This is a genomic window from Atlanticothrix silvestris CENA357, from assembly GCF_016056295.1.
Classification (GTDB): domain Bacteria; phylum Cyanobacteriota; class Cyanobacteriia; order Cyanobacteriales; family Nostocaceae; genus Atlanticothrix; species Atlanticothrix silvestris.
Window position 1 is genome coordinate 57,672 of the sequence record NZ_JAECZB010000080.1, and the last position, 45,558, is coordinate 103,229.

Here is a 45,558-nt window from a genome sequence, read left to right on the forward strand (position 1 = left end):
TTAAGAAATATATTTGCTAAATTTTCGTAACTAAATATACCTTTTTTGACAACAATCATTTTGATTAAGCGCAAAACATCTGTGACTTTACCCATAACTTTGCCAAGACTAGAAGCATAAGCTTGCCGCAGAAGGGTCTGTGAAGCTTGATATTGCGTCAAATAAATTATCACTTTTCTCTAGTTTTGGAACCATAAGTTTGCCGCAAGTCAGGATTGGAAGCATAAGCTTGCCGCGAGTAATTATAAAATTTTATTTCTTTTGCCGCCCTATAAACATAGTTACTAAGCGACTCAACTCGCTAAACTGCATTTCTAGCAAATCAGTTCTTTCCTCTGTGAGTTGAACTTGTTCGTGCAACTTCTCTATACCCTGCTCCAACAAGTTCACTCTGTCTTCAACTGAATCTTCTGGTAACTCCAAATACCGAGCGATTGCCTCCCTAATTACTTGAGTCCTGTCTTTATCATCAAGAATGGCACGAGCATCCAGGGCTTCCAACATAGTTTGGGACAATCTGATTGATATAGTTTTATCTTTACCGATTTTTGACATATTACTTTTGAGATACGACCGTGATATTCTTGAGATACAAAAGATCCGGTCAAGCCAGCAATCATATAAAAGTACGCCAAATACAGGGGTGAAGTAAAACTATGCCTGAAAGATTTGCGCCAAGAGATTGGCAAGAAAGATTTGTAAGAGCCTATCAAACAAATCTCAAAAAGAATTTTTTGCTTGAAGCCTGTACATCGGCAGGGAAAACCGCTGGAGCGCTACATGCTTTCGACTCTCTCAAAAACGTTCTGGATTGGCGCTTCTTGGTTGTTGTTGTTCCAGCGGAACACCTAATGCGGCAATATGCTCAAGATGCATTCAACCTCTTTGGTCTTAATCTTTTTTACTCAGGAACTGTTAGAAGTTTAGGCAGGCTACCCACGCCAGAAGAGTTACTACAACAACATTATCACGGTTTAGTGGTCAGTTATCAATGGCTCAGTTACTCCAATAACTCTAGCTTGCTGCTGAATAATTTGTCCCGAACTGTAGCTGGCAAAGTATTTCTGATTCTTGATGAAGTTCACCATACTAGTTCTGACTTAGCTTTTGGTCAAGCTTGCGAAAGGGCATTTCCAGATACGATTGTTTCTCACCGATTGATGACTTCTGGTACACCATTCCGTTCCGATAACAGAAGAATTTTGGGTAACTGGTTGACTTATACACCAATAGAAGAGAACGCTTACCAGTGTATTCCTGACTTTCAATATAGGTTAGCTGATGCCCTGAGTGATGAAATCATTCCTCCCTTCTCATTTGTCACAATGGAAGGAGAATTTGCTTACCGTCGAGGTCGCGCTGTCTACAATGGCAGAACTTTTACGAATGCAACTAATGAGCAACAGTTAAAAGATGCTTTAAATACAGCTATTGATGTCGAAGGCGGTTGGGTTAAAGAAGCTATTGAGTGGGCGCATATACGGATGAAACGAGACCGAGCCAAAGGACTTCCTGAATGCGCGACTTACGTCAGGGTTCCGACAATTCTTGCAGCACGGCAGATGAAAGAACGCATTCGTCGCCTCACCAATGAAGATGCTCTAGTCGTAGTCTCTAGAGATGACGAACTCGGTTCAATTAGTAATTTTCAGTTTGGAAGAGACTCCAGCGAACAGATTGAACAGTTTGCCGCAGAAACTGGCTACAGTGCGCGGTCTTGGATCATTGGAGTAGGAATGCTAGGTGAAGGCGTTTCAATCAAACGATTGAAATATCGGATTCATGCCACCAATATTCGTGCCATTTTATCATTTATGCAAGATTTAGGACGTTTGTTACGTCGTTTCCCTGAAGATAATCCTGAGCCTGTAGAAACACTAATTCCAGCCCACCCAGATTTGATTGATTTAGCTGTAAGTGCCTTAAATGAGATTGCTCACGTCGTACGAGAAAGGGAAGAAAACGATAGGAGCCAGGATGAGTCTGGAGTGAATGACGCAGGAAATTCTCAGGGTGGTCAACAACTAACACTCTCTAACTTTATGCCAATTTCTTCTACGGGGGAGCTTGGAAGACAGATTGTAGATGGCGAGGAAATTGACTCTGAATACGCCAATGTTGCTGAATGGGCGATTACAAATAAACCAATTTGGCAAATCTTTCCTAAAACGCCTGCTCATTTGGCACAAATGCTGAAGGACGATAAGGCTTTATTCGACATATTACGTAGAGAATATGAAGAGGCGTTAAACCAAATATCAAACACTCAAAGCTCTTCATCGGCAGTTATTCCTGATGGATTTCCTTCCGAATATGAGAGATATTTGCCCACTAAAAAAACTGCTTTTGCTCGAAGAGAAGCCAATAAAAAAGCTTATCGCCTAGCCTGCATTCTATACGGTAATGCCAGCGAGGAAGATAAGAGAGAAAAAGTTAAGCAAATACACACAATAGCCAAATCAAGAAACTGCCTTCCAACAAACAACAGTTTTATTGCCCATGAAGGTTGGGAAAGGGTTTATCAGTGGCTACGTGAGCGAATTACCGATGCACCAACACGAATAAAAGGGATTGAAGATTTATGAATCACAACAATTTTCACACTATTGATCCAACCCAATCTCATTTACCAGATAGTGCTGTTGTTCAGAAAGTTTTGTCTGATAATGACAGATTACCAACTGAACAGCATGATAAAGCAGTCAGAGCTTTTTTCGTTTCCGATGGTATAGCCTCCGGGATTGGTAAGGATTTAGCGTTTGTTGACCAGATTCCTAACTTTATCAAAGAAATCATTGATAACAAGTTATGGGAGTGTCTTTATGTGGCAAAGGGAGTTGTTACCCCTTATTACTGCCGTTATACCAAAGGCTCAGATGCTGAAAATTTTCGGGCATTTATTGCAGCTAAACGTCCAAATGGTTTAGAAACTAGCGTAGAGACAATAGATAGAGTTTTGCAGGCAGATTCAGAAGTACAGAGGAAGTTTCGGGCAATTATTTACCAGGCTCAAGAAAAAGAAAGAGATGAACTTGGAAAATACAAACATCATCCATCCCGACTTGAAGGCGGGATGGATGATGAGATAGGAAATCGCCAACAAGAACGTCTTCGAGCTGCAAATCGTGCAGCAGAAGCGATTCCACTTATAGGTGAGTTACTAGACCGCTCACTTATCGCCATAGATGTAGCAGCACTATTAGGACGTGACATAAAAGACCCCAAAAACCTGACAGCAGAAGAACGAGAGTATGTAGACAAGCGGGATTTGATTGGGTTGAGAATTAACCAGTACATATATACTAACCCAATTCCTGAAGATGAGGATAGGGAACCAGCTTACAGCCGCGAACTCAATAATCACATTAAAGACATACTGGGGATTAAAGACCGTTCCAAATCTGTGCGGATGGATAATCCTAAAAAGGCTGCCGAGAAACTGCTTCAGTTTTATCAAGGAGATAAACTCAAAGAGCTGATTGACCGCTTAAAACAGGCGTTAGAACCATTACCTCAATTACCAGAAGCGGTTAGAGAACAATCTAATCACAAAAACAAATCTACATTCTTCGAGAATCAACTGACAATTAGCAACAATGGACTTACGACTGAACAAGCTGAACCTTCTAAGGAAGACACACCTACTTCTCCTGCCTCTGAAACTCATTCACCTACTCTCAAGCCATCAGAAGATATAGATCAGAACTCTGCACCAGCAGATTTGGAGAATTGGGAGTTGACTCCAGATGAACTGGCAAAACGCTTACAACGTAAACCACGTTCACTTCTAGAGATGTGGTACACAAAACCTGCTGAATTTCCTCAATGGTCACAAAAACGAGATCCTGATGGCATAGCTTGGGAACGCAGTGACAGGAAAAAAGGGCGTTCTTGGCTATTTATTCCAGTTCTAGAATCCAAACAAGAATAATTAAGTATCAGGAAATATTCAATGCTATCAAAGACACAATTTGATGCTTGGTGTTGTCGCCTGAATATCTCTTCGCAAGCGCAAAATCTAATTGAAAAAATTCGCTCATCAGAACCATCTCGTCGGGTAGGAGGTGGACGAAAAAATGTTTCTGGGCGTTATCCCAGTCGAAAAATGGGAGCTACTATTCAATTTGAGTCTCACCGCGTCGAGCTTCCTACTATCTATGAATTTGAGCATGATGAGGAAGTTTTAGAGTTTTACGACCAGCCCTGTCCAATTAAATTGGACTATCAAAGGAAAAATGGTCGAAATCTGGGAGTTTTGCATACACCAGACTTTTTCGTAATTAGAAGTAATTATGCTGGTTGGGAGGAATGCAAAACTGAGGAGGAATTAAAAAAATTAGCCGATAAAAGTCCAAACCGCTATTTTTGCGATTCTGAAGGTAGATGGCGCACTCCACCAGGAGAAAATTATGCACAACAGTTTGAGCTTTACTACCGCCTACGTGTAGACACTCAAATTAATTGGGTTATCCAGCGCAACGTAATTTTTTTGGAAGATTATTTTCGAGCCGAGTCTCTTCAGTTAGAAACTGCAATTAATGCAGAAATTCAGCACTTAGTATCAAACTCACCAGGAATTTCCTTGGCTGAACTACTAAATTATGGGACACAAGCTAGTGCAGATGACATTTATGCTTTGATTGCCACAGAGCAATTATACGTTGATTTAAGTGTTGCACCGTTAGCTGAACCAGAACGAGTTTGTGTGTTTTCCGACAAGCAGACAGCTACTGCCTATGGTTTGATGCTAAAAACAACAACTTCATCAACTCTCATGAGTTTTTCTGCGATTAACCTTTCTCCTGGTACATCAATATCTTGGGATGGTAAAGGTTTAAGTATTATTCATGTTGGAGATACTGAAGTTACTTTGCAGGACGAACTTGAGCAGTTAATTCAACTGAAAAAGAGTTTATTTTTAAATCTGGTTCAGCAAGCGAAAATAAAAAGCTTACAAAAATCTGAAGCACCAGATATAAAAGCAGAGTCTTGGGAGCAATTTTATAAAGCAAGCCCTGAAGACCAAGCAGAAGCCCTTCGCCGCTACAAAGTTATTGAGCCATATTTAAATGGCAATCCACCTGAAAACGAAACAGTCCCGGAGAGGACTATTCGCCATTGGAAATTGAAGTATTTAGCAGCACAACAGCAGTACAGTTGTGGTTATATCGGGCTTCTGTCGCATCGCAGTGCTAAAGGCAACCGCACGCGAAAACTGCCAGAAGAAACCTTAGTGCTGATGGAAAAATTTATCCTTGATGACTATGAAACCCTCAAACAAAAGAAGATGTGGGAGGTACATGGTGCTTTAGTCAGGATTTGCGAACAACAAGGTGCTATTGCTCCAAGCTATAAAGCGTTTACAAAAGAAATAAAGAAACGTTCCAGTTACGAACAAATCAAAAAACGCCAAGGTCATAGGGCTGCATACAAGCAAGAAACTTTTTATTGGGAACTGAACAGGACAACACCCAGGCATGGCGATCGCCCATTTGAAATTGCTCACATTGACCATACAGAATTAGATGTTGAATTAGTGTGTTCCCGTACTGGTCGTTCACTGGGTAGACCTTGGGCAACTTTTTTGATAGATGCGTATTCCAGAAGATTCTTAGCTGTTTATTTGACTTTTGACTCGCCTTCCTATCGCTCTTGCTTGATGGTGTTACGATTGTGCGTTCAACGCCACAACCGTTTACCACAGATAATTGTGGTAGATAACGGTGCAGAATTTCATAGCGTTTACTTTGAAACGCTTTTAGCCACCTTTGAATGTACGAAAAAAAATCGACCTCCAGCTAAAGGACGGTTTGGATCTGTATGCGAACGTCTGTTTGGTACTTCCAATACTCAATTTATTCATAACCTACTCGGCAATACACAGATAACTCGTAACATTCGCCAAGTAACCAAGTCAGTTAACCCTAAAAATCAAGCTATTTGGACACTGGGCTTGCTTTACGAATATCTTTGCGCTTGGGCTTACGAAGTTTACGATATAGATGAACATCCTGCTCTTTTCCAGAGTCCGAGGGATGCTTTTACTGCTGGTATAGCGCTCGGCGGTAGTCGGCTTCACCGCATGATTCCTTACGATGAAAACTTTCAGATTCTTACCTTACCTACAACCTCTGAGGGAAAGGCGAAAGTTCAATCTGGAAGCGGCGTAAAAATTAACTCAATCTATTACTGGTCTAATAGTTTTCGTGACCCGCAAATTGAAAATACCTCTGTCCAGGTAAGATACGATCCATTTGATATTGGTATCGCTTATGCCTTTGTTCGAGGGCTATGGGTACAGTGCATTTCTCAATATTATGCAGAATTTCAAGGTCGTTCAGAAAAAGAACTGAAGTTAGCTAGTGCCGAGTTACGCAAACGCTCCTCAAATCATGCACGACAATCAAGAGTTTCAGCTAAGAATCTAGCGGAATTTTTAGCTTCGGTAGAAGCCCAAGAAGCCTTATTAGAACAGCGTTCTTATGATGCAGAAGCTAAAGAAGTCTTTAGGGTAATTGAAGGCGGAAAAGCTACTTTCAGTCGCAACGAAGAACCAAAAGTTATTCAAATTCCTTTTGGTAATACTGACAATCAAGTGACTGAAGTTGAAGCAAATACTCCAGAAACACTTGTAGTTTACGAGGAGTTTTAGTTATGACAATACTTACCGGATTTCCTCTCAAGCTCCTTGAGCAATCTGCCACAGAAAGGCTTGCTTATTTCGAGAATTACACGGTAGCACATCCCCAACTCAAAGAGGTGTATGAAACTTTAGTGCGGACAATTGCTGAGCCAGCAGGTGCGTCATTTATTTTTGTCTATGGCCCTAGCGGTATCGGTAAAACAACTTTACGACTGCGGGTTGAGCAGAAGTTAACAGAGTTGGCATTACCTAAGTTGGAAAGCGCTCGCGGTTGCGTTCCTGTTGTTGGAGTTGAGGCTGTAGCTCCAGAATCGAGAAACTTTAACTGGAAAGATTACTACACACGCGCCTTAATAGCTTTAGAAGAACCGCTAATCGATCACAAGTTTAATTACGGTGTACGGGGTATCTATCGTGATATTTTCGGAAAAATTAACGTTGAGTCGAAAGTGGTCGCACCTGCTCTACGCAGAGCTTTAGAAAACGCTCTCAGCTATCGCCATCCAGATGTATTTTTCATAGATGAAGCGCAACATTTTGGGAAAATGGCAAGCGGACACAAGCTACAAGATCAGCTAGACTGCCTCAAATCTGTGGCAAATATGACGGGCATCTTACATTGCCTTTTAGGAACATACGAATTACTAACATTCCGTAATTTAAGCGGTCAACTCTCACGCCGCAGCGTCGATATTCATTTCCGCCGTTATTGTGCTGACACCTCAGAAGACGTACAGGCTTTTAAAAGTGTATTGTTGACTTTCCAACAGCAGATGCCACTTGCAGATCCCCCAGATTTAGTTACTCATTGGGAATATTTTTATGAACGTACTTTAGGGTGTGTTGGCATATTAAAAAATTGGCTAACACGCGCTCTTAAAGATGCTCTAGATCGAGAAGCAACAACCGTCACTCTAAAAGACTTACAAAAACGTGCTTGGTCGGTTGCTCAGTGCCAGAGAATGTTCAAGGAAATTCAAGAGGGCGAACGACAATTATCTGAAACAGACACGGATGTGCAACACTTACGCTCTGCTCTAGGGCTTGGAGCAAAGACAATTGCACAGCCAGAAGAAGCTCCAAAAAAGACTCTTCCACAAGGGAAAGTTGGCAAACGCAATCCCAAAAGAGATCCTATTGGAGTAAATCAAGATGTTAGCTAATGGATTAACAACATACGAATGTTGGGATTTAAAAAAGGTTTCTATTCCATCTCGTAGCCGATTGTATCAATTAGAGCCTGTTGGTATTGGTACTTCATTGGTAGAAAGCTTAACTGGTTATATATCTCGACTAGCAGAAGCTCATTGTGTAACCCCAAAAGTTTTAATATCCAGAGAACTTGTGTCCTTTATACCCAAGACTTACAGAACTACAAATCTCTTTGAAATGCGAAGCTTGACTGGGGCACTCAATGGATTAGGGACGATGGCATTTGATTTAGTCACAGTGCTAGAGTCGATGACTCTACGCAGTGATTTGCGCTTCCTTACTCTACTAACATGGGCTAATATCTTCCCCCAGAGGAAGTTACTTCGTTCTAGACGAGCTTGGTGTCCCTACTGTTATGAGGAGTGGTATTCCTCAAAAGATAAAGTAATTTACGAACCCTTAATTTGGTTTTTTGAGGCAGTTACAGTTTGTCATTGCCACAATAAGTCTTTATGCCAGCAATGCCTTCACTGCAAACGAGATATTCCCCCACTAGCTTCCTATTCGAGGCCAGGTTATTGTCCGTATTGCTTAGAATGGCTTGGTGTTACTGCTGATTACCCGTCTTCTGATAACACCCCACTGAGCAAGGAAGAAATTATGTGGCAAACGTGGGTTATCAAGACTCTTGGAGAATTACTCGCTACTACCCCTCGCTTATCAAAACCTTTGCAAAGGGAAATAGTTGCTCAAGCGTTTTGTAGGTACGTAGAGCAATTTGCTGAAGGAAACACGGCTGCTTTTGCTCGTATGCTCGAAATTCCCAAAAACAAGGTTTGGATGTGGCAGATGGGAAAAGTCTTGCCAGAACTGAATGTAATTTTGAAAATCTGTTTTACTCTTCAGGTTTCTGTGCTGGATTTTTTGACTCAAGAGACTCTTAAGGAGAATTCTAGTAAATTTCCTGCTACGCCTCAAAACCAAGTGAAAGATAGCAGTACAAAAAAGCTTGAAGTAAAGTTTGATAGCGATCGCACTCAACAATTACTTGAAAATGTGCTTCAAGCGAATGAACAACCGCTACCGATGACAGCAGTGGCGAAACGCCTTGGATATCCTAAGCGAGTTCTTTACAGGCATTTCCCAGAACTATGCCGAGCGATTTCAGCCGAGTACGTTAAGTATATGAAAGAATCTCGCGTCAAACGAATCGAACAGTGTTGCGAGGAGGTCAAACAAGCTGTTAGACAATTTCACACTGAAGGTATCTATCCTAGTGAAGCAGCTATTTCAAAGCTATTGGCTAAACCAGGATGTTTTCGTGACAAACAAGTTCGCGCTGCTTTAAGGGCAGCGCGAAAAGAAATTTCTTTGGAACCATAACATTGCCACCCTTTATTGGAAGCATAAGCTTACCGTTGCGGCAAAGTTATGGGTAAAGTCACACTAGGCAGGTCTATGATGTTTAACTTTGTAGTGGGGGTGGAGGGACTTGAACCCTCACGACCTTTTACGGTCAACGGATTTTCATTCTTCCGTAGCTTTCACTACTGCCTAGAAGCTTTAGCAATCTTTGGCTTTAAGAATTGGACTCTCCCTTTACCCTCGACTTAACGTTAGGGTAGCTCCCGTCGGGTCTCTGCACCTTCCCTCGATTTAAAATTGAATAGCAATCTTAAATTTTTGGGCTTGGCTCAGGATTGCCATGTCTGTCACCAGATTTAGGTTTCCCTGAGTTTGAGAGCTTACACTTGAGGGGTTTCTCCTTCAAGGCTCAGTTAACTAAGTCCGTAGCGTCTACCATTCCGCCACACCCCCTAACTTGTAGGGAGCCACTGATCTTTTTGGAAGCAGCAAATACCTCCTCATCTATTCCAGCATCAATTGTGTCTTTTGTGCAACTAAATTGAAAAAATTTTGTCTGTCATGAGCGATCATATTTTTTCGCAATCAATCCACATAATTATTTTTAGCTTTAGCTGACAAAAGCGTTTATTTGCTACTGGCTTTGATATTGTAGCATCATCGGAGTTTTAATCAAGACTTAAACTAAAAATTTCTGCACGCGATATTGTAAAAGCACAACAGCTATCCTTCCTCAGATGAGGCATTCAGCCTATGATGGGAAATAGATGCACCAAATGGTCTTGTCTACTTAGAGAAAAAATCTATGATTGTCGCCCTGTTGTATCTGGCTTTAGCTGGAGCTTATCTGTTAGTAGTCCCGGTTGCTATTTTGCTGTACCTCAAGCAGCGTTGGTATGTAGTTAGCTCCATTGAACGCACCTTTATGTACTTTCTGGTGTTCTTTTTCTTTCCAGGTTTGTTAGTTCTATCGCCGTTTTTGAATTTTCGACCTAGGCGGCGACAAATTGAAGTTTAAAGAGATTTGGTAGGTTATAACTCTCATGCGACGCATTGACGCTATTGGAATCGGCTTAGGTGTTTTTATTGCTGGCGGCTTAGCATATATAGGATTACAGTTAATCGGCTTAGACGTTCAACAGGCTGGCGTATGGAGCCAAGTCTTGCTAGTCTGTGGACTGATTGGCTGGTTAGCCACCTATATTTTTCGCGCTGTAGGTAAAAACATGACTTATCATCAACAGCGGGAACAGTATGAACAAGCCTTTTTCCAAAAGCGCCTAGAAGAACTTACTCCCGAAGAACTAGCAAAAATTCAAGCTGAGATAGAACAAGAAGAACAAACTCAGGTTTGATACTCCAGACCTTGTTGGCAAATAGGGGATAAAACCCCTTGTTTGCCTGCAACTAAGCCGTCACTGGAGATAAATATCTAAGATATTGCTAAAGCCCAGTTGTTTTATGGAACAAGATTCAGGAAATACTTTAAAAGTTGCTCAACAAGCATTCGAGTATTTTCAGCATGGTTTAGCAACGAGCGATTGGGAAGCATTTCTAGAAATGCTCACAGAAGACTTTACCTTTTGGTTCCCAACAGGGAAATTCCAGGGTTGGAATGTAGGAAAAGAGCAAGCTAGAGAATTTTTTGAATACGTATCAAAATCATTTCCAGGCGGAATCAGCTTAAATTTAGACCGCTTTACTTATAATGCAACAACGGTTGTATTTGAGTTTCAGGATCAGGGAGCTTTATTTGGACAGCCTTACAAAAATCGCGTAGCAGTTTCCTTTGATGTAGATGGAAACAAAATTTGTGGTTATCGAGAATATTTTGGTAGTGACGGTAGATCGTCTCAATAATGATAAATAAAAGTAGTAATTTATTTAGTTATTTTCAGCGTTGAATTCTTTGAATTCTCGGCATTTGGCTTCTGCTGCTTGATACGCTGCTAAATATTCTTGACCACCCAACATAACATCACCGTAATATTCGTAGGGTGTAGCACCATAAATTGGTAGCGGATCGTCTTCTGGATAATCTTCTTTTGATTCTTCTATTACTGCTTTAAGTTGTTTGATACTCAAGCTTTGGGCTGCAAAATACCAAAGTGCTTGGGGGTGTTTGTGCAGGTGTGGTAGCGTAGGATCGATAATGCGTATAACTTTGTCGTTATTAGAGACATCTTCTAGTTCAATCCAACTGTGTTCAATAGGTTGGTATGGTTTCTCGGCAATAGCTAAGAAACCCTGGACATACTTTGCTCCCTCTGTTGCTAATGCTGCTTTGTAAGCATTATCAAATGGCTGATTAGCCTTACTTTTGATGCTTTCAGCCACTTCAATTGAAAGCGTTTCATCTAATGCTTTATTCATCTACAGCCATAATTAGAGCGCCAACAATATGCTATCACTCCCCTACTCAAGGCAGCGAACGAGGATTTATACTTAATTGCGCCATAACTATTCCACGAATAACTGAGCGCGTTGTTAAGCTTGTTTTTATGCCTCCTAACTGTGGCACAATAAAGAATTGTAATAAAAAAATATTGTTAAGGTAGTTTAGTGACTCCAACTGCTCAATCCACGGCAAGTGCGCGTCGCGTGGTGTTTCCATTTACGGCAATTGTGGGCCAGGAAGAAATGAAACTGGCGCTGCTATTGAACGTGATTGATCCCAAAATCGGTGGTGTAATGATTATGGGCGATCGCGGCACTGGTAAATCCACAACTATTCGGGCACTGGCTGATCTATTGCCAGAAATCACTGTAGTGGCTAATGACCCTTTCAGCAGTGACCCCAACGACCCTGACGTGATGAGCGATGAAGTCCGTCAAAAGGTAGAACAAGGGTTAGAAATACCCGTGGAATTGAAAAAAGTTCAAATGGTAGACCTACCACTAGGAGCCACAGAAGACCGGGTTTGCGGCACTATCGACATCGAAAAAGCTTTGTCTGAGGGTGTGAAAGCCTTTGAACCAGGATTATTAGCCAAAGCTAACAGAGGCATCCTCTACGTGGATGAAGTCAACTTACTTGATGACCACCTCGTAGACGTATTACTCGATTCCGCAGCTAGTGGCTGGAACACCGTAGAACGGGAAGGAATTTCTATCCGCCATCCAGCACGTTTTGTGCTTGTAGGTTCTGGAAACCCAGAAGAAGGCGAATTACGTCCTCAATTACTTGACCGCTTTGGGATGCACGCAGAAATTCACACGGTTAAAGAACCAGTTTTACGGGTAGAAATAGTGGAGCAACGGTCAGAATTTGACCAAAATCCTCCCATTTTCTTAGAAAAGTACAAAACCCAACAAGAAGCACTACAACATAAAATTGTCAATGCCCAAAAGCTATTGCCAGAAGTGAAACTGGATTATGACCTGCGGGTGAAAATTTCTGAAGTCTGCTCAGAACTGGATGTAGATGGTTTACGGGGTGATATTGTTACTAACCGTGCGGCTAAAGCCTTAACAGCTTATGAAGGACGTACCGAAGTCACAGTTGATGATATCCGGCGCGTGATTACTTTATCTCTGCGTCACAGACTGCGGAAAGACCCCTTAGAATCTATAGACTCTGGCTACAAAGTAGAAAAAGCTTTTGCTCGTGTCTTTGGTGTGGAATTAACAGACGATGATGCTGCACAAAAAAATGGCGCGGGTCAAATAAAGACAGGTATTCGTTAATTGAAGTGAGGTATTTAGTCAGTGGTCAGTGGTCAGTGGTCAGTGGTAAAGACAAAACAACCATAGGAATATGATTTGATCAATCAAATTATTTACTTAGGTAATCAAGAGGCAATGCTTCTCAAAAATCAAATACTAGTCTTATAACAACTAACAACTAACAACTGACAACTGACAACTAACAACTGACAACTAACAACAAACTCAGCAACCAATTATGAGATTGTGGAACTTCTGGTTAAACAGCTTTATTTTAGCTAGCCAATACAATCCACCCAGGTTTGTAGAATTATTAATGCTGATGCTAGCGATCGCCATGTTAGCAATTGCGACAATTTCACCGGATATACCGTATCTTGTATTAGGCTTGAGCCTTGTAGTTGGAGCATCTATTTCTATTTTAGTACGAGAGGCGATCGCTCCCTCACCCCAAACACGAGTTACCCAATTTACAGCATTATTATTGCTCTTTATTAGCCTGTATGGCTTTGCTGATTTACTTCAAACTCTTTAAACTAGTCAGTTGTCAGTTGTTATTGACCGCTAACTGCTAACTCCAACCCTGCATTTCTACTAATTCCATACATAATTCATTAATTTGTTCTAAATCAGGTCTTGGAGGCAGAGTTGATTTTTCGTAAACAAATTCCATTTGAGCAACTAAATCTTCTGCCATCTTCATCACCTCTTCATAAGAATACTCACCTTTGAGGATGGCTTTTAAATCTTCAACATCACCAGCTATTCTTCTATCTACAATTAGTTGCCCTTGCTGCAATATTTCTAATCCACTGCGGAGTAATCTAATGCAGTGCATCCCGTGTTTAAGGTCAAATCCCGATTTTCTTTCCATTTCTGCCCTAGCTGGATTTCTGTTTTCCTGCCACGATAAGTAAGCTTTCCATTCTCTCAAAGCTACTTGATAATTTTGACTTTTTTGCAGCAAGCGAATAAAATCTTTGCGGCTATTGGTTAACTTTTGGGTATATTCTAAAGTTGTATCAGGTAAAGTATATTGTTTTAAAACTCCTTTAAAATCAATATCTGCCGTTAGCAATTGGTATAATTGCTCCGCTTCCTCTAAAAATTCAATTTTTCCCCTAATTAAATTATAAAGATACTCCAAAAACGCATGTAGCTCATCTTTGATCAAAACTGCTTCATCTTCTATGCCAAAGTCAGATGGTAGTGGCTTCTTTTGCGGTGGATTTAACAACCACTTACGATGAGTTTCCATCTTTTTAATTTGGGCAAATGCATAACCAGAGTAAGTATGCTTGACTTTCTTACTTAAGAACAGCTTTTTGTGTTTAATTAAGTATTGTCCAACTGGGGTTACAACAGGATAAGTATTTAACCACAGCAATTCTAAAACATTGGGATTTGCCCCTGATAATAATTGCAGAATTTTCTTTAATTCATATATAACTGTGTCTTTATTACCATCAATAAAGGGAAATATACCAGGTTCATCCCAACCTGTATCTTGCTGTTCTATGCGATCAAATCCTAAATAATACCTTTTAGGTGCAATAAATATTCCCCGAAAATCTAAATCAGAATCAGGACGATTTAATCCATAGGCATGGCTACCTGCCAAACCAATCAAAATAGTTCTTTGTTCAACTTCTATTCTTTTTATATTCATAAATTAAAATATATTGCTATTACTAATTAAATTAAAGTCCTAATTTTGCTTTGACTACTACCTCATCTTTAAAGCCTACCAGTATTGCTGTTCCATTTTTAACAAAAAGCGGACGTTTGAGCAGCATTGCGTCGTTAACAAATGCCTCAATCCACTGTTCGTCAGTCCAAGTTTTCTTTTCATTTCCTAAAGCGCGATAGGATTGACCGGAAGTATTTCGCATAGCAACAGAACCCAAAGATTTCACCCAGTTTTGAATCATCTCACGCTTAGGTGGAGTATCTTTGATATTGATAAACTCATAGTCAATGCCATTGGTCTTTAGCCAGTTAAAAGTTTTTTGGCAAGTGCCGCAGTTGGGAATTCCGTAGACTTGAACGGACATAAAGTAGTTAAGCAACAATTTCTATATATGACATAGTTGGTGTAACTTCTGCCACTAATGTTCCCATTGCTGGTTATTATCACTATGAGGTTGTCATTATTGTCGCCAAGGTCACTGGCACTACTAACCTCATAATTGCGTCAACTACCTTGCGGCTAAATTACTGTATCAGTTTTCCTGATATAGCAATTTAACGTTTATATGGAATGAAATATAACCTATTAACCTTATTGAGTAAGTACAAATCATGACAACTGAGTTTTGGGAAAAAAGTATAGAATTTAATGCGACCCTAACTAACTTACTATTTAAGCCTATGCGTAGAGGCCTGCTCTTGTGTCGTAGCAAACTACGTAAAGTATCTGTTAGAGTTACAGCTAGTCGCCAGACATCGCCTTTCATCTGTCAAGGTTGGTGGCTTTTGAGAAAGCGTCTGCTGCCATTGTTATGTCTGATGTCATTCTTTGTGGTATTGCTACTCAACAGTTTCACCCCTGCTGTTGCCCAATTACCTCCTCAACCTCGTCAAGAAATTCGGGGGGTGTGGCTCAGTGGTAACGATTTTAGCGTTTTCAGAAATCGCTCAAAGATGCAAGCAGCCATGAGCCAACTGCGGCAGCTAAACTTTAACACTGTTTATCCAGTAGTGTGGAACGATGGCTATACACATTACCCCAGTGCCGTCATGCAAAAGAAGGGCATTCCCTTCTTCTTCAAGGGAACAGATGGACAAGATGTGATTGCAGACATTATCAGCCAAGCCCGCAGAGAAGGACTACTAGCAATACCTTGGTTTGAATTTGGTTTCATGGTTCCTCTGACTTCCGAACTCGCATCCCAGCATCCAGATTGGCTGACACAAAAGCGGGATGGGACTCAAACTTCAATTAGTGCTGCGGGTGAAGTAGCGTGGTTGAATCCGTTTCATCCCGAAGTGCAAAAGCTTATCACCGAACTCGTGATGGAAGTCATTACTAAATACGATGCTGATGGCGTTCAATTTGACGACCATACGAGTTTACCTATAGATTTTGGTTACGATAAATACACGATTAATTTATATACTCAAGAAACTGGTAATCCTCCCCCACCCAATCCCCAAGCCCAAGCATGGATAAAATGGCGGGCAGATAAAATCACTGCATTCATGGTAGACCTCCACCAAACCGTGAAAGCCAGAAAACCGAATGCTATCTTCTCAGTTTCTCCTAATTATTATGATTTCGCCTACAAGTTGCAACTACAAGACTGGCTCAACTGGGTACGGTTGGGTATTGTCGATGAGTTAGTCATGCAGGTGTACCGTAATGATTTGGAAAGTTTTATCGCTCAAATTAATCGCCCAGAAATTTTAGAAACACAACAAGTTATCCCAACTGGTATCGGTATTATGGCGGGGTTACGAAATCGCCCAGTTTCCATGCCACAAATACAATCCCAGGTAGAAGCAGCGCAGCAACGCGGTTTAGGTATCGGCTTTTTTTACTATGAAAGCCTTTGGGATATCGCGCCTGAACCAGCAGCGCAACGACAGTCAGCATTTGCGGCTCTTTTCCCAAATTCAGCGTTGCGCGATATCTCTCAAAATACACCCCGTAAGCCAACTTTTGATACTATATCCCTACCTTTATACACAAAACCTTCCCTCGGTCAACGGGTTCGCGGCTATTTTCTGGAAATGGCGATCGCAGGTGGTCAACCAAGACGTATCTTATTAGATACAGGGTCAGCAGGACTGCGAGTTCCCAAAGAATTTTTAGGTAATTCTCCTATTCAAAGAACAGGCCAAAATATCAAGGAAGTATTAAGTGATGGTACTATCCTGGAAGGAGAATTAGTTTATGCTAATGTCCGGTTTGGTTTGCTTCCCGCCGCAGAACCCGTTCCCGTACAGGTTGTTACCAGTCGCAAATGCACTGCCCAAAAGCCTAATTGTTCAGCAAAGAATGGTGTGCCATTTCCTGGTATTATCGGTGTCAACTATTTTGAAAAGTCACTTCCCTATAATCCATTGAGGAAATTACCAGGCAATCTGAGTAATGGATTTATCGTAATTGGAAACGGTGGTAATAATAACAATGGCAGCCTAATTCTCGGTTTAACTGCTGGTAATCAAGCAGGTTTTAAAATGGCTGCTTGGAATCCACAAAGCGAAATTAATGGTGTACCCGGTAAGAGATGGGACTCTCGACTGAGCAAAGTTTGTTTAACTCTTGCTGGGAGTTCTGCTAAAAATTCTTGTAATGGCACAATGATTACTGATACTGGAACTATTAATGGTTTGACTGAATTCAAGTCAGCTATTACAGCAGGTAAACTCAAACCAGGAGTATTACGCTCAACAAATGCTGTCAAAGTAGCAATTAATGGCATTTTTGATTATAGTTTGACACCAGGAAATCGCGACGGATTTAATCGCTGGAATTTGAGTATCTCGCCACAGACAGAACCTCCTATATTTGTAAATACTGGCATCGCATTTTTTGATAAATACGATGTACTTTTTGACCAAGTTAATGGAAGACAGGGTTTTCGCGCTCGGCGGTAAGAGAAATACCGGGCGATTTGAAATCGCGCGGTGTTTCTTCCAAAAGTGGATGCTCCCTGTTTTTTATTTGATAATTTTATAGTTGTTTGATATCTACTTAATAATTACTCTGCGAGAAATAACTGAACTTTATATTTGATAATCTACTTTTAGATCTTCAGCAGTAGTTTAAAAACAGAGGAAATTTCTTTATTATCTCTTGAATTAAATATCATTAGTTGTACCAATGTAGTAACAGTTTAAATGATTGATATTAGAAAAGTAGTTCACGAACCTAACTTGTCTAATATTATGAATAAAAAATGGGCTATTAAACGAATTACAATCAATCTCACATCAGGTGAAGCACAGAAATTGGAAAAATATTGCTCAATGACTGGTAGACCAGCAACTGATGTAATTAGGGAATTAATTCGCTCTCTTTCTACTGAAGATGAACAACAAAAAGCCTAAAATATAGAAAACTATATTTGATCAAAGCTCAATCAAGGTAGATATTTATCAACTGCTTTACTTAATGAATTTATTTGGCGTTAGTTTCTCTACCGCCAATGAGAAAGATTAGTATCACGTCGTTTGGCTGTAATACGATCTGCATTATCTTTTACGATTTAGCTTCCTAATTCCCCAAATTTCGGACTCCACCAACCTTTGGCTGTGTTGAAATAAGCCACATCTTTATGTTTTTTATCCTGGCGAGACTGCGGATTTGAACACCGGAGCATCGTCTTTTTTTGCCCATCCTTGGTATAACTGTATTGCTCTAAAGGCTTTTTACACACGGGGCAGGGATATGAAGTTATTGAAGAAGGAAGCTTTTGCTGACTTCCACTTTCTTTGCTCTGAGGTGTTGACCAAGACTTACTGCGATCGCTCCAAAACAGCACAATGTTTTCACAGCCGCTTGTGCATTTGAGAAAGTACTTCTTTTTGACTTTAGTACTTGGAATTTTGGACAGAGCATTGTTACATTGTGGGCAACGAGACTTAGAAGTTTCATATTTGCGCTCTTTGGTAACAGATGTATTTGTGCCACTGATTACCACAGTTTTAGCTTTTGCTAATGCCGGAACAAAGTAATCTTGATTCCAAGCGTTTAAGTATTGCTGCCATCCTTGCTTACCAAGAGCGATCGCATCCAAAGCGTCTTCCATCTTTGCAGTAAATTCTGCCTCCAACAAATCAGGTAAAGCTTTCTGCAAAAAAGCGTCAACCTCTAACCCCAAAGCTGTTGGTTGCAGGTGGTCTTTCGCTAACTGCACATAATCGCGCTTTTTGAGGGTGGCGACAGTGGGGGCATAAGTACTGGGACGACCAATGCCTTTGCGCTCCATTAGTTGTACCAGCTTTGGTTCACTGTAGCGTGGTGGCGGTTGAGTTTGTTTCTTCTCATGCCCTGCATTGTCCAGAACTAGAGCTTGTGCTTGCTGCAAAGTAGGCAGAACGCTATCTTTGCTGAGATTATTCCAGTACCGGGCGTAACCGTAAAACTCAATAACCTGCCCTCTAGCTTGCCATAACAGATTTCCCGACTGAGTAATTACCAAAGTTTTACGCAGTTGGGCAGCTTTACACTGGGAAGCGATCGCTCGTTTCCAAATCATCACGTACAAATTAAACTCATCAGCCGAAATTTCCTCTCGTAGCTGGGTACTTGGGCGAAAAACATCTGTGGGACGAATTGCCTCGTGTGCTTCTTGAGCCGATTTGCTACTACGATGTTTTGCCACCTGCTGCGGTACATTCTGCGGATCGTTTTGCTCCAACCACTTACGGGCACTAGTACAAAATTCAGGACTTAGCATCACCGAATCTGTCCGCATATATGTAATTAACCCAGCCTCATATAGCTTTTGAGCAACCTGCATGGTTTTATCTGGAGAAAACCTCAGTTTAGAACCGGCCGCTTGCTGAAGGGTAGAGGTAGTAAATGGTGGTGGTGGTTGACGATGAACAGTTTTACCCTCAACTTGGATAACTTGATGCGGATACTGCCGTGCCTCTTCCACTAACCTTGTGGCTTCTGCCTCAGACAGCACACGCTTTGATTCTGGCACTTGTTTACTATTACCTGCTGCATCATCATTAGCTTCAATCTCTTGCTCTGTAGCATCTGACCGAGAGTCAGTTGTTCCGTTGTAAAAAGCGCGGAATCCTTCAGCGTAATCAACCCAGACATTCCAGTAGTCCTGGGGGACAAAAACTTGGATTTCTCTTTCTCGTTGGCAGATGAGATGTAATGTGGCACTTTGGACTCTGCCAACACTTTTCGCTCCGTTGTTTAATGCCCAAACCAAAGGACTGCCCTTGTAACCCACCAATTTATCAAGACAATCTCGGCATAGTCCCGCACCAACCAAGTTGAAATCGAGTTTTCTAAAACTAGCGATCGCATTCCTAACCGCGGATGCTGTAATCTCTGTGTAAACGACACGTTTTGGATCTCTCAACCCCAACACTTCTTTAAGATGCCAAGCGATCGTTTCTCCCTCGCGGTCTGGGTCAGTTGCTAAAATCACTTCATCAACTTGCTTAACTGCGGCTTTGAGTTTCTGAATAGTTTCTTTGGCTCGTTGATCACGAGGAACATAGTTGCATCGTACACTACCTCCATTCATGCTGAAGCCTAATGAATCATCGCCTTCATTACTCAGTTCTCGAATGTGTCCACAACTAGCACGAACAATCCAATCACTACCCAGAATTTGACTGAGTTTTTTGACTTTACCGGGAGATTCGACTACAAGAAGGCGCTTCGGCATGGCAGATGAACTGTGGATGCTTTATGTTCAGTGCTTTTTAAAGCAAGCTATTATATTTTATTGTTATACAGTTTTTAACATAAGGCGATCGCGGATAATTATAATCAAGCAACTTTCTGTAGTTATTATTGTAATTGACTTTAATTATCTTTAAACTCTGACTCTCTGCGTCTCTGTCTTGAAAAGTTTGTTACGGAGGGAAACCCTCCTGACAACTTTTCGCTGCGTCTCTGCGTGCAATAAATTCATCCAGTAATTAATGTTATTTTCCCAAGTGCATAGATTTTTAACTGCTTTTATTGACGAAACATCTGCTAATCGTCAGCAAAAAATTTCTAGACAAACTTTATTTTGGTTAACTCTAAGCCTAGGATTTGCAATATATTACGGAATTTTAGGATTACAAAAAGCCTTCAGAGGCGAGTATGTTGTTCAAGATGATGCGCGAGAGTATGTATTTTGGATGCAACGGTTTGTTAATCCAGAATTATTACCCCATGATTTAATTGCAGATTATTTCAAATCGATCACGCCATTAGGATTTGCTGCTGTTTATAAATTAATGGCGAGTTTAGGCATTGATCCTTTATTGCTGAGTAAAATCTTGCCCATTTGTTTAGGGTTGATTACCAGCATCTATTGTTTTTGGCTATGTCTGGAAATTTTTCCTGTACCACTTGCAGGATTTATTAGTACTTTGTTGCTGAATCAAAGTCTTTGGTTTAAAAGTGACTTGGTTTCTGCTACGCCTAAAGCTTTTGTATATCCATTGTTATTGGCATTTTTGTACTATATTTTACGCAAATCTTGGCTGGCAATATGTTTCATAATTTTGCTGGAAGGACTGTTTTACCCTCCCCTCTTATTGATTTGCGTGGGAATTTTATTCATGCGATCGCGCGGTCATTATTTATGGGTGTTAGCCATACTGGGACTGGCATTTATAGTCATGTTACCTTATGCGATCGCTTCTGCTGAATTTGGGCCAGTTGCCACTGCTTCTCAAGCCTGGAAAATGCCAGAATATTGGCCAGGAGGACGGCATCCTTTTTTTGATCCTAATCCTTGGCGATTTTGGTTAATAGGGCAACATAGCGGCATATTGCCACCGTTGATGCCTCCCTTAATTTGGTTGGGTTTATTATTACCATTAGTAGTTAAATATTCATCCCGGTTTCCGTTAATTAATCTGATTAAAAATAAAATTAAAATATTACCTCAAATCATTATAGTATCCTTAAGTTTATTTTTTGCTGCCCATTCTTTACTGTTAAAACTGTTTTTTCCTACCCGCTATACAATTCATACGCTGCGGATTGTCATGGCTATTGCCGCAGGTATTGCTTTAACTGCTATGTTTGATAGCTTTTTGCGTGCTTATCAGCAAAAATCTCAAAGATGGCAACTAATATTGACAGTAATTTTAGCTGTTGTACTGCTTTTTTATCCTAATTTTTCAGGACGCTTCCCTACAACCGACTATAGGCAATCTGGAGAAGTATCTCTATACAAATTTCTCCAACAAAAACCCCAAGATATTATGATTGCAACTCTTGCTGATGAAGCTGATAACATCCCGACTTTTACTCAAAGGTCTATTTTAGTGGGTAGAGAATATGCCCTGCCTTTTCATCTTGGTTATTATTCTCAGATTCGCCAACGCACCTCTGATTTGATTGATGCTCAGTATAGTCCAGATTTAGTAGCGGCAAAGCAGCTAATTCAAAAGTATAAAGTCAGTTTTTGGTTAGTAGAACATACAGCCTTTCAACCTGAATATTTGACTAAAAAAACTTGGTTGGAAAGTTTTCAACCAGCATTTAAAAAAGCTTTAAACAGTTTAGAACAAGATAATACGCCAGCCTTAGCAAAGTTAATAAAACACTGTTCCGTTTTGGAAACAGAGCAATTTACCTTGTTAAAAACAGAATGTATTGTAAATTAACATGAATTCGATGAACCTCTTCCTAACCCCTCTCCGACACAGAGAGGGGCAGAAAATTTACTAGTTTGGAACGAAAAAATCAAACTTTCAAAAAGAATCAACAGTTATTATTCTTTTGTGTGGTGATGATAAAAGCACTCAAGAAAAAGATATTGTCAAAGCAAAAGAATATTGGGAAGGCATCGCAATAAATCCAGTCTGCGATCGATTAACAGGTATATATCAATATTATCGGTTTAACCAAGCTTCTAAATCAGCAACATTAGAAAAATCTAGCAATGCCTCTCCTAAATTCTCTAATTGTTCAATTGATAAGCCTTTAATTCGCTCGATTAATGATACATCAATCTCACCAATACGACGATTGAGTAGGCGTAGAACTAAACGTTGCTCTCCTGACTGTACAGCTTGCTCTCTGTCTCTTTGATAAAGTGGTTCTAGTCGCATAATTAACTCCCTATCATCTGCTTCTAGTTCTTGATTGACTCTCAAATTTTCGCGCAAGTTATAAACTAATTCCAGGGTTGCTTTTTGGTATGGATGATTTAATGGTAACGCTTGCAACTCGATAATCGCTTGTGACTGCACGCTTCCCCTTCCCAAAAGTCTTAACCACAAAGTCTCCGGTGTTTGCGGTAGTTGGTGTATTGCCACAATTGCTGTCCGCAAAGCATCTGGCAGAAAATGTACTCCTGATAACCAACCATCTTTTTGCATAGTTCCAAAGCTAGATAATCTAGTTTCAGATACCGTTGGAGTCAGCACCCACAGCTGGGGAATTTCTGAGTCTTGAAGTTTGGTTTTATTAGCTTTCGCTTCTCGTCGCAGAGAAGCTTTGACTTCTAATAATTTTAGAATACAATCGCATATCTCATCGCTAGAAGCTGGATTACGGTAAGGTTCTATTATGGCAGGATTTTCCGCAAATCTTCCTAGCAAACCCAGCACTTGTAAATTAGAGTTTTGCTGTTTAGCCGGAGTGAATAAAACATCTATTTCTTTAATCTCTCCTGAGACTTTCTCTGATGCTTTGACTTCTCCGTAATCTTTTAATAATTCTTCTAAATAGTCTTTGGCGAATTGATCATGTATAAACCGGGTCATGCAATTTTAAGATTGCGGAAGTTCTGTATTAATTCCCAGATTATATAGCAACACTGAACTATTTGTTATGGCATAGATCCCCGACTTCTTGAAGAAGTCGGGGATCTGGAAACTTGTGTAACTATTATTAGGCAGTCATTGTATTTTCATCTAATGTTTTCTCTGCATTAGATTTCAAGCGTGTCAATCTGCTTTTACGGACGCGATCGCTATCTCGAACACCACCTGCGAGTTCATATTCATTGCTGTTTTTGCCATACCGGAAACGAACACCCATCAACATTTTGTCAGAAACTTGATTTAAGGTTTTTTCTACTGCATCCAGCCTGATTTTAGAAGAATCAACCATCGCTAAAGCAGCGTTATAATCATCAAGCATTTTTTGAACCTGTTCGATTAATTGCGTCAGGTTTTGCAAGTTGCAATTATCATCAAAACTGATATTAGGATCAATAGCTTTTAGTCCCGCAACTCTAAATTCAGCTTTTTTTAGAATTTGAGAACTACGTTTTTTACGAGGCATAATTTTACACTTTTAAATGCTCTACAGAGCTATTTTGGCTCAATTAACCTGTTTTCTAGTTCAGCAAAAAGCGCATTTTTTGCGGTACAAGTTTTTCTGGATGTGCGTGATTTATCGGAGTTGAATTACAGATTGCATTTTTACTTCATAGTTAACTGCGATCGCAGAGTTTGAAAAAATCATAATCGCATCTTCAATTTCTAGAATACAGTACAATATTTTGTATAATTCACGGCAATCGTTTAGGTCAGGTTGATGAGTCCGTCACTTAAAAAAATTTTAAGCGAGATTGAGCAATTGACTCCAGAAGAGCAATTGACAGTGATGGGGCATTTAGTAGAGCGTGTAAAAAAGCACGTTACTCAAGCACCAGCAAAACGCAAGTGGAGCGACTTAAAAGGTATGGCTTCCTATCCGCTTTTTGGTGAAGATGCTCAAGAGTGGGTTTCGCGGAGTCGGCGGGAAGGTGATGAGTATCGAGAAAGGTTCTTACGGACACAGGAATGAAGATTAGTGATGCTTTAAACGGAGTTTCTCACTTATTTCTCGATACCGCACCTGTGATTTATTTTGTAGAACGGAATCCGCAATTTGTCGATTTAATTGATCAAATTTTTGAACGTTTAGATAATGACATTACAGCAGTAACATCTGGGATAACCTTGTCAGAGTGTTTAGTAGGTGCTATGCGTCTGGGGTTAGCAGATTTAGAGCAGGCTTTTGTTGACGTGTTGCAACAAGATGAAGTGGTTTTTGTGGAGATTAATGCTGTTATTGCACGAGAAGCAGCGAGAATGAGAGTACGTTATAACCTTCAGTTACCCGATGCATTGCAGGTAGCAGCAGCTTTAATGGCTAGTTGTGAAGCTTTTTTAACCACTGAGGTGCAGGAGGTAGCAGAAAAATTTTGTCAAGCGAATTGCTATAACCCCGCAGTGCCAGGTATCGGAATAATGAAATGTTGATTATACCGTTCATCTGGGGTTTGTAAGAAATCTTTATAAATGTCTGAAAGCCTTAGATGTTAAAGTTTACAAGTCTCGATGCGAGAGAGAATTTCCCCTCCCCCACCCCCCAACACACTACCACCCACACACAAGTCCCAAATCACTTGATCCACAAACGGGAGGTGTCCTTTTGGGGAAGAGGTATCAAAAGTTATTTCATAATACCCCTCCCTTCCAGTCCATCCTACGCGATCGTTAAACTTCTCCCAGGCTTCTTCGTAATACTTGCCGTCAGCTTTACCGCCAACGCTCAAGTAAATTTCCTTCTGGACGCTGAAGCCAAAGCGTCCATTGCTGTATTTTACCCACAAGCGGTCAATTGTGCGTAAGTCAGTGCAAGGAAAATTTAAGAGTTCGTCTTCCTCGAAGTAGTCGTCTTTTTCTTTACCTACAGCCTGAATCATCACCCGATAGGTTTCTTGGTCGGCTTCCTCCCAGTCTTTTGCTGCGAGTAGGTCGCGCAGTCTGCTGTAGTCTATGCCTTTTTCAGACTCCTGATAAATTTTTTTCTTGGCTTGCTGGACAATATAATCAATCCCTTTATCACTACTGATTGCCAGCCAATTCTTTATTTGTTCATATTCTTTTGGGTGATAATTTCTAATCGTTTGCATATTGATACCATGCAAAATAGGCAGAATATTATTAGTTGTTAATATCTGCTCGAACTCCATAAAAGTCCATTCTTTATGTTTAGCAAAGTACTTATTGCTAATTACCACAATTCCATAACGTGATGCTTTTAGCCCTTCTTTAATTTTTATTTTTAAATTGTCTCCCCAGCCGAGTTCATTTTTGTCATACCATACTTTATATTGTGCCTCGGTTAGTCTTTCGTATAATTCTTGTACAAAAGTTTCTTTGTCTTCAGATGCATGGCTGAGAAATATATCATGAACCATAAATACTCCTTGTTATTTTATCCGGTATGCTTTGCTTAAACAAGCAAAATAATTTTTTGTAGAAATGTTTCATTGAACATCTCTACAAGGGTTTTTACATTAAAAAAAACCATCTAAGAGGATGTTTGAAAAGTGATTGGCTGTGATTTTAAGTACTTCTAGATCCCCCCTAGCCCCCCTTTTTAAGGGGGGAACCGGAATCAAAGTCCCCCTTTTTAAGTGGGATTTAGGGGAATCTAGAACGTTTTGCTACCGACAAGAGGACTTTTTAAACATTCTCTAATCACCAATAATTTTTATCACTCCTCCACACCTGCAATTTTTGCCAACGCCTTAGCGTAATCTTCCAACCCACCGCGCAAAGCTTCCAACTCACTTCGCAACTTGGGTTCCTCCGACCAACTCTGCTCATGTTCCTTGGGACTCACCCCCACAGGTCGTCTAGCTTCCCACGCTTGCAACAACGGATGCCATTTAGCCAAAAACGGTCTTAACCCATTATTCAACACAGCGATCGCAATTCCCCCCACAGAATCACGAGAAGCCCCTACATCCGGCCCGGCTGCTTTGAGAACTTCGCGAGTTGTTCCAAATAAACTATAAAGAGAGTTCATCGCTTCTCGTACCAAACCCTGGTCAAGTGCCAATGGTTGCACAGCAATTCGCGTTACCAATTCTACATACAGTGACCAAGCCGCCTTCTTTTGTGTAGTGTCAACTTTCCAAGACATCGAACCAATGCCAAAAGGCAGACTTACAGATACAGTCTCTAAAGAAACGCGATCGCGCATAACTATAATAATTAAGCAAATTTGTGTAGTTATTATTGTAATTGACTTTAAACTCTCACTCTCTGCGTCTCCGCGCCTCTGCGTGAGATAAATTAATCCTTGGATTCAGCAAGAAAGTAGTAGCCGACATTGCCCGAAAAATTGCACAATAAAAGCAGTTCGTCGTGGTTACTACCAACAAATGCCGACTACAATTGCTGACGCACAGAATTTACTTTCTGACCTGATTACCCGCTACTCATCCCACGTAGATTATTTGATGATTCGTTTGGAAGAAGCAGAAGGGACTGATATCTTGTTGCGCGGTGACAAGGTAGAAACCCTCAGCGAAGGCATCTCCATTGGTGGACATATTCGCGCTTGTCATAAAGGCGGCTGGGGTTTGAGCAGTTTTAACCAGCTTTCTACTATTAAAGAACGAATTGAAGAAGCGATCGCAGCAGCACAGATGGTTGGTGATGAAGAAACTTTACTCGCTCCAATAGACCCAATACAAGCTATCTGTCAACTACCTTTGACGGGTACAGACCCGCGTAAGATTAGCCTAGCCCATAAAAAAGAATTGTGCGATCGCTACACCGATTTATTGAAAAGCGTAGACCATCGCATTACTACAACTTCAGTACGCTATGGTGACAGCACCCAAAAAGTTATCCTCGCTACCTCAGAAGGTACTCTGATTGAGCAATCTTGGGTGGATATGGAAATGCGCTTTGCTGCTACCGCCAGAAACGGCGAAACTGTACAAACTGGCAGAGAAACCACAGGTTCTCGTAAAGCCTATGAAGATTTAATCAATTTGGATGAACAAGTCAAAGGTGCTGCCCAAAGAGCTGTTGCTGCTTTATCTCTACCATCAGTGAAGGGTAATACCTATACTGTAGTCATTGACCCAATTTTGACTGGTTTGTTTGTTCACGAAGCCTTTGGCCATCTTTCTGAAGCTGATATGGCCTACGAAAATCCAGATTTACTAGAAGTTATGACCATCGGCCGGCGATTTGGCCCTAAAGAACTACAAATTTTTGATGGTGCTGCCCCAGAAGGACATCGCGGCAGCTATTTTTATGATGATGAAGGTACACCCGCAACTACTACGCAACTGATTAAAGATGGGGTTTTGGTAGGACGTTTACATTCTCGTGAAACTGCTGGCAAATTGGAAGAAGCACCTACAGGCAATGCGCGCTGTCTTAATTATCATTTCAGTCCAATTGTGCGGATGACAAATACTTGGATTGAACGAGGTAAAACACCAGTTGAAGATTTATTTACTGGTATTAAAGAAGGAGTATATGCTCGTAATTGGCTTGGCGGTATGACTAATGGAGAAATGTTCACTTTTAGCGCTGGGGAAGCATGGATGATTAGAAACGGTAAAATCGCTGAATCAGTCAAGGATGTTACACTTTCGGGTAACGTTTTTCAAACCCTCGCCGATATTGAAGCAATTGGCAATGACTTTTACTGGGATGAGTCTGGCGGTTGCGGTAAAGGTGGGCAAAATGGTCTGTCTGTTGGCTGTGGTGGGCCCAGTTTGCGAATTCGAGATGTCGTAGTTGGCGGAGAAATTTAACTAACTGATTCGCGCTTTAGTAGGGCTATCCACATATCTGAGGGGTCAGAATAATAATCGATTTGCTCAACTCGATATCGATAAGTTTCAAAACCGCGTTGCAAAATAATGTAGTCACGCGGTTTTATACCTTTACCTATGCCAGTCATTTGTCCTTCTATTCCGCTACTGAGTGACTCAAATACGTAATCTTTTCCCCAAATTAATTGGCTATAATCGTGAGTTTTATGCTTTTTGCTTAATCTATTTACTGGATAGAACAGCAATGGTAAAGAGTTTATAAAATTAGAACTCAAGTTAATTCCTATTTTGATAAAAGACATAAGTAAATTTTCCAATATCAACTAACAAATCTTAATTGATGAAAATAATCAAACCTGTTATCTAGGGTGTAAATACAAATTACCTAATTACCCCAAATCCTTTTTTATAGGTAGCAGACTAACGCCCTATTCAATATTTTTAGTGCATTAAAACTAACGTCCATAAAGCACCATACCGAATAAAATCTAATGTGAAAAAAATAATTTTGAATAATTCAAATGATGATTGTCAGATTACGAAGACAATACACCACCTGATCATTAATAATCAGCAAATCACACTAGTTATTTTGGAATGTGGGTTACAAAATAATTTTAAGAGGATTAACTAAAATGCAAATTAACTTTTTTTAAGACATAATTCGGAGTTCTTAATGTTTAATTTTTACTAGCTTTTATTTGTATTACTTAATGATGCCGACTATACCTGATAAAATTTAAGTAACAATATTTTATTCGTCACTCATACTTACTGAAGATAACATTAAACATTTGGTAGAATCTTTTACGCTGTAAAAGGTGGAATTATTGCACATTTTATAGTAAAAACTGTCTAATTGTCTCCAGTAAAAGTACTAATTTATAGAAAAATATTACTTAAAGAATCATACTTTTATTCTATTAATTTAGCACATTTACTTTATACACACATGCTTTATATATGTATATATAGTGTCAGGAATGTAAACTTTCAAGACTAATTAGCTCTAATTTATACTTTTTAAGTCTAACGCAACATCTACCTGGTCTAACAGTGTTTCTGGGGTAGAGGAGTTATCTAACACGACATCGGCACGAGATGCTTTTTCTTCTATAGATAATTGACTATTGATGCGGGCTTGTGCTTGTTCTTGGCTGAGGTGATTTCGCTGTATTAATCTTTGCAGTTGTTGTGACTCAGAGCAACGCACAACCCAGATTTCTGTAACTAAATGAGTCATCTTGGCTTCAAACAGCAGAGGGATAACTAACACCAGTGTTTGTGCAGAAGATTGGGCGATCGCCTCCTGAAAACGATCGCCTACATAAGGATGAATTAACTCCTCTATCTTGTTGCGTTCATCTTGACGTTCAAAGATAACTTCGCCTAGCTTTTGGCGGTTGAGGTTACCATCTGGGAGTAAAATTTGTTCGCCGTAACGTTGGGCGATCGCATCAAGAATAGGTGAACCTATAGTTACTGCATCTCTAGCATAAATATCAGCATCCAAAATCGGCAGATTGTAAGCACTAGCCAAATAATTGGCGACAGTGGTTTTACCCGTAGCAATACCTCCAGTTAAGCCGATGATGCGTTTCATGTATATATAGGGAACAGGGAACAGGGAACAGGGAATAGGGAACAGGGAATAGGGAACAGGGAATAGGGAATAGGGAACAGACATATATCTTAATTACGAATTACGAATTACGAATTACGAATTAATGCTTGGGTTAATCCATCTAAAGTATATTCTTCAGCTTCTACATCCACGCGTCCGAATAAAGAATGACAAGTTTTTGAAGTTTGTGGACCAATAGAAGCAATACACACACCTTCTAAAGCAGAAATTAGATCAGAGTTGTGAGGAAATATGCTTTGTGTGAGTTGGCAAAAAAATTGTACAGTTTTGGAACTCGCAAAGGTAATGATATCTATTGTATGATTTTGCAGAGCTAATTTTGCCGAATCTGGGATACTACTAGGACAGCAAGATTGATATGCCGCAACTTCTATTACCTCTGCACCTTTAGCAGTTAATTCTTTGACTAAAATCTCTCTTCCACCACTTTCGACTCTAGGAAATAAAACTTTTTTTCTAGATAATTCTTCGGGGAAACTTGCCAATAAAGAATCTGCAACAAAGCTAGGCGGAATAAAATCAGGTTGGATGTAACGTTGTTTGAGACTTTGGGCTGTTTTTTCGCCAACAACGGCTATTTTTACACCAGCTAAAGCACGGCTATCTTTCCCTTGGGCATTTAACCTTTCAAAAAAGTAATCTACACCATTGGTAGAAGTGAGAATTAACCAATGAAAATCTAATAAATTAGCGATCGCCTGATCTAAATCTGCCCAACTCGAAGGCGGGCCAATTTCTAAGGTAGGCATTTCAATGACTTTTGCGCCTAATGCAGTGAGGCGATCGCTAAATTGACTCGACTGTCCAACCGAACGTGTCACCAGGATTGTTTTGTCAGCAAGGGGAAACTGAGTAGATGGGGCGAAATTGCTTGACATAATTGCAGGACTGGAAATTTTAGGTGTGGTCGAATCTTCTAAAGATATTTTCTCAGGTTGTAAGTAATTGCGTAGCCCGACAACCTCACCAATGATGATTACTACTGGCGAAAGAGATAAACCAGCGGTTTGCTCTAAAATATTACCCAATTGGGCTGTCCAGATTTGTTGATTAGGAGTACCTGCCCAGCGGATGATGGCAATGGGTGTTAGACGCGATCGCCCATGTCTAACTAGTTGATGTACAATCTCTGGCAAATGTCGTCCGCCCATCAATATTACTAGTGTCTCTAACCGAGATAAAGCTTCCCAGTCTAAAGCTTCCGGTTCGTGGGCTGTCAACACGGCAAAACAGCGACTCAAGACGTTATCTGTTAAGGGAATCCCCGCCAGTAACGGTGCTGCAAGGGCTGAAGAAATACCTGGGACTACTTCAAATTCACAATTAGCCGCTTGCAAAGCTTCAATTTCGGAAGTACAACGCCCAAAAATAAACGGATCACCCGATTTAAACCTGACAACTTGTCGATTTTCTTGGCAGTATTTAACGAGTAACTGATTAATTTCAGCTTGTGGTGTACTGGGTTTACCACCACGTTTGCCTACATCTATTTTTAGACAATCAGGCGATACGCAACGTAACAATTGCTCATCTACTAGGGCATCGTAGACTAACACCTGAGCTTGACCCAAGAGATGATAAGCTTTAACCGTCAGGTATGCTACATCTCCAGGGCCAGCGCCTACGAGGTAAACTTTGCCCTTTGCTTCAGTCATAATTTCAGGTTAAGTTGACTTGGCACTTATTTGATCTAATAATTGAGCAACCTTCTTAGCCCTTTCAGGTTGGCGCTGTTTTTGCAATAAATCTTTAGCTGCTTGCAGATTAGTTTTGGCTGCTGATTGCTGATTTTCCTGCATTAAAATATTCGCCAAACGCAAATATGCATCAGGATTTTTGGGACTGCGTTGAATTACTTCCTCAAACAATTCCTTAGCTTCTTTAACTTCCCCTTGCTGGATTAAAACATCTCCCAGCAGCAAGCGAACTACATCATTAGTAGAGTTGATAGACATTACTTTGCGAAAAGCTGCTTCCGCACCTTGAAAGTCTTTTTGCTCATAAAGATTAATTCCCTTTTGGAAAAAGTTGGAGGTAATTAAGGTTTTCCAGGCGAAATAACCGAGAAAGGCAATACTAACAATAACTGCTATAATTGCCAAAACATCAGTTCCTTGAAAATTTTCTAACATCGTTTTAAGCCAACAAACAGGCAATAGGGAACATGAGATATTCGAGGAAAAAGAGTTTCCAGATAAATTGATAGAATTGAGCGATCGCGCTTTTATCTTGCAAGTCTACTACCAAACTCCGCATCCACATCCAGCACAGAACTATTAGATGAGTAATCACCAAAAATATTGAGTTAACTGAGGCTAAACGGATAGCGCCAACCAAAATCATTCCTAGGTAGCAGACAGTTAGCACCCAAAGCGCCAGATTAAATACAGCTTGCGGGCCGAGTTGAATAGTGAAAGTGGTGATATTGTATAGGCGATCGCCTTCCATATCGGGGATATCTTTAAAAATAGCGATCGCGAAGGTAAACACCAAAACAAATATCGTCAAAACCCACACCACAGGCGGAATTGATGAGTTTTGTTGTAATACCCAATTAAAATGTAAAAACAAACCTAAATTAACGATTGTGCCGCGTACAGAAAAAATACAAAGGGCTGCCCAAAATGGGAACTGCTTCAAACGAATTGGTGGCAAAGAATAAGCCGTACCAATTACTAAACTAATAGCCACCATTCCGAACAAAAAAGGGCCTGTGAACCATGCTATAACTAAAGCCAAAAGCCCACTCAAAACGACAATTAATTGTCCTTGTGTCCGAGAAAATTCTCCTGAAGCAAGTGGTAAATGAGGCTTATTAATCTTGTCAATATCAATATCTTCTAATTGATTTAAGCCCACAATATAAACATTACCGCACAGACAAGCAATCCATGCGCCTAAAACCCGACTCAGGGGAATGCCAGAAAATCCCGTTGATGAAACAGCAATAGCAATTAAATATAAGCCCCAGACACTTAAAGTAGTGCCAATAATCGTGTGTGGGCGAGAAAATTTCCAGAAAGCGTATAACCAATTTGATGGAACAGGCTTGTGTGACAAAGGGCTGTTTTGAGAACTCTGACTCATGAGTAAATTAGATTCAGTATTCCGGCTTACTGTTAATCATTGTCACAGATTTGTGTCATTTACAGCAGGAGGCGGACTTCTGCGTCCTTGCGACTGTGCGATCGCATTTGCAAGTCGTAATCATAACAAAAATTCGCAGGCGCAGGAGACCTTGCTTGCTCATTTCAATTCCCAATGCTAGATGCTGCCCATACCCTCTTATCATAAAAATATAAGCAAAATATGAAGTCGCCAGATTTTCACAGGCATTACATGGGCAGTATTTGGGAAATTGATTTTTACTCACGTCCAATTCTGGACGCAAATCAGAAAAAAGTTTGGGAAGTCTTAATCTGCGAAAGTCCTGCGGATGTGGGCAAAAGTATGGATTCCCTGTTTCGCTATACTCAGTATTGTCCCAGTACCGAAGTCAATTCGGGTTGGTTGAGGACGGCGTTACAAGAAGCAATTACTCAAGCTGGAGAAGCGCCGATCAAAATTCGCTTTTTCCGCCGCCAAATGAACAACATGATTACTAAAGCTTGTCAGGATATAGGTATTCCCGCCCAACCTAGCCGCCGTGCTTTGGTTCTCAACCAATGGCTAAAACAGCGGATGGAGGAAGTTTATCCCCAAGAACCAGGGTATCAAGGAGGGACTAATCCCTCGGTGCGTTTAGAAAGACCTTTACCCCAGCGCTTACCAGATGCTTTAGAAGGTAAACAGTGGGCATTTGTGAGTTTACAAGCTGCTGATTTTGCAGAAATGTCAGAGTGGGAAATTGGCTTTGGGGAAGCATTTCCCTTAGAGATAGCACAATTATCACCTGAAACCCGCATTCCTGGCGTTTTAATTTTCTCACCCAGAGCATTGCCGATCGCAGGTTGGATGTCTGGTTTGGAGTTGGCTTTTTTGAAGTTTGACACTACCAAAGGGGAGAGATTAATTTTAGAAACTGGTGCTACTGAAAGTTGGATTTTAGAAAATATTAAAAATCCTCAAATCTTAGCAGAAGCCAAAGGTTTTGAAGAGGCTAAACAAAAAGCTAATGGTGTACATTTTATTGGTGTGCAGTCTGATCCCGATGCACAATCTTTTACTGGATTTTGGCTATTACAAGAGGTGAATTTGCCATAAATTGGGCAAATTCGTGTATGTATTCAAGAAAGGACTTAATAACCGAAGAAAGGATAAAGGATAAAAGATTAAGGCCGAAAAAAGAGGAAGATTTGAATTAAAGCCTGCAAAAAAATTTAAAGGCTTTATTTCAGATATCGTACTTATACTGATATATCCTGATACATCTAGTTGTTTGTGAAATAATTCTCTGCGTCCATGACACGCTGATAGACACCGATGATTTGGGATAATTGTCTGCGTCCATCTGCGTCTCAAAATTACGATTGCTGATACACGCTGATAGATACCAATGATTTGGGATAATTATCTGCGTTCATTTGCAGCTCAAAGTCCAAAATCTACAATTCACCAAGGGTCATGGGTGCTGAAAATTTGTCACAAGATACGCTAGCAGAACAACTGCTGGAACTAGCCATAAAATCAGGGGCAGAAGCAGCTGAGGTTTATCAGTCGCGATCGCTTTCCCGTCCCGTGTTTTTTGAGGCTAACCGTCTCAAGCAGCTAGAAACCAGCCAATCTGAAGGTACAGTATTGCGGCTATGGCGAAATGGACGACCAGGACTCACGGTAGCTTACGGTTCTGTCTCACCTCAAGCGCTGGTGGAACGAGCTTTGGCTTTGAGTCAACTCAATCAACCCGAAGCAGTACAATTAGGCAGTAACTCTAAACCTTCCTATCCAGATTTGGGGAAAGATGTACCCATTGAGGTATTGGTAAAATGGGGCAAAGAAGCGATCGCCTTGATCCGCGATGTTTATCCAGATGTTCTTTGCAATAGTGATTGGGAATGTGATGTGGAAACTACTAGACTTGTAAATACTCAAGGTCTAGATTGTTACTACACCGACACTACCCTCAGTTGTTATGTATCAGCAGAATGGATACGAGGCGATGATTTCTTAAGTGTTTCTGATGGGCAAACTCAACGAGATATTCTGCAACCAGATAAAATAGCTCATCAAATTTTACAAAGGTTGCTTTGGGCTAAAGAAAATGTCTCACCGCCTAATGGTCGCGTCCCGATTTTGTTTACTTCTAAAGCGGCTGATATGCTTTGGGGCACTGCACAAGCAGCTTTAAATGGTAAGCGCGTCTTAGAGTTAGCTTCCCCTTGGGCAGAACGCCTGGGTAAACCAGTGATTGCATCTAGCCTGACTCTCTACCAAGACCCACAAGCAGGCCCTTACAGTTGTCCTTTTGATGATGAAGGCACTCCTACCACTCCTTTAGTCTTTGTCCAAGATGGAATCTTACAGCATTTTTATTGCGATCGCACCACCGGGCAACAGTTGGGTATTGACACTACTGGTAATGGTTTTCGACCTGGTTTAGGCAGCTATCCCAGTCCTGGCTTGTTTAATTTCTTGATCCAGCCTGGTTCAGCCTCACTACAAGACTTGATTGAACAGATGGACGATGGGTTAATTGTGGATCAAATGTTGGGCAGCGGCAGTGGCATTTCTGGCGACTTTTCTATCAATATTGATTTGGGTTATCGTGTGCAAAAAGGTCATGTAATTGGGCGTGTAAAAGATACGATGGTTGCAGGTAATGTCTACACAGCCCTCAAGCAACTAGTACAATTAGGTAACGATGCTGATTGGAATGGTTCTTGTTATACTCCATCCCTAATAGTAGAAGGATTATCTACTAATGGTAGAAATAATTAAATAGTGGAATAAGGAAACAGAGAACAAAAAATAAGTAGAACAGCTAGAAAAAACCCAACTACGTTAATAAAGTGAAATAAAACCCTCCTGCCTCCTGCCTGAACCTGATGATAAATATTCACACCGACCTACTTATCTGCGTAATTAATGCTGCCTAAGTAGTTAGGATAAGGATTAGTTAGGATTGAAGTAATTTAGTCAGTTGATAAAAACTGTGATCAAAAATCCGCTTTTTAAGCATATAACTGTGGAAGTAAAAATGAATATTTGCTTATTTTAATTTTAATTATTATGTCGCTTCCTGTTCTTACTCAGCGCTTTCGCAGCTGGTTGCAGCCTAGAAGAGGTTTAGCGATCGCAGAGGCTTCTATTATTGGTTTTGTGGCTGCCCTATCTGCGGTATTTCTGAAGGTAGGATCGGGATGGTTAGGAACATGGCGAGTTCATACTACCCAAGCTTTACCAGCCTGGTTGGCGTTACCAGCAATTGGTTTGGTCTTTGGATTTTTGGCTGGCGCTTTAGTACAAAGATTGGCTCCAGAAGCAGCTGGTAGCGGTATTCCTCAAGTTAAAGCCACTCTTGCCAATGTACCAATTAGGTTATCTTGGCGAGTCGCCACTGTGAAACTACTCAGCTCTATTTTTGCCCTCGGTTCAGGGATAACTTTAGGACGACAAGGCCCCACTGTTCACGTAGGCGCGAGTTTGGCAGCGGGGATGAGTCGCTGGGTTCCAACTTCTCCAGATCATCAACGCCAGATGATTGCTGCTGGTGCGGGTGCAGGTTTATCAGCAGCGTTTAATGCCCCGATCGCTGGTGTATTATTTATTGTTGAAGAGTTACTTCAAGATTTATCGGGATTAACTCTACAAACTGCAATTATTGCCTCCTTTATTGGTGGGGTAGTATCCCGGCTACTTGGGGGGCGCAGTCTGCAACTAAATTTAGAATTGATCCAATCTTCTAGCAAATTTTCCCTCCCAGAAATTCCCTTTTTTTTAGTATTGGGTATCTTGGCTGGGTTATTGGGTGCATTATTTAACTATGGTCTAATTAATAGTATTAAATTTTACAAAAGACTACACATCAGCTTGCCGTTACGAGTGGCTTTAGCTGGTTTGATTTCTGGAATTATCGTGGCCATGCTCCCCGAATTATTTCGTGATAATACTGGGCTAAGGGAGTATATGATCACCAGTAATGCTAATGCATCTTTAGCAGCGATCGTCTTTGTTGCCCAGTTTATCCTGACTTTGATTGCATTTGGTTCTGGAGCGCCTGGGGGGTTATTTGCTCCCAGTCTCATTTTAGGTTCTTGTTTAGGACACTTCGTTGGTGTGTCTGAGTCCCACCTTTTGGGGGTAGGTTCCATTAGCACCTATGCTTTAGCAGGAATGGGAGGATTTTTTAGTGCTGTTTCTAAGGTACCAATCACCGCAATTGTGATTGTGTTTGAAATGACTACAGATTTCAATCTAGTACTACCTTTGATGATTGTGTCTGTAATATCTTACTTAGTTGCAGAGAAAGTAATGCCAGGTTCACTGTATGAGAAACTTTTAAATTTAAATGGCATCACGATCGCCAAAGCAACTACTGCCGAGGGCATATTAACAAGATTAACAGCAAAAGATGTAATGCAGCGGCGAGTAGAAACTCTAGATGCAGAGATGACCCTAGATGAAGCCATGCAGACTTTTGCTCGTTCCCATCATCGGGGCTTTCCAGTGGTAGAAGAAAGCAAACTGGTAGGTATTGTAACGCAATCAGATTTAGTGAAAAACCGCGACCATAATACATCAAATGATACTCCCTTAAGGGAAATTATGATCTCTGAGCCGATGACGGTAACACCAGTGCATAATCTCAGCAATGTACTGTATTTACTTGATCGTTATCACATCAGTCGCTTACCAGTTGTGGAAGGGCAAAAATTAATTGGTATTATTACCCGTGCAGATATCATCCGGGCAGAAGCTGAGCATCTCAATTATGGAAACACAACCCCGAAGCTACAACTAGAACCTTCTTATGTAGTTTACCAAACGCGATCGCCCAACATCGGCCGAGGCAGGTTATTAGTCCCACTGGCTAATCCTGAAACCGCAGGTATTCTTTTACAGATGGCAGCAGCTATTGCTCGCGATCGCCACTATGAAATAGAGTGTGTACAAGTAATGTTAGTGTCGCGTCATGCTTCTCCCTCAGAAACGCAAGTCAGAACGACAAACAGCCGTCGCTTACTACGACAAGCAGAAGTATTAGCGAAAAAGTGGCAAATTCCTCTGCATACACAAATTCGAGTCGCCCACGATGCCGCCCAAGCGATTTTAGAAATCATCAAAGAACGAAACATCAACATCATTTTAATGGGTTGGAAAGGTAGCACTTCTACCCCTGGCCGAATTTTTGGCAATGTTGTAGACACCGTAATTCGTCAAGCCACCTGCGATGTGATGCTTGTGAAATTGGCAGAAAAAGTCACGTCGCAGGGGAAACAAGATAGAAACTTATCCTCATCTCCTCCTCTTAAGTTCAACCGCTGGCTAGTACCGATGGCTGGCGGCCCTAATGCTAGGTTGGCAATTAAGTTGTTGCCTGCATTGGTAACGCTGGGAAATTATCCCCAAATTCGCCTGACGCAGGTGTTTAAGCCATCTGAATTAAAGCCAGACATGACAGTGTTAGAGCAAGCTATCCGTCAGTTAATGCGTCGCCGCAAATTGTCTAGTAATGTTGTGGCTATCCCAGTGCAAGCTGATTCGGTTGCTGATGGTGTAATTAATTTAGTAAAAACCGGAAATTATGATGTTGTAGTTTTAGGTGCTTCACGGGAGGGATTATTACAGCAAACAATTCAAGGTAATATCCCAGAAGCGATCGCCTCTAATGTGAAGAGTACAGTGATATTAGTCAGAGGAGCAATTAATAGTTAAATTCTAATGGAAAGACTTACTACCCGATGTAAGCACCTGCTGTACAGAGTTCAATAATTCGTGAACAGTAAAGGGTTTTGGTAAAAATCCTTGAATACCACCTGTAAATTGTGTTAAAGCCTCAGCAGATGCTAATCCACTCATGGCAATAATTTGTACCTCTCGATTCATGATTTGCAGGGTACGAATTGCTGTACCTCCCGCCATTGATGGCATCATCATATCCATCAGCACTAGTTGAATCTCATTTTTGTGTAGGGTATAGAGAGCAAGAGCTTCAATTCCATTTTCGGCAGTCAGTACTCTGTAGTTGTGGATTTCTAGTGTAGTTTTGGTAATTTGAGTAATTGCTGCTTCATCATCAACAACTAAAATTAATTCCCCTTGTCCTATTGGCAGTTCTATTTCATCTACTACGGAGTCAATGCTCTCTTCGCTGCTGGGCAGATAAACTTGAAATTGGCTACCAACTTCTATCTCACTGGATACATCCACAAAACCACCGTGATTGTTGATGATGCCAATAACTGTAGACAAACCTAAACCTGTACCCTTGCCAACTTCTTTGGTAGTAAAAAATGGGTCAAAAATTCTATCGATGATTTCTGGGCAAATGCCTACTCCGGTATCGCTGACTGTAATTACAATATAGGAGCCAGTTTTTGCTCCTATACGTATTTTGTGATGGTTTTGGTTGAGTGATAGTTTGGTAGCAGAAATACGCAAGCTCCCACCGTTAGGCATGGCATCACGAGCATTAACTACTAAGTTCATTAATACCTGATGTAGTTGAGTGCTGTCTCCTAAAACAATTCCTACATCTGGTGATATATCTGTGTAGATGTCAATGAATTGGGGGAATGTGCGTTTGATCATCTGCTCAATGTCTTCTATGATCTGTGACACCGATACAATTGTGCGTTTACCTTCTGAACTATGGGTAAAGGACAAAATTTGCTGAATTAAATCAGATCCTCGTTTAGCATTGGTTTCTAACAACTTCAGCATTTGTTGCGAATTTTCATCCATTTGAAGATGTTTCAAAGGCAACAGTTGAGCTATTGTCACCATCGGGGTAAGAATATTGTTGAGGTCGTGAGCGATACCACTAGCCAAAGTACCCAGACTTTCCAAACGTTGAGTGCGAAACAGCCGAGTTTCGAGTTGCTTTTTCTCAGTAATATCAGTATCAACAGTGAGAATAGATTTGGGTAAGCCTGCGGGGTCGCGCATGAGTGTCCAGCGGCTAGCAATGACAAGTTTCTTGCCATCTTTGGTAACTTTGTATAATTCACCTTGCCAAGAACCTAACTCCGAAACTATTTTGATAATTGCTGCCAGTTGAGGTGAGGTTTTTGGAGATGTTTGAGGTAAAAGTATTGAGGCGTTTTTTCCTAAAATTTCTTCTGTGCGCCAGCCATAAACATTTTCTGCACCTTTATTCCAGAATAAGACTTGGTTGTCTAAATTTCGCACCAAGATTGCATCTGTTGTAATGTCTAGTAAGGCCGCTTGTTCACGGATTTTTTGTTCTGTGCGGTAGCGATCGCTAATATCCCTTAATAACCAGCGTAAACTATCTGGTTTTCCCTTACTATCACCTCCGGTTAAAGTGGCGGTGACTTCGGCAGGAAAATCGATATCACCATTATTGTGAAACATCCACAACTCTTGCCCACGAATTTGTTTTTGTTGTCGCAACCGCAGCATCATAAGCCGAAATTTATGTCGTTCTGCTTGATATACAAATACAGAAAATGGTTTACCAATGAGGGCACCCTGACGCACATTGAGTAACTGCACTGCTGCATAGTTGGCTTCTTGAATAATGCCAGTTACATCGGTGACTAAATAGGCATCGGGGGCAAAGTTGAATAAGTCTTGATAACGCTGGCGCTCTGCTTCTACAAGCTGGCGAGTAGCTGCCAATTCCTCATTTTGTTGTTGTAGTTCCTCGGCCGATACATGTAATTCTTCCAGAGAAATGGAAATTTCCGTGATCGCTTCTTGTAATAGCTCTACTGCGAAGTCTTGTCTTTGTGTTTGACTAGCACGCCGCGATAAATTTTCCAGTCGTCGGTGTGCCCCAGCGATCGCTTGTTCCAAATTATCTCCTGCCATTTACAATCTTCTCCTAATTCCTTACCCCTATTGCTCTTGCTGCTGCCGTTCGGCGATTTCTTGACTAGAAATCATACTGGTAACTTTCTCTATATCTGCCATCATTAAAACAGCTCCCTCCATCTCCGTACCAAATAGGGGAGTAATCGCCAAATAACATTTTATTTGTCTACCCCGACGATTGGTAGCATCAAAGATCATTTCTTGGAACTGCCGCTTTCCAGATAGAGAATCGCGAATGGGCGATCGCAGTTGCTCGACGGGCAAACCAATATCTAGGCTAAATAAAGATTTTCCTAATACTTCATCTGCCCGCAATCCCCACATATCCTCTAGCATGTGATTCCAAACTAAGATGTTAGAGCTTTTATCAATCACGACTACTCCACTTTGGAGACTTTTGAGGATGCATATCAGAAAAACATTTGTGCGATTGAGTTCTGTAGTGCGCTCACCTAGCTCGTTATTAATAGTTTGTAATTCTTCATTAGTAGACTGAAGTTCTTCGTTCATTGTCTCCAATTCTTCATTGGTAGATTGAAGTTCTTCGTTGGTGGTTTCTAATTCTTCATTGGTAGATTGAAGTTCTTCGTTGGTAGTTTCTAATTCTTCATTGGTAGATTGTAGTTCTTCGTTGGTAGTTTCTAAATCTTGACGGGAACGTTGCAACGCTTCTTGCAGCTGAATGTAACGGGTGACATCATGAAAAGCAATACTGACACCCAAAAAACTGCTATCGATGTCTTGCAAAGGCCTAATCTGTACATCCAGATATTGCATTTCAGAACTGGATAGATAACGTTCTACGTTGGTCAAATTGACCGCACGACGCTCATTGTAAGCTCGTTCAATGAGCGATCGCAGTTCTACTGGTCGATAAGAAAGTTCTAAATCTTGGAAGGGACGGGTTAAATCTTTAGGCGAGAGTCCAAATAAAGTGCGTGCTTGCTCGTTGATCAGCACTAGTATGCCATTGATGTCAACAACTATTTGGGCGATTGGTGCTGTATCAAAAGCCAGATCTCGCAGGCGAATATGTCGTGACAAACGGCTGCTAGATTCATCATCTGCTGTATTGGCCATAATTAAAAGGCGATCGCGCAAATTTGTTGCCGATACTTTATGGAATATCCGGTTTTTCAAATCTACGGGAGTGAAAAGATTAGAATGCATCAACAGCATTTCTGCCTTTCCCAAAAAAAGATAACCCGAATCATTTAGCGCAAAGTGAAACCGAGCTAAAATCCGTCCCTGAGTCTCCGAATTAAAATACATTAATGTATTGCGACAGACCAACAAATCTAAGCGAGAAATTGGTGCATCTTGAAGCAGATCATGGCGACCAAAAATCACTGAGCGACGCAAATCTTGGCGAAAGACATAGTTGTTACCTGTAGTTTCAAAATATTTATGCCTAAGTTCCGTTGTTAACAATTGGACATCTTTAGCTGAATATACCGCTTGCCGAGCCTGATTTAAGGCTTCTTCATCTACATCTGTGGCGTAGATTTTCACTCTTTGGCGAAAGTCTTCTGCTCCCAAAAGTTCAGTCATCAGCATTGCCAAAGTATAAGCTTCTTCCCCAGAGGCACAACCAGCACTCCAAATGCGGATCTAGTCAGAATTTGTCTTACGTTGAATAAGATTAGGCAGTACTTGCTCTGCTAGGTGTTGCCAGGCTGAAGCATCCCGAAAAAAGGCAGTGACGTTAATCAGGATAGTATTAAATAAATAATTAAATTCCTCTGGGTAAACTTCTAAGTAATCTAAATAATCTCCAAAGTTGTCTAAATTTAATGGCTGCATCCGCTTACGTACACGACGCATCAAAGTTGAACGTTTATAACCTGTAAAATCAAAACCCCGGTTTTGTCTAAGATAAGTCAGTAAATTTTCAAACTCCGGGTCTTTTTCTGAAGAAGTCATAAGGTAGGGAACAGGGAACAGGGAGCACAGGAGCAGAGGAGCATACTTCGACTACGCTCAGTAACCAGAGGAGCAGGGAAGCAGGGGAGAATAACAAATAATAATGGCTCTCCCATGCCCCATGCCCAATGTCTCATGCCCAATTTTTTTTAATTACCCATCACTAAAGTGACTAGTGTTTTTGATATTTCTTGTAAGGGTAGAACAAAATCAACATCGCCTGTTTGAAAAGCCGCAATGGGCATCCCAGCAAATTCGGCGGTTGTTTCGTCTTGGGTGATGACAATACCACCCATTTTTTTGACTGCCTCTACACCCATTGCACCATCGCTACCAGTACCAGTTAGCACAACAGCGATGGCTCTATCTTTATAACTACCTGCCATCGATTCAAATAATAAGTCGGCAGAGGGACGTAGGAAATGTATCAATTCCGATTGGGATAACGAAAGCGTGCCATCGCCGTTAACTAGTAGATGATAGTCAGGGGGGGCAATATAAATTGTTCCTGGGGCGAGAGAGTCTCCTTCTTGTGCTTGCTTGACCTTAAGTGCAGTCCGTCGGCTGAGAATATCTGCCATCATTGACCGATGCTGAGGAGCCAGATGTTGCACCACAGCGATCGCGGCTGTAAAGTCTGCGGGTAGATTTGATAATACTTCAGTTAAAGCATTTAGCCCTCCTGCCGAAGCTGCCAAAGCTACAATATCAAAAGCAGCGTTTGCAAACTGAGTTGGGTGATTGTTGGCATTTCCTGCCATCTGCGTCATAATTTTTCGGCTGTAACTATCAGCCAACTTTATTATTTCTGAAAATACCTAATAGATGAATTTAAACTTAAGATTCATTGATACGCCTGAAAATATTATGCATTATTTTCTAGCTTTTTGGAACTTTTCGTATTGAACTGTTAAGCTTACAAGTTAATCTTCTTGCTCTAGCATATATTTTGCTTGCAAGAGTTGCTGTCTATGTTCATCACTGACTGTGGGGTATTTGAGATTGAGTTCTGCTAATTTAGTGCAGATAATGTCAGCAACGACGAGACGTGTAAACCATTTGCGATCGGCAGGGATAATATACCAAGGTGCCCATTCAGTACTGGTATGGTTAAAAACTGCTTCATAAGCCTCCATATAATCATCCCACGAAGATCTTGCATAGACATCACTTGCTGCAAATTTCCAATGTTTTTCTGGTGTATCAATTCGTTTTAAAAAGCGTTTTTTTTGTTCTGATTTTGAAAGATTCAGAAAAAATTTGAGAATAATTACACCATTATTCACTAAATATTTTTCAAAATTGTTGATTTCTTCAAATCGCTGTTGCCATATTTCATTTTCTTTAGGAAAATGGGGAAGTTGTTGCTTTAAAAGAATTTCTGGATGTACCCGAACTACCAGGACTTCTTCATAGTATGAACGGTTAAATATTCCTATCCGACCTCGTTCTGGCAAGGCTCTTGTGGTTCGCCATAGATAGTCGTGGTCTAATTCTTCGGTACTGGGAGCTTGAAAATTAAACACCTGAAATCCTTGAGGATTTACACCAGACATCACATGTTTAATTGTACTGTCTTTGCCGGCAGCATCCATTGCTTGAAAGATAATTAGCAATGCATAAGTATTTTGAGCATAGAGAATGTTTTGGTAGTTTGCTATTTGTTGAATATTTGTCTGTAATTTGCTTGCTGCATCAATTTTTTGATAATTATCAACTTTATAAGCGGTGTCATAGTCTTTTTGCAGAGAAATCTTGGAGTTTGGTGGAACAATAAAAGCATCATGATTCACGTAAAATCGCTCCTAATAGTTAATAGGCGGAAAAATTCCGCACTATAAAATTTAACCTTTTGTAAATTTTTTTGCTGCTTAATATTCAAGTGCAGCGATCGCTCATAATAAGTTATCTTTTTTTAAATTTTAACTTTTGCTGGTTGGAGGTAGGACGCATCGCTTCTCGGCCTAGTACAAACAGCCCCGCTACACCTAAGCAGACAAACCAGACATATTGATACCAAAAAGACCGAATTTGTTCTACAGTACTTAGTTCTGGATGTAATGTGTTCAAATACAGTAGCAGCATCAGGATCATCAGCGCTCCAAAACCAATAAAACTTAAACCAACACGAATTCGTGCCGATTGTAGTTCAAAATCACTAATTTGCTCTAAATCAATCTCTGCAAGCTCTTGTAAGGTTTCATCTGCTACATTTGAAGCTACTTGCAATTTATTACTCAGCTTGGACGGTAAAATTGGTACCAGTGTTGCTACAGTAGGACGGCGTAGTAAAGCTTCAGTGTTTCGCAACAATTTCAGTGGCTTACGAGCTGGCTGAGCAAATTCGATATTGTCTGTAGAATTTGGGGCGGTAGCTTTGCTTTCAAAATCCATAGCACGCCTTAAAAAACTAGAATATCAATAGCCTAGCGAATCAGTTACTATTCATGCAAATTTTCTTAGCAGGGTGAGACTCTAAGCTGATGCGCGCCTAAATTGCGTAAACACTCTTTACGGTCGTTAACTGTTAACGGTTATCAGCCATCAGCCTTCATGTAAATGTTCAAGTTAAATGCGTAACAGCTTAAAAATATAATTATTTTTGATTATCTCTAATTAAAAAATTGTATAGGACTCATATTTGATTTCTGAACAAAACTCAGTACACTTTCTTGAAAAGTTCTCCGGCAGGAGTATCTCCCCGGCAGACTTTCCGCTTTATTTCTTCTTACCTATTCCCTATTCCCTGTTCCCTGTTCCCTTACTACGCAAATGATTTCAGGAATCAAAGCAGATTCCTATAGGACTTGAGTGACTATAAAAAAAAGTCCGCTGGCGCGGACTACGGACATTGGATAAGGTTAGGTTATTACCAAGATGCTTACTATTCGTTAGAGGACACCTCTATATTTGATGAATAAATGAAAAAAAACAAGCTCCTCCAACTAAAACTTTAGACCTAATTCATTGACTTATGTCTGATTGTATATCTA

37 protein-coding genes and 2 pseudogenes (1 of these 39 cut by a window edge) are annotated in these 45,558 nt (G+C 40.7%); 19 read left to right on the forward strand and 20 right to left on the reverse strand.

The window, feature by feature from the left end; genetic code table 11:
• A pseudogene (locus I8751_RS20280) lies at positions 1 to 80 on the reverse strand (hypothetical protein) (its annotated part extends 565 nt beyond the left edge of the window); the annotation flags it as partial.
• Between the two features lie 172 nt (positions 81 to 252).
• Complete coding sequence (locus tag I8751_RS20285; RefSeq protein ID WP_214440915.1) at positions 253 to 555, reverse strand: ribbon-helix-helix protein, CopG family; 303 nt, start codon at positions 553 to 555, stop codon at positions 253 to 255.
• A 101-nt stretch (positions 556 to 656) separates the two neighbouring features.
• On the opposite strand from I8751_RS20285, the gene I8751_RS20290 reads away from it, so the two are divergent.
• The 8 genes from I8751_RS20290 (at position 657) to I8751_RS20325 (ending at position 11,020) form a co-directional block, all read left to right on the forward strand.
• A complete protein-coding gene (locus I8751_RS20290; protein ID WP_214440916.1) occupies positions 657 to 2,585 on the forward strand; it encodes a DEAD/DEAH box helicase in 1,929 nt (642 codons plus the stop codon).
• The gene (locus I8751_RS20295; RefSeq protein WP_214440917.1) at positions 2,582 to 3,931 is read left to right on the forward strand and encodes a hypothetical protein; all 1,350 of its coding nucleotides are present in this window, start codon (positions 2,582 to 2,584) and stop codon (positions 3,929 to 3,931) included. Before I8751_RS20290 ends, I8751_RS20295 begins: the two co-directional genes overlap by 4 nt.
• Positions 3,932 to 3,952: 21 nt before the next feature.
• On the forward strand, positions 3,953 to 6,652 hold the full coding sequence (locus I8751_RS20300) for a Mu transposase C-terminal domain-containing protein (RefSeq protein WP_214440918.1): 2,700 nt from the start codon (positions 3,953 to 3,955) through the stop codon (positions 6,650 to 6,652).
• Between the two features lie 2 nt (positions 6,653 to 6,654).
• Positions 6,655 to 7,806, forward strand: coding sequence for an ATP-binding protein (locus tag I8751_RS20305; RefSeq protein ID WP_214440919.1), 1,152 nt, complete (start codon positions 6,655 to 6,657; stop codon positions 7,804 to 7,806).
• Positions 7,796 to 9,178: a TniQ family protein gene (locus I8751_RS20310; protein WP_214440920.1), complete on the forward strand. Its 1,383-nt coding sequence runs from the start codon at positions 7,796 to 7,798 to the stop codon at positions 9,176 to 9,178. Before I8751_RS20305 ends, I8751_RS20310 begins: the two co-directional genes overlap by 11 nt.
• Before the next feature lie 787 nt (positions 9,179 to 9,965).
• On the forward strand, positions 9,966 to 10,178 hold the full coding sequence (ndhL, locus tag I8751_RS20315; RefSeq protein WP_214440921.1) for an NAD(P)H-quinone oxidoreductase subunit L: 213 nt from the start codon (positions 9,966 to 9,968) through the stop codon (positions 10,176 to 10,178).
• 25 nt (positions 10,179 to 10,203) lie between these two features.
• Complete coding sequence (locus tag I8751_RS20320; RefSeq protein ID WP_214440922.1) at positions 10,204 to 10,515, forward strand: DUF3007 family protein; 312 nt, start codon at positions 10,204 to 10,206, stop codon at positions 10,513 to 10,515.
• Positions 10,516 to 10,621: 106 nt separating this feature from the next.
• The gene (locus I8751_RS20325) at positions 10,622 to 11,020 is read left to right on the forward strand and encodes a nuclear transport factor 2 family protein (protein ID WP_214440923.1); all 399 of its coding nucleotides are present in this window, start codon (positions 10,622 to 10,624) and stop codon (positions 11,018 to 11,020) included.
• A gap of 24 nt (positions 11,021 to 11,044) precedes the next feature.
• On the opposite strand, the gene I8751_RS20330 is transcribed toward I8751_RS20325, so the two are convergent.
• The gene (locus tag I8751_RS20330; protein WP_214440924.1) at positions 11,045 to 11,533 is read right to left on the reverse strand and encodes a hypothetical protein; all 489 of its coding nucleotides are present in this window, start codon (positions 11,531 to 11,533) and stop codon (positions 11,045 to 11,047) included.
• A 189-nt stretch (positions 11,534 to 11,722) separates the two neighbouring features.
• Between I8751_RS20330 and bchI the strand changes: the two genes are divergently transcribed.
• Positions 11,723 to 12,847, forward strand: a complete 1,125-nt coding sequence (gene bchI / locus I8751_RS20335; RefSeq protein ID WP_214440925.1) for a magnesium chelatase ATPase subunit I — start codon at positions 11,723 to 11,725, stop codon at positions 12,845 to 12,847.
• 217 nt (positions 12,848 to 13,064) lie between these two features.
• A complete protein-coding gene (locus I8751_RS20340; protein WP_214440926.1) occupies positions 13,065 to 13,361 on the forward strand; it encodes a hypothetical protein in 297 nt (98 codons plus the stop codon).
• 36 nt (positions 13,362 to 13,397) lie between these two features.
• On the opposite strand, the gene I8751_RS20345 is transcribed toward I8751_RS20340, so the two are convergent.
• Together I8751_RS20345 and I8751_RS20350 are read right to left on the reverse strand one after the other, a co-directional pair.
• Positions 13,398 to 14,489 (reverse strand): nucleotidyltransferase domain-containing protein, encoded by a 1,092-nt coding sequence (locus I8751_RS20345; protein WP_214440951.1) that lies wholly within the window; start codon positions 14,487 to 14,489, stop codon positions 13,398 to 13,400.
• A 37-nt stretch (positions 14,490 to 14,526) separates the two neighbouring features.
• Positions 14,527 to 14,880, reverse strand: a complete 354-nt coding sequence (locus I8751_RS20350) for a Spx/MgsR family RNA polymerase-binding regulatory protein (RefSeq protein WP_214440927.1) — start codon at positions 14,878 to 14,880, stop codon at positions 14,527 to 14,529.
• Between the two features lie 247 nt (positions 14,881 to 15,127).
• On the opposite strand from I8751_RS20350, the gene I8751_RS20355 reads away from it, so the two are divergent.
• Both I8751_RS20355 and I8751_RS20360 read left to right on the forward strand, forming a co-directional pair.
• On the forward strand, positions 15,128 to 17,428 hold the full coding sequence (locus I8751_RS20355; protein WP_214440928.1) for a glycoside hydrolase family 10 protein: 2,301 nt from the start codon (positions 15,128 to 15,130) through the stop codon (positions 17,426 to 17,428).
• A 291-nt stretch (positions 17,429 to 17,719) separates the two neighbouring features.
• The gene (locus tag I8751_RS20360) at positions 17,720 to 17,881 is read left to right on the forward strand and encodes a ribbon-helix-helix domain-containing protein (RefSeq protein WP_214440952.1); all 162 of its coding nucleotides are present in this window, start codon (positions 17,720 to 17,722) and stop codon (positions 17,879 to 17,881) included.
• A 158-nt stretch (positions 17,882 to 18,039) separates the two neighbouring features.
• Here the strand turns inward: I8751_RS20360 and topA are convergent, their stop codons facing one another.
• Positions 18,040 to 20,190, reverse strand: coding sequence for a type I DNA topoisomerase (gene topA, locus I8751_RS20365; RefSeq protein WP_214440929.1), 2,151 nt, complete (start codon positions 20,188 to 20,190; stop codon positions 18,040 to 18,042).
• A gap of 259 nt (positions 20,191 to 20,449) precedes the next feature.
• Between topA and I8751_RS20370 the strand changes: the two genes are divergently transcribed.
• Positions 20,450 to 22,135: a hypothetical protein gene (locus I8751_RS20370; protein ID WP_214440930.1), complete on the forward strand. Its 1,686-nt coding sequence runs from the start codon at positions 20,450 to 20,452 to the stop codon at positions 22,133 to 22,135.
• A 228-nt stretch (positions 22,136 to 22,363) separates the two neighbouring features.
• Here I8751_RS20370 and I8751_RS20375 read toward each other — a convergent pair whose 3' ends face one another.
• Together I8751_RS20375 and I8751_RS20380 are read right to left on the reverse strand one after the other, a co-directional pair.
• Positions 22,364 to 23,239, reverse strand: a complete 876-nt coding sequence (locus I8751_RS20375; RefSeq protein ID WP_214440931.1) for a DUF4351 domain-containing protein — start codon at positions 23,237 to 23,239, stop codon at positions 22,364 to 22,366.
• A gap of 127 nt (positions 23,240 to 23,366) precedes the next feature.
• Complete coding sequence (locus I8751_RS20380; RefSeq protein WP_214440932.1) at positions 23,367 to 23,762, reverse strand: hypothetical protein; 396 nt, start codon at positions 23,760 to 23,762, stop codon at positions 23,367 to 23,369.
• Between the two features lie 255 nt (positions 23,763 to 24,017).
• On the opposite strand from I8751_RS20380, the gene I8751_RS20385 reads away from it, so the two are divergent.
• Both I8751_RS20385 and I8751_RS20390 read left to right on the forward strand, forming a co-directional pair.
• The gene (locus tag I8751_RS20385) at positions 24,018 to 24,269 is read left to right on the forward strand and encodes a hypothetical protein (protein ID WP_214440933.1); all 252 of its coding nucleotides are present in this window, start codon (positions 24,018 to 24,020) and stop codon (positions 24,267 to 24,269) included.
• Entirely contained in the window at positions 24,266 to 24,727 is a 462-nt protein-coding gene (locus I8751_RS20390; protein WP_214440934.1) for a type II toxin-antitoxin system VapC family toxin, read from the forward strand. Before I8751_RS20385 ends, I8751_RS20390 begins: the two co-directional genes overlap by 4 nt.
• Positions 24,728 to 24,786: 59 nt before the next feature.
• Here I8751_RS20390 and I8751_RS20395 read toward each other — a convergent pair whose 3' ends face one another.
• Both I8751_RS20395 and I8751_RS20400 read right to left on the reverse strand, forming a co-directional pair.
• A complete protein-coding gene (locus I8751_RS20395) occupies positions 24,787 to 25,671 on the reverse strand; it encodes a GUN4 domain-containing protein (RefSeq protein ID WP_214440935.1) in 885 nt (294 codons plus the stop codon).
• Positions 25,672 to 25,970: 299 nt separating this feature from the next.
• Positions 25,971 to 26,462, reverse strand: coding sequence for a hypothetical protein (locus I8751_RS20400; protein ID WP_214440936.1), 492 nt, complete (start codon positions 26,460 to 26,462; stop codon positions 25,971 to 25,973).
• Between the two features lie 181 nt (positions 26,463 to 26,643).
• Between I8751_RS20400 and I8751_RS20405 the strand changes: the two genes are divergently transcribed.
• On the forward strand, positions 26,644 to 28,038 hold the full coding sequence (locus I8751_RS20405) for a TldD/PmbA family protein (RefSeq protein ID WP_214440937.1): 1,395 nt from the start codon (positions 26,644 to 26,646) through the stop codon (positions 28,036 to 28,038).
• On the opposite strand, the gene I8751_RS20410 is transcribed toward I8751_RS20405, so the two are convergent.
• The 5 genes from I8751_RS20410 to I8751_RS20430 form a co-directional block, all read right to left on the reverse strand.
• Positions 28,035 to 28,361 carry a hypothetical protein gene (locus I8751_RS20410; RefSeq protein ID WP_214440938.1) on the reverse strand — a complete coding sequence of 109 codons (327 nt, stop codon included), beginning with the start codon at positions 28,359 to 28,361 and terminating at the stop codon, positions 28,035 to 28,037. The genes I8751_RS20405 and I8751_RS20410 overlap by 4 nt on opposite strands.
• Positions 28,362 to 29,068: 707 nt before the next feature.
• On the reverse strand, positions 29,069 to 29,662 hold the full coding sequence (gene coaE, locus I8751_RS20415; protein ID WP_214440939.1) for a dephospho-CoA kinase: 594 nt from the start codon (positions 29,660 to 29,662) through the stop codon (positions 29,069 to 29,071).
• Positions 29,663 to 29,769: 107 nt separating this feature from the next.
• The gene (cobA, locus tag I8751_RS20420) at positions 29,770 to 31,359 is read right to left on the reverse strand and encodes a uroporphyrinogen-III C-methyltransferase (protein ID WP_214440940.1); all 1,590 of its coding nucleotides are present in this window, start codon (positions 31,357 to 31,359) and stop codon (positions 29,770 to 29,772) included.
• 9 nt (positions 31,360 to 31,368) lie between these two features.
• Entirely contained in the window at positions 31,369 to 31,836 is a 468-nt protein-coding gene (locus I8751_RS20425; protein WP_214440941.1) for a tetratricopeptide repeat protein, read from the reverse strand.
• A gap of 4 nt (positions 31,837 to 31,840) precedes the next feature.
• On the reverse strand, positions 31,841 to 32,791 hold the full coding sequence (locus I8751_RS20430; protein ID WP_214440942.1) for a homogentisate phytyltransferase: 951 nt from the start codon (positions 32,789 to 32,791) through the stop codon (positions 31,841 to 31,843).
• Between the two features lie 252 nt (positions 32,792 to 33,043).
• Here I8751_RS20430 and I8751_RS20435 point away from each other — a divergent pair, with 252 nt between their 5' ends.
• From I8751_RS20435 to I8751_RS20445, 3 genes are all read left to right on the forward strand, one after another.
• Positions 33,044 to 33,907: a Tab2/Atab2 family RNA-binding protein gene (locus I8751_RS20435; RefSeq protein ID WP_214440953.1), complete on the forward strand. Its 864-nt coding sequence runs from the start codon at positions 33,044 to 33,046 to the stop codon at positions 33,905 to 33,907.
• Positions 33,908 to 34,267: 360 nt separating this feature from the next.
• Entirely contained in the window at positions 34,268 to 35,581 is a 1,314-nt protein-coding gene (locus I8751_RS20440; protein WP_214440943.1) for a TldD/PmbA family protein, read from the forward strand.
• A 291-nt stretch (positions 35,582 to 35,872) separates the two neighbouring features.
• The gene (locus I8751_RS20445; protein WP_214440944.1) at positions 35,873 to 38,518 is read left to right on the forward strand and encodes a chloride channel protein; all 2,646 of its coding nucleotides are present in this window, start codon (positions 35,873 to 35,875) and stop codon (positions 38,516 to 38,518) included.
• Positions 38,519 to 38,521: 3 nt separating this feature from the next.
• Here I8751_RS20445 and I8751_RS20450 read toward each other — a convergent pair whose 3' ends face one another.
• The 5 genes and pseudogenes from I8751_RS20450 to I8751_RS20470 all read right to left on the reverse strand — a co-directional run bounded on the left by I8751_RS20450 (position 38,522) and on the right by I8751_RS20470 (position 44,959).
• The gene (locus tag I8751_RS20450; RefSeq protein WP_214440945.1) at positions 38,522 to 40,639 is read right to left on the reverse strand and encodes a PAS domain-containing hybrid sensor histidine kinase/response regulator; all 2,118 of its coding nucleotides are present in this window, start codon (positions 40,637 to 40,639) and stop codon (positions 38,522 to 38,524) included.
• A 27-nt stretch (positions 40,640 to 40,666) separates the two neighbouring features.
• Positions 40,667 to 42,565, reverse strand: a pseudogene (locus I8751_RS20455) (CheR family methyltransferase).
• Positions 42,566 to 42,714: 149 nt separating this feature from the next.
• A complete protein-coding gene (locus tag I8751_RS20460) occupies positions 42,715 to 43,335 on the reverse strand; it encodes a chemotaxis protein CheB (protein WP_214440954.1) in 621 nt (206 codons plus the stop codon).
• Positions 43,336 to 43,488: 153 nt separating this feature from the next.
• Positions 43,489 to 44,358: a polyphosphate kinase 2 family protein gene (locus I8751_RS20465; protein ID WP_214440946.1), complete on the reverse strand. Its 870-nt coding sequence runs from the start codon at positions 44,356 to 44,358 to the stop codon at positions 43,489 to 43,491.
• A gap of 112 nt (positions 44,359 to 44,470) precedes the next feature.
• On the reverse strand, positions 44,471 to 44,959 hold the full coding sequence (locus I8751_RS20470; protein ID WP_214440947.1) for a hypothetical protein: 489 nt from the start codon (positions 44,957 to 44,959) through the stop codon (positions 44,471 to 44,473).
• Positions 44,960 to 45,558: the final 599 nt, after the last annotated feature.

Bases quoted from the DNA above. Each gene is read 5' to 3' on its own strand.
- I8751_RS20285 (WP_214440915.1), bottom strand. From the start codon at position 555: ATGTCAAAAATCGGTAAAGATAAAACTATATCAATCAGATTGTCCCAA.
- I8751_RS20290 (WP_214440916.1), top strand. From the start codon at position 657: ATGCCTGAAAGATTTGCGCCAAGAGATTGGCAAGAAAGATTTGTAAGA.
- I8751_RS20295 (WP_214440917.1), top strand. From the start codon at position 2,582: ATGAATCACAACAATTTTCACACTATTGATCCAACCCAATCTCATTTA.
- I8751_RS20300 (WP_214440918.1), top strand. From the start codon at position 3,953: ATGCTATCAAAGACACAATTTGATGCTTGGTGTTGTCGCCTGAATATC.
- I8751_RS20305 (WP_214440919.1), top strand. From the start codon at position 6,655: ATGACAATACTTACCGGATTTCCTCTCAAGCTCCTTGAGCAATCTGCC.
- I8751_RS20310 (WP_214440920.1), top strand. From the start codon at position 7,796: ATGTTAGCTAATGGATTAACAACATACGAATGTTGGGATTTAAAAAAG.
- ndhL (WP_214440921.1), top strand. From the start codon at position 9,966: ATGATTGTCGCCCTGTTGTATCTGGCTTTAGCTGGAGCTTATCTGTTA.
- I8751_RS20320 (WP_214440922.1), top strand. From the start codon at position 10,204: ATGCGACGCATTGACGCTATTGGAATCGGCTTAGGTGTTTTTATTGCT.
- I8751_RS20325 (WP_214440923.1), top strand. From the start codon at position 10,622: ATGGAACAAGATTCAGGAAATACTTTAAAAGTTGCTCAACAAGCATTC.
- I8751_RS20330 (WP_214440924.1), bottom strand. From the start codon at position 11,533: ATGAATAAAGCATTAGATGAAACGCTTTCAATTGAAGTGGCTGAAAGC.
- I8751_RS20340 (WP_214440926.1), top strand. From the start codon at position 13,065: ATGAGATTGTGGAACTTCTGGTTAAACAGCTTTATTTTAGCTAGCCAA.
- I8751_RS20350 (WP_214440927.1), bottom strand. From the start codon at position 14,880: ATGTCCGTTCAAGTCTACGGAATTCCCAACTGCGGCACTTGCCAAAAA.
- I8751_RS20355 (WP_214440928.1), top strand. From the start codon at position 15,128: ATGACAACTGAGTTTTGGGAAAAAAGTATAGAATTTAATGCGACCCTA.
- I8751_RS20360 (WP_214440952.1), top strand. From the start codon at position 17,720: ATGAATAAAAAATGGGCTATTAAACGAATTACAATCAATCTCACATCA.
- topA (WP_214440929.1), bottom strand. From the start codon at position 20,190: ATGCCGAAGCGCCTTCTTGTAGTCGAATCTCCCGGTAAAGTCAAAAAA.
- I8751_RS20370 (WP_214440930.1), top strand. From the start codon at position 20,450: ATGTTATTTTCCCAAGTGCATAGATTTTTAACTGCTTTTATTGACGAA.
- I8751_RS20375 (WP_214440931.1), bottom strand. From the start codon at position 23,239: ATGACCCGGTTTATACATGATCAATTCGCCAAAGACTATTTAGAAGAA.
- I8751_RS20380 (WP_214440932.1), bottom strand. From the start codon at position 23,762: ATGCCTCGTAAAAAACGTAGTTCTCAAATTCTAAAAAAAGCTGAATTT.
- I8751_RS20385 (WP_214440933.1), top strand. From the start codon at position 24,018: ATGAGTCCGTCACTTAAAAAAATTTTAAGCGAGATTGAGCAATTGACT.
- I8751_RS20390 (WP_214440934.1), top strand. From the start codon at position 24,266: ATGAAGATTAGTGATGCTTTAAACGGAGTTTCTCACTTATTTCTCGAT.
- I8751_RS20395 (WP_214440935.1), bottom strand. From the start codon at position 25,671: ATGGTTCATGATATATTTCTCAGCCATGCATCTGAAGACAAAGAAACT.
- I8751_RS20400 (WP_214440936.1), bottom strand. From the start codon at position 26,462: ATGCGCGATCGCGTTTCTTTAGAGACTGTATCTGTAAGTCTGCCTTTT.
- I8751_RS20405 (WP_214440937.1), top strand. From the start codon at position 26,644: ATGCCGACTACAATTGCTGACGCACAGAATTTACTTTCTGACCTGATT.
- I8751_RS20410 (WP_214440938.1), bottom strand. From the start codon at position 28,361: ATGTCTTTTATCAAAATAGGAATTAACTTGAGTTCTAATTTTATAAAC.
- coaE (WP_214440939.1), bottom strand. From the start codon at position 29,662: ATGAAACGCATCATCGGCTTAACTGGAGGTATTGCTACGGGTAAAACC.
- cobA (WP_214440940.1), bottom strand. From the start codon at position 31,359: ATGACTGAAGCAAAGGGCAAAGTTTACCTCGTAGGCGCTGGCCCTGGA.
- I8751_RS20425 (WP_214440941.1), bottom strand. From the start codon at position 31,836: ATGTTAGAAAATTTTCAAGGAACTGATGTTTTGGCAATTATAGCAGTT.
- I8751_RS20430 (WP_214440942.1), bottom strand. From the start codon at position 32,791: ATGAGTCAGAGTTCTCAAAACAGCCCTTTGTCACACAAGCCTGTTCCA.
- I8751_RS20435 (WP_214440953.1), top strand. From the start codon at position 33,044: ATGGGCAGTATTTGGGAAATTGATTTTTACTCACGTCCAATTCTGGAC.
- I8751_RS20440 (WP_214440943.1), top strand. From the start codon at position 34,268: ATGGGTGCTGAAAATTTGTCACAAGATACGCTAGCAGAACAACTGCTG.
- I8751_RS20445 (WP_214440944.1), top strand. From the start codon at position 35,873: ATGTCGCTTCCTGTTCTTACTCAGCGCTTTCGCAGCTGGTTGCAGCCT.
- I8751_RS20450 (WP_214440945.1), bottom strand. From the start codon at position 40,639: ATGGCAGGAGATAATTTGGAACAAGCGATCGCTGGGGCACACCGACGA.
- I8751_RS20460 (WP_214440954.1), bottom strand. From the start codon at position 43,335: ATGACGCAGATGGCAGGAAATGCCAACAATCACCCAACTCAGTTTGCA.
- I8751_RS20470 (WP_214440947.1), bottom strand. From the start codon at position 44,959: ATGGATTTTGAAAGCAAAGCTACCGCCCCAAATTCTACAGACAATATC.